Raw genomic sequence first — 57,671 nt, 5'->3', positions numbered from 1 at the left:
ATCAACAAGCGTGGGGTTCACGCGATCCGCTACAATACAGATACCACAGGCATTCACTACCGGCGCATCCTGCTGCCTGTCTGGATGTTGCACTACCAATACAGCGGCAAGGCGTACAAAGTCGTCGTGTCGGGCATTGACGGACGCACCTTTGGCGAACGGCCCTTTTCCACGCTGAAAATGCTGGCATATTCGTCCGCCCTCACCGCAGCCGCGCTGGTATTTGGGCTGATGTGGGGCGCGGCAGGCCTGCTCTAGGCCTAGACAGAAATCTCGTCCGTGGGGTTGTCCAGCAGATCGCGCAAGCGGCCCATCGCTGCCTCAAAACTGCGCAGACTGACGCCAGCGTTGATGGCCATGCGTACGGCATGTGGGCTCTGCGCTTGGCGCGCGGCGAACTCCTCGGCGGCGCGCACACGAACGCCACGTGTCTCTGCTGCGCGGCAAAAGGCACTGGCACGCCAGCCTTCGGGCAGGTTCAGCCAGACAAAGGGCACATCGGCCCGCCACTTCAGATCATATGCGCCCAAAGCGTTTACAGCTGCTTTGACGTAATCGCTGACACCCTCACGGGTCTTGCGCATCACCTCATCCAGATCAGGGTGGAGCATCAGCAGCGCCGCCAAATCGGTTATTGGTGTCGCAAGACCAAAAAAGCCGTGCTCGGCTGCGCGGTGCAATGCGGCAGACTGGTCGCGCGGCCCGATCGCGCACCCAATGCGCAAGGCAGGTGTGACTGATTTACTAAGCGACGAGATATACCAGCTTCGGTCAGGCGCGATCTGACGGTAGGACGGCGCTTGCGCATCGCCAATGCGATAGCAATCATCCTCTACGATTTGCAGATCAAACCGCTTCGCCACCTCGACCACCGCGCGGCGCCGCTCTAGCGGGCTGAAACCACAGGTGGGGCTATGAACCTCGGGAGAGGTGCAGATAATCTGGCCGTCTGGATACCGTTCGGCTGCCGCAGCAAGCGCAATGGGACACAACCCGTCAGCGTCCATTGCCACAGGTACAACATCGGCGCGCAACATATCAGCAGCACGTCGAAACCCTGGATAGCACAGCTCTTCCACAAAAATGACAGGGCGACGGCCCCGCAGGATCGTCTGAAAGATCAACATGATCGCGTTCTGGCCGCCATGGGAAAGCACTACATCCGCCTCGCTCAACGGGCCTAACGGTGTCTCGCGCAGCCAGTGAACCATCGCCTCGCGCGCGCGCAATGCGCCACGGCGCGAAGGATAGTGCATTACACCCGAGGGCGGCTCCTGCGCGATCTGGGACAACAAACTGCGGATCAGGCGCGATTGCCCGCTGTTCGGCAGATGTGGCGAGAACAGATTGACGTCGAAGTTATCGCCGCCTGTCAAATGCTCGATGACGTCCATTTCCATCAAGTTCAGCGGCGGCTCGGCCTTGGGGCTGGCAACAAACGTCCCGCGCCCCACTTCGGCCGTCAGGACACCCTCGTCGGTCAAGACGGTATAGGCACGTGCCACAGTTCCCGGCGTCATGCCCAACTTCCAGCCCAGTTCACGCACAGGGGGCAACTTGCCACCGACCTCCAAATCGCCAGCAGCCACAGCCTCACGGATGGCATTAACGACTGCGCGGTATTTCGGCTTGGTCGCAGGATCAAGCACTGGCACCCAAATTGTATCCATTACAATGTTTCCATAGATCAGCGTGAATTTATATTGTACCCCTTTTGTATGGCAACAACGCCAAATTGTGTCAATACAATTCATATAGGAGATTTTCCCATGACACACGCAGCGATCCTGACGAATGACGCCCTTGCGGTTCTCAACTCCACACGCAGCCTTCCGCTGCTGGCAGTGGTAAGCGTCAAGTTCGCGGCCTGCGTGACAAAATGGGTAACCCGCCGGCGCACGCGCCTGACGCTCGACCAGCTTGAAACATGGCAGTTGCGCGATGTGGGACTTACACCTGATGCGGCTCGCCGAGAGGCGCAAAAGGTGTTCTGGAAAGCGTGACATCCCCGTGGCGCAAACCAGACCTCTTCACTTGGGCAGGGTTCACCCCTGCCCTTTTTTGATACAATTCATCTGAAATTACGGATTGTACCCTAAGGCGTCCGCGCGGGCGGAATAGCATAGGTCATCGTGGCCTGCGCGACAGGCTCGCTCATCCCCTCCGAATACACCAGCACATGACTAACCGACAGCTGACGCCCTAGCTTCAGCAACTTTGCAGTCGCGATAAGGTCAACACCTGCTTTGGGTTTGCGCATAAAATCAAGCGAGCAATTGGTGGTAACTGCCAGAGCCTGCGGCCCGATCATGGCAAGCGTCGCAATATAGGCAGCCACATCCGCCAATGCGAACATGGAGGGACCAGAGACAGTCCCACCGGGGCGCAAATGCTTTTCGGCAATGATCAGCCGCATGGTCACTTCGTTCGGCTTGACCTCTTCTACATTGAAATCATCCGCGACCTGTTGGAACACCTCGCGCATAAACGCCATCAATTGCGGCGCATCCATTTGTACTTCGCCCCGTTCCGCCATGCTTGTGTCCTCCGAACTGTTTGACCTAGAGTTGCCGCAACATGGAGGGTACGCAAGATGGCAATTCTGGAAGTAACGCAACGGGACGCGGTAACGCATCTGACACTGAACAGCCCAGAACGGCTGAATGCGCTGAGTGATGAAATGCTGGCGGCCTTGCAAGACACGCTAGACCAATTGGCTGTCGACCCCGACTGCCGCGTTGTGACCCTGTCAGGCGCGGGCAAAGCGTTTTGCGCGGGCCACGATCTGCGCCAGATGCAAGCCATGCGCCAAAACGCGGATGCAGGGGCCGCTGCGTTTGCTGATTTGTTCGCTCGCTGCACCGATGTGATGATGCGTATCCAGAACATGCCCCAACCTGTCATTGCACAAGTGCACGGAATAGCCACCGCAGCAGGCTGCCAGCTGGTCGCTACGTGTGATATGGCCATCGCTGGCACTGGCACGCGGTTTGGCGTCAACGGCGTCAACATCGGGTTGTTCTGCTCAACCCCCATGGTCGCCCTCAGCCGCAACATCGCACCAAAGAAAGCGTTCGAGATGCTGACCACTGGTGATTTCATCGGAGCGGAGCGCGCCGAGGCGTTGGGACTGATCAATCGTGTCGTAGCCCCCGAAGCACTGGCAGATGAAACTGCCGCACTGGCCGACCAGATCGCGTCCAAGCTGGGGGCGGCTGTAAAAATCGGCAAACGTGCCTTCTATGAACAACTGGCCTTGGACACCGCCGAGGCCTACGCCCATACAGGTGCGGTGATGGTTGAAAACCTCGCGCTTGATGACACACGCGAAGGCATGCAGGCATTCATCGAAAAACGGCCACCTGACTGGAAACAATGACTGTTTCCTAATCAGGCACGGTGTTTTTCCAATGACTTTGTCGTAAATGCGGCAAAATTGCGGTAGGTACATCACGAAACCGTGAGGATGAATGCCATGTTGACGAAGACGCTCGGAGCGCTCGGCGCTAGTTTGTTATGCGGCGTTGCCGCTTTTGCAGGGCCGCTGCCCGCCCCTGTAAGCGACGCAGATTTCCACCAGTTCCCGCCTGAAATGGTTGAGCTTGGCCGTGATCTGTTCTTCGATCCAATCCTGTCGGGTAACCAGAATATTGCCTGTGCGACCTGTCACCATCCAAGCCTCGGCTCGGCTGACGGAATGTCACTGTCCTTTGGCGAAGGGGGTGTCGGGCTGGGAACAGACCGCCGCGTAGATTCGGCCAATGCCCCCAAGGCCCGCATCCCCCGCAATGCGCCTGCCCTGTTCAACCTCGGCGCACGCGAATTTTCGGTCATGTTCCATGACGGACGCACAGCGCGGGACCGCCACGCGATGTTTGGCATTCGTATGCCCGAAGGTCGCACGCTTGAGCGGCCTGTCCCGTCCCCTCTTGCTGCACAAAACATCTTGCCGATTCTGTCACCCGACGAAATGGCGGGCCATCCGGGTGAAAATCCTGTGGCAGATGCTGTGGCCGCCGAGCGGATCATGGGTGAAGGTGGCGCGTGGGAGATTCTCACAGACCGCGTTATCAGCATCCCCGAATACCGCCGCCGCTTTGCCGCACTTGACCGCGAGGACATGCATATAACCGATATCGGCACCGCGCTTGCGGCCTTTATCGGCGCAGAGTTTCGCGCAGTCGACAGCCCTTTTGACAAATACTTGCGCGGCGAAGACGCGATGACCGAAGCGCAGCTGCAAGGGATGGATCTCTTTTACGGCAAAGCGCGCTGTTCAACCTGTCATTCAGGGTCGTTCCAGACCGATCACAATTTCCACGCCATTGGTCTGCCGCAACTGGGGCCGGGCAAAAACACACATGTCTCCTACGGCGATACGGGTCTTGGTATGGTCACGGGCGAGCCTGCGGATATGTACCGCTTTCGCACGCCCAGCCTGCGTAACGTCACGCAAACAGGCCCCTACGGACACAACGGCGCCTATGCCGATCTGGAAGATATCGTGCGCCACCACCTGAATGCGGTCGAAGGTCTGGCAAGCTATGACCGCTCCAAGGCGGTACTGTCAGGCGAATTGAGCGCGGATGACTGGGCCGCAATGGACGACTTTGACGAGGTTATGCGCATCGCGGAAGCCATAGAGATAAGCGATGTATCCTTGGATGAGGCAGAAATTGGCAAGATTATGGCATTCCTTGGTGCACTCACCGATGAGGGTGCTGGCAAGCGCGGTCTTGGCATACCTGCCTCTGTGCCGTCTGGTCTGCCGCTGGATACGCAGCTGCCCCCTTCTTAAGACCACCTAAAATATAACAAAAATTAACCCCCGATGCCTTTTGCGCACGGGGGTTTTTTTCATCTCAAGACGACTGTTGCCAGATCAGCACCGCAGTGTTGCTGACTTACGTCTAGCAAATCGGGCAGCAATAAGGCACAACTACGACATGGCACGAAAGCTGCCCCATTTTGGGTCGCCGCCGGCGGAAGGTCCCTCCAGATCAGACTCTCATCTGATCCTCCTTATTCCCGCAGCGGCGACCCCAAAATCCCCCACCAGAGTAGATAGCGAACGCGACACAGCGCATACGTGACAGGCATTGCCCCATTTGCCGCATCGGTCCCTGTTGCAGCTTTTCGCGCGCTGGCTTATCTGCGGGGCATGGATAATACATTACACATCATCGGCGGCGGTATGGCCGGATCAGAGGCCGCATGGCAGGCTGCAAACCTCGGTGTCAACGTGGTTATCCACGAGATGCGGCCAAAGGTCGGCACCTTTGCGCACCAGACAGGGTTGCTGGGCGAAATGGTCTGCTCCAACTCCTTCCGCTCGGACGATAGCGAGCAGAACGCGGTGGGCTTGCTGCATTGGGAAATGCGCGCGGCCGGCGGCCTGATTATGCAGACAGCCGAAAAACACCGCTTGCCAGCAGGTGGTGCCTTGGCCGTTGACCGTGATCCTTTCGCCCAATCTGTGACCGACGCATTGATGGCGCATCCAAATATCAGCGTTGAATATGGCGAAATCACCAGCCTGCCCGACAGTGGCAACTGGATCATTGCCACAGGCCCGCTGACATCTACTGATCTGGGCGCAGCGATTGCCGCTGAAACGGGCGCAGAGGCGCTCGCGTTTTTCGACGCGATTGCGCCAATCGTTTACCACGACAGCATCGACATGAGCAAAGCGTGGATGCAATCGCGTTATGACAAGGGCGAGACAGAAGAAGAGCGGACTGCCTATCTCAACTGTCCGATGGACAAAGAACAGTATTACGCCTTCATCGACGCGCTTGCCGAGGCGGAGAAAACCGAGTTTCACGAGAACGAGACAGCAGGCTATTTCGACGGCTGTCTGCCGATAGAGGTCATGGCCGAACGTGGCCGCGAGACTTTGCGGTTTGGCCCGATGAAGCCCGTTGGCCTGACCAACCCACATCAGCCCGATGTCAAACCCTTTGCCGTGGTCCAGCTGCGCCGGGATAACAAGCTGGGCACGCTCTACAATATCGTAGGCTTCCAAACCAAGATGAAGTATGGCGCACAAGCCGATGTATTCAAAAGTATTCCAGGGCTAGAGAACGCGAAGTTCGCACGACTTGGCGGTATTCATCGCAATACATTCCTTAATTCCCCGACTTTGCTAGACGGACAAATGCGCCTGAAATCACGTCCGAACATCCGTTTTGCAGGCCAGATCACTGGTGTAGAAGGCTATGTCGAGAGCGCGGCAATGGGCCTGTTGGCAGGCCGCTTGGCCGCAGCGCAGATCAACGGCACTTCCCTTGATACGCCCCCGCCCACTACCGCAACTGGTGCGCTGATTACCCATATTTCGGGCGGCGCCGATGCAAAGACGTTTCAGCCGATGAACGTCAATTTTGGCTTGTTCCCCCCTGTCGAAGGGCTCAAGAGCGGGCGCCGTGGGCGCAAGGACCGCTACAAAGCCTATACAGATCGCGCCAAAGACGACTGGCAGGACTGGCTAAACGCTGGACAAGAAGGTTAACGAACGTATCATAGAAGTATGACTACAAGTTTTCTCGACAAAGCCTACGAGGCGCGCGACGCTGATGCGACCCGCGCGCTTTATGACAGTTGGTCCGCTTCTTACGAAGTTGAAATCACACAAAACGGCTACGCCACACCCGCGCGGTGCGCACAAGCTCTTGCAGAATTCGCCAAAAACAAATCCGCACCATTGCTTGATTTTGGCTGTGGTACAGGGCTGTCCGGTCTCGCCATGAGGCTGGCCGGTTTCGAGGTTATTGATGGCGTTGATGTCTCTGCTGACATGTTGGCCCATGCCAGAGTCAAGAACGTGTACCGCACCCTAAGTCAGATCGAACCAGACGCGGCGCTGGAGGGTGACCATCTGCTGATGTGTGCCGTCGGTGTGATCGGTGCGGGTGCTGCTCCGATCTCGGCGCTTGATACCATGTTGCATGCGCTGCCAAGCGAGGGATTGCTGGTCTTTTCGCTGAACGACAACGCCTTGACCGACCCTGGCAATACAGCACGGCTGAATGAATGGCTTGATTGTGGGGCAGCACGGCTGTTGTTTAGCGAACATGGTGATCACCTGCCTGGCCACGATCTCCAGTCAACTGTCTATGTAGTTGGAAAAGTTTGATCTTAACCACTAGATTTGCACCATCACCGACTGGTCCACTCCATTTGGGCCATGCTTATTCTGCGCTTTTAGCATATGATCTGGCACATGCGGCAGGTGGAGATTTCTTGCTGCGGATCGAAGATATTGACCAATCGCGCGCAAGGCCTGAATGGGAGGCGCAGATATTTGACGATCTGGCATGGTTGGGCCTGCACTGGCCCACGCCTGTTATGCGACAGTCAGACCGTATGGACGTTTACGAGGCTGCTCTTGACGCACTATGGGCCCGCGGATTGCTGTATTCGTGCACCTGCACCCGTGCCGATATCGCCGCGGCCACCAGCGCCCCGCAAGAGGGCGCGCCCCTGCTAGGGCCTGACGGTCTGATTTATCCCGGAACCTGTCGCCACAATCGTACACCAACAGGCCCGCGACCGCGCGGTTCTGCCCTTAGGCTAGATATGGAAAAGGCCTGCGCGTGCGTTGCGAGGTCTGTCGAATTTACCGAAGACAGCACAAACACCCGACATGCATACTCGGCAACTGACCTGATTGAGGGCGTGGGAGATATTGTTCTGGCGCGACGCGATATGGGGACGTCGTATCATTTGTCCGTCGTACTGGATGATGCGGCACAGTCCATCACCCATGTTGTGCGCGGTGCCGATCTGTTTGACGCAACGCGCATTCATATCCTGCTGCAACATCTATTAGGGCTGCCTACCCCCCTTTATCATCATCACAAACTGATCCGCGATAACGCAGGCAAGCGCCTTGCAAAACGTGACGACGCGAGGGCAATATCGCTGTTTCGCGCCGAAGGTCTAAGCCCCGAAGACATTCGGTCACGGGTAGGCATCTAAGGAACTGCGGCGCCTACGTCCTGCTCACCCTGCGCGGTAACACTGGTGTAAAAACAGCTGCGCCGCCCTGTGTGGCAGGCAGCCCCCACCTGTGACACCTGCATCACCAGACAATCGCGGTCACAGTCCACGCGCATCTCTTTCAGGGTCTGCACGTGGCCCGAGGTCGCCCCCTTGGCCCAGAACTCCTGACGCGAACGGCTCCAGTATGTGACCTGACCCGTTTCAAGCGTACGCATCAGGCTTTCCGCATTCATCCACGCCATCATCAGAATTTCACCTGTCACGTGGTCTTGTGCAATTGCGGGGATCAGGCCCGCATCATTGTAGGTCAGGGTCGATGGATCAAATGACATGGTGCCGCGCCTCGTTCAAAAGTTTTTGCATCCGCAACTTATCAGCTTATGTAGAGGTCAGGAAAAGGAAATACCATGTCCAGCGACAGTGACCTCATCAAGCTATACTCGGCCCGTATTCTCGCGCTTGCTGCGGATATTCCGCATTTGGGCCGTCTGGACGCACCCGATGCCAGTGTCACGCGTCGCTCACCGCTATGCGGGTCTAGTGTGACGGTTGATGTGCGGGTAGCAAACGGGCAACTGGCCGATCTCGGCCTAGATGTAAAAGCCTGCGCTCTCGGTCAGGCGGCCGCAGCCATCACAGCGCAGGCTGCAATAGGTGCGACACTGAAAGAAGTCGAGCTGGCGCGAGATCAACTCAAGGCAATGCTGAAAGGCAAAGGTGGCGTGCCCGAAGCGCCGTTTCAAGAATTTGAAGTCCTTACCCCCGCTGTTGAATATAAAAACCGTCACGCATCGATTCTCCTGACGGTCGAAGCGCTGGCCGAGGCGATGGCCACCACCTACGCTACAGCCTGACACCGGGCCATTCCGCCCTATCGCTAAAACAAAAAAAACGCCGCACATCCGGGACAGGATGGCGGCGTAAGGAAAAGCGTTCCCCATGTGGGACCCAAGGAAACCGGTTTGGGGCAGGCAACCCCGACATGTCACGGACAGGCAGAACGAAACATGTAAGACGCATCAATTTGGGACAGATGCGCCTGAAAACCGGCCCTGGCACGAGAGCGCAGGCAGAAAATCAGACAAGGCCAGGGAGATGTAGACCAACTACCAGCATCACGATCAATGCAGCAGCACCTGCTGCGTCCTGTACCAGCGTGTCTTGCGACCGTGCGGCAATGGCTTTGACTGTGTGGTAGAAGCTCATGTGTCTCTCCGTTCTTGTTGCTCCTTTGTTCTCATATTATTAATGCATCGTAAAGAACTTTTTAAGAACATTTGTGAACTTTTTGGAACACCCGAAGTTAACCGACTGAAATCAAACGAATTGCTTCATCCTGCCGCATGAGCCACAAAAGCAACCGCGCCGCGCGCCCCCGCGCACTGTCCAGCGTTGGATCATCGTTGAGTAGTTTGCGCGCATCGCTTTGGGCGACGGCCATCAGCGCCGCCTGTTTCTCTAGATCAGCCACCCGAAAGCGTGGCACGCCCGATTGCGCTGTTCCGATCAAATCACCCGTGCCGCGCATTTTCAGATCAGTCTCGGCGATCACAAAACCGTCCTCTGTCTCGCGCAATACTTCCAGCCGCTGACGGCCTGTTTCGGTGAGCGGGTTTTGATACATTAACAAACAGCTAGAAGCGGCCGAGCCGCGACCGACGCGGCCACGCAACTGGTGCAGCTGGGCGAGACCAAAGCTCTCTGCCCTTTCGATCACCATGATCGAAGCATTCGGGACATCCACCCCAACCTCGATTACCGTAGTCGCAACCAATAGCTTGGTCTCGCCCCGCTGAAACGCCGCCATCGCGGCGTCCTTGTCTGCAGGTGGCATCTGGCCGTGAACCAGCCCGACCATCCCCTCGCCGAGGACAGCGCGCAATCGCTTGAAACGCTCCTCGGCTGCGGTCAGGTCACTGACCTCACTTTCTTCGACCAGCGGACATACCCAATAGCATTGCCGCCCCTCGGCCATTGCCGCACGCAGTCGCTCGGTCACTTCCTCGTATCTGTCTGTGCTGATAAGGACAGTCTGGATCGGCTTTCGACCCGGAGGCTTTTCATCAAGAACACTGACATCCATATCCCCGTACTGCGCAAGGGCGAGGCTGCGTGGAATGGGGGTCGCTGTCATCACCAGTACGTCCGCATGACGGCCTTTGCGCCCCAGCTCTAGCCTTTGACGTACACCGAAACGGTGCTGTTCATCTACAACGGCCAATCGCAGATCATGGAAAACCACAGTTTCCTGAAATACAGCATGGGTTCCGACAAGCACGTGGATATCGCCCCGCTCTAGCGCGTGCAGCTTTGCCGCACGCTCGCCCCCCTTGTCGCGCCCTGTGAGGATTTCCAAAACCACACCCGCGCTCTCGGCCAATGGCTGAAGACCTTGCAAATGCTGGCGTGCCAAAATTTCCGTTGGGGCCATCAGCACACCCTGCCCACCCGCCTCGACCGCAGCGAGAAGCGCCATGAAAGCAACCAGCGTCTTGCCCGCGCCCACATCACCTTGCAACAGACGGTTCATGCGCTGATCAGTGGCCATATCGGCTATGATCTCGGATATCGCACGGCGCTGTGCGCCCGTCGGCTTGTATGGAAGGCTTTTCAACACCTTATCCTGCAACACTCCTGTCGGATGCAGCGCGCGACCCTTTTTGCGCCGCTCAACCTGCCGCGCAAGTGCGAGGGTGATCTGATGGGCCAATAGTTCGTCATATGCCAACCGCATGCGCGCGGGTGCAGCCGCGCTTATATCACTTAGCGAGGCTGGATCATGGGCCGATGCAACAGCACTTGCAAAATCAGGCCACGCCTCTTTGGCAAGTTGGCTCGGGTCAATCCACTCTCCCATCTGGGGGATCAGTGCAACGGCCCCGCGGGTGGCCTTATACATCAACTTTTGTGTGACACCGTGGGTTAACGGATAAACGGGCTCAAACCGCGGAATACTGTCGGCCTCAGCCTCGGGCACAATGAAATCGGGATGAACCATTTGCGGAATGTTATCAAATACCTCCACACGGCCCGAAACGATACGGCGGCTGCCCTCTGGCAGTTGGCGCTGCCAATAGTCACCACGCGCATGAAAAAACACCAGCTGGAACGCCGTATTCCGATCGCTGACCTGAATACGATAAGCGCCCGTTTTGTTACGCGGCGGTGCGTGTTTTCCAATGGTCACGGCCACCGTAAGCGTTGCTGGAAAAGGCGCGCCCTCAATAGTGTCGATCAAACGGCGATCAATCCCTGACTGCGGCAGCGTAAACAGCAAATCACGCGGGGCCAGCACCCCTAACCCTGCGAAATGCTGCGCCGTTTTCGGCCCCACCCCCGCAAGGGTCTCAAGCCCTGCAAAAAGCGGAAACAGAGGTTCGGGGCGCGTACTCATGTATTGGCGATCAAGGCCAGCCAGCCATCTTCGTCCAACGTCTCGACCCCTAGCTCAACAGCCTTTTTGGCTTTGGACCCTGCGCCTGGTCCAGCCACTAATATGTCTGTTTTCGCACTGACCGATCCCGATACTTTCGCACCCAGACGTTCGGCGCGGGCTTTGGCTTCTGCACGGGTCATCTTTTCCAAGGTGCCTGTAAACACAACAGTTTTACCAGCTACCGGTGAATCCGATGTGTCGGCACGCTGGGCCTCTTGCACCACAAGCTCGGCGACCAAACGCTCGATCGAGGCCCGCTCCGCCTCTTGCGCGAAAGCGCCAATCAAAGATCCGGCCATCACAGCGCCCATGCCATCAATCCCGATCAGGTCTTCGTATGCAGGGCCTTCCAAACTGCGCGCATCCAGCATGCCTTGGGCCAGTGCATCCCAAGTGCCATAGTGGAGCGCGATCATGTTCGAGGCAGCTTCGCCCACATGGCGAATCCCCAGACCAAAGATCAGACGGGCCAGCGGGATCTTGCGCTTGTCCTCAATGGCTACGAATAGCGCATTCGCGGATTTCTCTCCCCAACCTTCGCGGTTTTTGAGCTGCTGCACGCCTGCGCCATAGCGCGCCTGTAGGGTAAAAATGTCTGCAGGTTCTGCAATCCAACCATCGGTATAGAATTGTTCCACCTGTTTTGCCCCCAGCCCGTCAATATCGAACGCGCCGCGCGAGACAAAGTGCTTCAACTTTTCAACAGCTTGCGCAGGGCAGATGAGCCCACCCGTACAGCGGCGGACCGCATCACCAGGCTCCCGCACAGCATCGCTGCCGCACTCGGGGCAAAGCGTGGGAAATACAAAAGCTTCGGCTTCTTGCGGACGTTTTGCAATATCCACATCGGCAACTTTGGGAATCACATCCCCCGCGCGGTACACCTGCACCAGATCACCGACGCGAATGTCCTTACCGCCCCTGATCTCAACGCCTTTGCTATCCAGACCTTTGATGTAATCCTCGTTGTGCAACGTGGCGTTCGACACGACAACACCGCCCACCGTGACAGGCGAAAGCCGCGCTACCGGGCTTAGCGCGCCTGTGCGACCTACCTGAATGTCGATCCCCTCAAGCCTAGTCCACGCCAGTTCTGCGGGAAATTTATGCGCGGTTGCCCATCGCGGCGTGGTCGAGCGAAAGCCGAGACGGTCTTGCAACGCCAAGTCATCAACCTTGTAGACAACCCCATCAATATCATAACCCAAGCTGGCGCGCTGTGCCTCAATCCTGCGATAATGCGCGATCATCTGATCCGGGCCATCACAGCGTTGTGTCAGTGGATTAGTCGAAAACCCGAACTTTTCCAAAGCCTTGATAGCGCCCCACTGCGTTTGGGAGAGTGGTTCTGACAAGCTGCCCCAGGCGTAGGCGAAAAAGCGCAAAGGCCGCGCACGGGTAATCTCGGCATCCAGTTGCCGCAGTGATCCCGCAGCTGCGTTGCGCGGATTGGCAAATGTCTTTCCGCCGCGGTCAGCCTGCCGCATGTTCAATGCCTCGAAATCAGCGTGGCTCATGTAGACTTCGCCGCGCACTTCCAGAATCTCTGGGGCGCCGGATATCTCGTGCGGGATATCAGCTATTGTGCGGGCATTGGATGTAACATTCTCCCCTATGTTGCCATCACCACGCGTGGCCGCTTGCACCAATTTGCCGCCCTCATACCTCAACGAGAGAGACAGTCCGTCAATCTTGGGCTCTGCCGTATAGGTAAGCGGTACATCAGGAGCCAAGCCGAGATATTTGCGAATGGAAGTATCAAATTCGGCGACATCTTCATCTTGAAACGCATTGGAGAGCGACAGCATGGCGACGCTATGTGCAATCTTGCCAAATCCCGCAGCAGGCGCTGCGCCAACAACGTCGCTGGGGCTATCGCTCCGCTTTAGCTGAGGATACCGCGCTTCGATTGCTGCATTGCGCTGTTTAAGCGCATCATACTCCGCATCGGAAATCTCTGGCGCATCGTTCGTGTGATAGGCCGAATTCGCCCGTGCAAGCTGCGCAGCCAATCGAGCAAGCTCTGCTTCAGCTTGCTCAGGTGTCAGCGTATCGACCTCAAGGTCCGCATTTGGTGTTTCCGAAATCACAAGACCTGCCCCAGATTGCTGCCTACCTTGCTGTAGATAGGCCGCGACCATGAGCAGGTCTAGCATCTTTCATATCGGTGCCTTCGCCTTTCAAGCGCTGACAGCAATTTCCATCTCTGCAGGATCAGGATCACGCAGCACATAACCACGGCCCCAGACCGTTTCGATGTGGCTTGCACCGCCTGTCGCTGTTGTCAGCTTCTTGCGCAGTTTGCAGATAAATACGTCGATAATCTTTAACTCAGGCTCATCCATCCCGCCGTAGAGGTGATTGAGGAACATCTCTTTGGTCAGAGTTGTCCCCTTACGCAAGCTCAGCAATTCAAGCATCTGGTATTCCTTGCCTGTCAGATGCACAGGCTTGTTCTCTACGCTGACGGTTTTGGCGTCAAGATTGACCGAGATAAGGCCCGTATCAATGACTGATTGCGAATGCCCTTTGGAGCGTCGGATGATCGCATGGATCCGCGCCACCAGCTCTTCGCGATGGAACGGTTTGGTCAGATAGTCATCTGCGCCAAAACCGAAACCGCGAATCTTGCTGTCTGTGTCATCTGCACCCGACAGGATGAGAATCGGCGTTTCGATCCGGCTTAGGCGCAACTGGCGCAGCACTTCGTGACCATTCATGTCAGGCAGGTCCAGATCGAGCAAGATGATGTCATAATCATACAGCTTTGCCAGATCTATCCCCTCTTCTCCCAGATCCGTCGCATAGACGTTCAGGTTGGCATGGGTCAGCATCAGTTCGATGCTTTTGGACGTCGTAGGATCGTCTTCAACGAGCAGCACGCGCATTTTTGTTCATCTCCGCCGGAATTGTGTCAATCTATAGACCTAATCGTGAACAAAATTAGTTAACTACTCGTAAATGTTGGATACGATAATGTCATAACAACCTAAAGTTGTCTATATTTTTGCACCATTGTTGCTTTCAACGCCGCCTCACCATGGGTAGAGACTGCGCGCACCCACTCAATGAATTCGTCATCACTAAGATTATACCGCTTGAGCGCTTCGTCTTTACTAATCAATCCATAAACCACGCCGCGCACGACAGCCGCCTTGCGCGAGGCGACCCAACGCCGCGTGCTGTCTGGCGGAAGGTCCGCATGGGTCATCACAGTGCCATCACCTAGCGTCACAGCGCGCGGACCATCGACTTTTTTCAAATACATCACTAACCACCGTCATCATTACACCAACAGCATTGCGCCAATCGCTGTTAAAGACAGGTGAACCGCCCCCTTGTGAGTAGTTCGCATTTTCCTATATTCCACCTGAACACCCTAAATCCGCGCGAGGCCCCCATGCCGCTAGATCAAAAACCACCGCTCAATTCGCTGGGCTTTGCCAAGGCCCCCGCTGACACGCGGGTTGTGGTTGCTATGTCAGGCGGGGTGGACAGCTCGGTTGTTGCCGCGATGCTGGCCGAGGAAGGGTATGACGTGATTGGCGTCACGCTACAGCTCTACGATCACGGGGCGGCATTGGCGAAAAAAGGGGCCTGCTGTGCGGGTATCGATATCCATGATGCGCGCCGCGTGGCAGAAGACATGGGTTTTCCTCATTACGTCTTGGACTATGAAAATGTGTTCAAGGATGCAGTGATTGACGAATTCGCCGAAAGCTATCTGGGCGGCGCAACACCGGTCCCTTGCATCCGCTGCAACGAGCGGGTGAAATTCAAGGATCTGTTGGAAACTGCCAAAGATCTTGACGCTGATTGTATGGCGACCGGCCATTACATTCAGCGCTTGATGGGTACCGAAGGACCAGAACTGCATGCAGCCGCTGACCCCACCAAAGACCAGAGCTATTTCCTGTTCTCGACCACGCCCGAGCAGCTGGACTATTTGCGTTTCCCTTTGGGCCACCTGCCCTCCAAGGAAGCAACGCGCGCGCTGGCTGAAAAATACGGACTAAAAGTTGCAAATAAACCCGACAGTCAGGATATCTGCTTTGTTCCAAATGGTGATTACGCCTCTGTCATTCGCAAACTGCGGCCAGAGGCAGCGGATCCGGGCGATATTGTAGACACCGATGGCCGCGTGCTGGCGCGTCATGACGGGGTGATCAACTATACCATCGGTCAGCGGCGCGGGCTTGGCATCGGCGGATTGGCCGATCCGCTTTACGTCGTGCGGCTGGATGCGGATAATAAACAGGTGGTGGTCGGACCGAAACACTTGCTGGCCACGCGCACGGTGCCCGTAAAGGAAGTGAACTGGTTGGGTGACGCGCCTTTTGCCTCACGCGAAGAATGGCATGTAGGGGTGCGCGTTCGCTCTACCCGCCCCCCGACCGAGGCGATCTTGCGCCCGAAGTCCGACACAACGGCAGAGGTTGAACTGCTGGTAGCTGAAGAAGGCGTCAGCCCAGGTCAGGCCTGTGTTTTCTATGATCCCGACAGCAGCCGCATCTTTGGCGGTGGCTGGATTCATCGCGGCTAGCCCTGCGCCAATCCATCCAGAACGGCGCGGGCGGCACGCACACCAGGTGCTTCTCCGCCCTGCCCCAAGCGCTGCATGGTCAGAGCCATCGCCGCGCGTTGCGCGTCGGGTTCGGCCAGCACTTCACTGACAGCGCGCGCGATTTGCGGTGGCTGGCAAGCCTTGCCGATGAATTCAGGCACAACACGGCTGTCTGATACCAGATTAACAAGCGTTACCGTATCGATCTTGACCATCCGGCTGATGACAAAGCGGCTGAGCGGGCTCATGTCATAGGCGATCACCATGGGCGTATTGGCCGCCGCAAGCTCCAGCGATACGGTCCCTGACGCGGCAAGTGCAACATCCGCCGCTTTGAATGCAGCGCGCTTTTGGGTCATCGCATCTGTATAAGCGCCCTGTCGCGGGTCAAGAACGGTTGTTGCGGGCCAAGCAGTAGTTAGCGCCGCAACAGCGTCAGCGACAGGGGCGGCAGCGGGTACGACAAAATGTAAATCAGGATGTTCGCTGTGCAATCTGCGCACAACGTCACCAAACCGCGCGCCCAGACGCGATACTTCCGAAGTCCGAGACCCCGGTAGTACCAACATCAACGGCGCATCATTAACCCCGATCGTAGCTCGAAATTCATCCGCTTGGGCATCTGTCGCCACGGGCTCGGCCACAACGGGATGACCCACAAAATCACACCGCATGCCCGCAGCTTGCATATATGGCGGTTCAAACGGGAGAAGCGCCAGAACTTGATCAATGTGGCGTGCCATTTTCGCCGCGCGCCCGGCCCGCCATGCCCAGACTGTGGGGGCCACATAATGGACCGTGCGGACAGTGCTGCCTTCTTTGACCAGCTTTGCAACACGCAGAGAAAAGTCAGGGCTGTCGATCGTGATCAAAACATCAGGCTGGCTGTCGATGACGGCTTGTGCTGTCTGTGCAATACGACGTTTAAGGTGACGGTATTTCGGCAAAATCTCTGCCAACCCCATCACACTCAATTCACTCATATCAAAGCGGCTGACCAACCCTTCGGCCTGCATTTGCACGCCGCCAATCCCTTCAAATTGCACATCAGGATGCAACGCTTTCAGCCCCGCCATCAGCGCACCACCCAGCTTGTCGCCAGACGGCTCCCCCGCAAGGATGAAGACCCGCAGCGGGTTCATTCCCCCGTGCGCGCCCAAAAAACAAGACCATGTTCATCCGCGAGCGCCGCACAGCGCGCCGCATCCAGTACCAGAACATCGCCCGCATCTACGACCACACCCGCAAGTCCCGCAGCATGTGCAGCGTTCAGTGTTTCCGGTCCAACGGTAGGCAGATCAATCTGACGGGACTGGCCCTGCTTTGGGCCTTTGAACAATATCGCATGTTTGGCGGATGCGCCCGAGGGCAAACGCGCCAGCATGTCATCAGTGCCGCGTGCATCTTCCATCCCCAGCACACGCTCTGCGCCCACCACACAGGCTTGGCCGATATCTTGTGGAGACATCGCCAGAATATGCGCGGCAGCGACATCTGCATCGCTTCGCATTTGTGCATCAGGCCAATGTTCGCCGTAGACCCCGCCTTTGGCCAACAGATCAGGCGCAATCTCATGCGCACCCAGAACTTGAAAACCCGTCTTTTCAAAGAGGTCCACGACAACACGTAGCGCGCCATCATCACCGGATTGCAGCGCCTGCATGAACATCGGCACCAGCGGCGCTGTCTCCGCGTCCAGCTTGGAAGGGTCCAACGCGGGGCGATCTAGTCCGCCAGCAAAACACACCTGCGTCACGCCACGCGTTCCCAATTCAAGCAACAAGCTACCGAGTGTTTCCAAACGAAACGTAAGATCAGCCTCGATCCCGCTGAGGGTTATCCCTTCATACCCGCACACCAGCGGGGGCGTGGCGGCAGCGCGTGCGACCGATGCGGGCAGATCACCCCGTCCTGCAACAATCGCCAGCGTCATTTGGGCGTCAGGAAATTACGGCCACTGTCAGCCAAAACAAAGTCCACAATCTCACTCACATAAGCGCTTTCCGTCTCGGCGCCGAGACGTTCGGCGCGGTCATGGAATGTGCCGTCTCCTTGCGCCAGCATCTGGAAGGCCGCACGCAATGCGGTGATATCGCTGCGCGTCACACCGCGGCGTTTTAGTCCTACAAGATTCAGCCCGTCCAGATGCCCGCGCGGTGCCTGAACCAACCCATAAGGAATCACGTCATTCGTCACCATCGTAACTGCACCAATAATAGCGCCGCGCCCGACGCGCACCCATTGGTGGATGCCCGAAAGTCCCCCGATGATCACCTGATCCTCAATCACACAATGGCCTGCAACAGCAGCGTTGTTCACCACCACCACATCATTCCCAACAACAGCATCATGCGCGATGTGACAGCCTGCCATGAACAGATTGTCATCACCTACACGGGTCAAACCACCGCCACCTTCGGTGCCACAGTTCATCGTCACATGCTCGCGTATGCGGTTGCGTTTGCCAATCTCCAGCCGCGTGGCCTCGCCCTTGAACTTTAAATCCTGCGGGATTTCGCCAATCACCGCGAAAGGAAAGATCACCGTCCCCTCGCCGACCGTCGTCTGGCCCGTGACAACCACGTGGGATTTCAAAACGACATCCGCGCCCAACACAACCTGCGCGCCCACCATGCAAAACGGGCCGACGGTGGCGCTGGGATCAATCTGCGCGCCGTCCTCGATTACGGCGCTGGCATGGATGGCCATTATGCGTCTGCCTTTGGCAAATCAAGCATCGCCATAAATTCTGCCTCGGCTGCCATTTCCCCGTCAACGGTTGCCACGCCCGAGAACTTCCAGATTTTGCCACCCGGCTTGCCGCGCAACGTCTTTACGTCCATTCGCAAAACATCTCCCGGTACGACCTTGCGGCGGAACTTGCAGTTATCAATGGACATGAAATAGATCAGCATATCACGGTCCAACTGGTCCAGCGCTACCCCAATCATCACGCCAGCAGTCTGCGCCATCGCCTCGACGATCGTGACACCGGGCATGATCGGCGTTCCGGGAAAGTGGCCCTGAAAATGCGGCTCGTTCATGGTTACGTTCTTGTATCCAACCGAAGATGCCGTGCCGTCGATCTCCTCTACCTTGTCGACCAGAAGGAAAGGATAGCGGTGCGGCAGGATGCGCTGAATGGTCTGGATGTCCGCGCGCTTGAGATCGTTTGTCATGGTGGTTCCTTCGGTATTGCTTGGCCCAACAGCTAACAATTGCGCCGCAACGGGGCAAGCGTCGTTACGTGTATGGCTTACTCACCAGAGGGTGCGGGCGCTGCGGATGTGCCATCGCCGAGTGAGGCATTCAGCCGCGCGATAGCTGCTGATGTAATGTCGCTGCTGTTTGAGCTGAAAAACGTCGTACGCCGCTCCAAAACGACAGTCGCACCTACTTCAGCCATCAATTCCTCAAATACGGGACCGGCAGCGGTCAGAAAAACTTCACGCTCTTTTTCCAGCTGCGCATTGAGATCGCGGGACTTGATTGCTTGCGCTTGACGGGTTTCTTGCACCCGCGTGTCAAACGCATCAGCCAGCGGGCGAAACTCTTCGGGTGTCATGCTTGCGCGACGGTCAGTCAGGTCTTGTTCGGTTTGCGCAAGCTCCGCCTCGATCTGGCGGTTTTCGGCAGCCAGCGCATTGCCGCGTTCTTCGATTTCGCGCACCACGCGCTTCCCGAAATCACTGCTCAGAAACAAGCGGTCGCTGTCGATTGTCAGGATCGCAACAGGCGCGGTCAAACGAGCCTCTTGCGCGGCCAACGGCTGCGCAAGAGCCAACCCCACAATCAGCCCGAGCCGCGTGAGAAAACCTACCATCGCCTAGAATTGCGTCTGGAGCGTAATCTCGAACTTTTGCTCGCGGTCGTAGTCTTCCTTGCGGATCGCGTCCGAGATGTTGAACTGAAGCGGGCCAACAGGCGTATCCCAGAAAATGGACACCCCGATCACATGGCGGAAATCGCCGCTCTCACCCTGTGCCGTGCCGCCACTAAGGTTGACATCGGACAGGTCCCAAAGGTTGCCTACGTCATAAAAGACACCGCCGCGGATGCCGTACTCTTCTGGCAGCCCCAGCGGGAATTCCGCCTCGAGACGGCCGACGAGATACAGGTTCCCCCCCAGCGCATCCCCGTTCGTGGCACTGCCGTCACGTGGGCCAATGCCACCCGGCTCAAAACCGCGCATCTGCGACGGGCTGAGCAAAAAGCGGTCTACAGCACGGTTTGTGCCGCCGCTCCACGCCAGCGCACCACCTTCAAGTGTAGCCCGCAAGGTAAGCTCTTCGTTCAGGAATTTTTTCTCACCGATCACTTTTGCAACTGTACGCACGTATTTCTGATCGCCGCCCAAACCGGCGAAATCCTGACTAAAGCGGAAAAGCACGCCTGCGTTAGGGTCAAGACCCGTACGCCGTGTATCATAGCTGTATTCATAGCCGAACGAGGAAGAAAGCAGCGAGCCTGCATCAATATCAGACTGGATGATGCCGCCATGCTCAATCGGATCACGGGCGGTAGTTTCCGTCTGCTCTGCGGTATAGCGCAGCTGCAAACGACCATTCTCTGAAATTGGGAACGTCAGGCTGGGACGGAAGGTCAACCGTTTGCTGTCATAGGTCGAGAAGGACGAATTGGTCTCGGAATAGTCCAGCTCCAGACCAAAGCTCACATCGCGGCCCAGCAATGACGGCTCTACAAAGCGCAGGCCATAACGGCGCGCGTCCGAAGCTGTCGAGACGTTGAGAAACAGTTTTTGCCCCCGTCCGACAAAGTTTTCCTCTGCAAAGCTGATCGCAACACCCAAACCATCGGAGGATGAAAACGATCCGCCAAAGTTAAGTGAGCCTGTCGGTTTCTCTTCGACGTCAACGTCAATCACCACCTGCTCGGGGGATGATCCTTCACGGGCGTTCACCTCGGCAGTTTCGAAATATCCCAATGCGCGGATACGCTCGGCAGATTGCCGGATTTCGCGCGGGTTAAACGGGTCGCCCTCTACGCTGTCGAACTGGCGACGCACAACACGGTCAAGCGTGGTTGTGTTGCCCTCGATGTCGATCCGCTCCACAAAAATGCGGTTGCCACGCGACAAGACGAATTCGACATCCAGTGTCAGGTCACGCTCGTTGCGCGTGACACGCGGTTCTACCCGCATAAAGTCAACACCATCGCGGATGGCTTGCCGTTCCAAACGGGCGATATCGGCCTCAACCAATGTCGGTGAATAAACAACGCCCGGCTTTACTTTGATGAAAGACGCATAGACATCGCCATCAACATTGGACAGCTCCGAGGTCACGCTAACTTGACCAAACTTGAACTGCTGGCCTTCCTGAACGTTAAAGCCAACAAAATATCCGTCACGCTCTTGGGTCAGTTGGGCATTCACGGAATTCACCCGCATATCCACGTACCCACGCGAGAAATAGAAATCGCGCAGAACCTGCTTGTCGAACTCGATGCGGTCCTCGACAAAGGTATCCCTGCGTACCAGACGGCGGAAAATACCAGCCTGCTTGGTGCCCAGAACGCGGCGCAAACGACGGTCAGAGTATTTGCGGTTGCCCACAAAGCTCAAACGCTCGACCTCGACATTGTCGCCCTCGAACACTTCAAACACCAGATCCACGCGGTTCTGGCTGCGCTTGATTACTTTCGGTTGCACCCGTGCGGACAGGCGCCCATCGTTCGAATACGCCTGCGCAATGGAGTTGGCATCTTTCTCCGCGAGCGCGGGGTTGAACACCCTGCGCGCGGTCGAATTGATAACCGAGCTCAGCGCCTCGTCCTTGATGCGGCGGTTGCCTTCAAACGAAATGCGGTTGATCGTCGGCAGTTCAACTACCGTGATCTTGAGCGTTCGGCCCTGAGGCTCGATCGAGACACTCTCGAACAAACCCGAGTTGTTCAGCCGCTGGAAAGCATCGTTCAGCTCACCTGCGCTGACAGCCTGACCACGGGCGATTCCGGCCTGTGACAGGATTGCGCTGTCGCCGATCCGCTGGTTTCCGTCGATCCGCACCGTATTAAACTGGTACTGCTGAGCAAAAGCCTGAGGCGCGGGTGCGACCCAAGCTGTTGTAAGCATTAATGAAAATGCAAGCCCCTTGAGGCCTGTCCGAAAATAGCTGTACTGCTCAAGCGCGCCTTTTGTGCGCGACGTCGACCCCAGGCTCATGGTTATTACCCAATTTTATAAACACCGTTAATTCCTGAGTACCCTCAGGGCGCTGTGTTGTCAAAACCATGTGCCCGTTTTTTCGACGCAAAAAGGCCTGCGCGAGGCGCAGACCTGAAAAAACTTTACCTATTTGCAGCTTCTTACTGGAGCGTGCCGATGAATGCGCCCGCGCAAAGCGCAAAGATGATCGTGCAGAGATAAAGCGCGCGATCCCAGTTCAGATCCATAAGAACGCTCAGGCCACGGTAGCCTCGTGTTATCGTTTGCATGTCTCGCTCCCCTCATAGGTGCATCGTTGTAGAGGGTCTGGATGACAGCAAATTGTGGCAAACGCGGGGGGCAAATGTGGCAAAAGCAAGGCATTTGCCCTGCTTTCCCTGTTTTCTAATGCTCCCGCTGCTTTTACCCTACGGGCAAAACAGATCGTTAAACAACGCAAACAGCATAAGCCCGAGAACCATCGTGATCCCGATACTCATCAAAATGCGCAGTGCCTTGTCGCTGGGTGGTTTTCCGCGCACCGCCTCATAGGCGTAGAATGTCAGATGCCCCCCGTCCAAAGCAGGGATCGGGAATAGGTTGAGCAAACCGACCGCCGTGCTGAGCACTGCGATAAAGTTTATAAAGCTCATAGCGCCTTGGCTTGCCATCGCGCCCGATACCTGTGCGATGCCGACAGGGCCGGACATGTTACAGCTGCTGATTGCCCCTGTCGCCATATGCCACAGGCCTGAAAGCGATCCTTTAATAATGCGCCAAGTCCCCGCCACGCCGCGCTCTGCTGCTTCCAGCAGACCAGGTGTTTCTGTTGCCGGCGTGATTGCACTGTCGCTGGAAATACCGATGCGCAGCACGTTGATAAAGCTGCCATCAGGCTGCGGCTCATCCGTGGATTTGGGAATAAGAGTGAACTGCAGCGTCTCGCCATCGCGCCAGACGTCCAGCAGCAAGGGGCGCCCTTCGGAACTCTCTACTGCATCTTTAAGCTGCTGAAACGCAAATGTCGGCGCACCGTCAATGCCGACAATGACGTCACCGCTGGCCAAGCCTGCATCAAGTGCTGCCGTCTGTGGCCCCACTGAACCGACAAGCGCAGGCTGCGGATAAGGGCCATCAACTGTCAAAGACGTACCGTCGCGCAGCACCGTATACTCTAGCACGGGCTCCAGCGGGAGATCATCAAGATAGCTGCGATATTCGGGAGATTGGGTGTTGGACGGCATTTCACGTCCGGCAATCGACAGGATAACATCGCCCTGCTCCAGCCCCACAACCTGATTTGGCATCGGCTTTAGCGCCTCGACGGTTAGAGGGTCACGCACGCTGCCAAGGCTCATCGCGATGGCGCCAAAAATGATGATCGACATTGCAAAGTTAAACGCAGGCCCCGCCGCAACTGTCAGCGCACGCGCCCAAAGCGGCGCACCATGCATGGTGGCCCGCAGGCGCGCAGGGTCATCAGCGACTTGCGCTATTGCATCCTCGTCCTTGCCCGACGCGGCGTTAGCATCGCCTGCAAACTTCACATAGCCGCCAAAAGGCAGGGCAGCGATCTGCCATCTGGTGCCGTGCTTGTCATACCGCGCGTACAGCACAGGACCAAATCCCAGCGAAAAGACATCTGCTTTGATCCCGCACCAGCGGCCAACGATGTAGTGCCCGTATTCATGGATCGCCACGATCACCGACAGCGCGATGATAAACGCGGCGATGGTCCAGATAAACCCGCCGAACTGCGGAACCAATGTTGTGAAATCCAATGCTCTACCCTGCTCTTTTTCTATAGCTGCCGAATTTAGCCCTGACAGGTCTTGATTGCCTGCCATGCGGCCTGACGTGCCAAATGATCCGTATGCAGCACGTTATCAAGTGTCATGGTGGCATCAATATGACCACCCGACGCATCCATGTGTTCCAATGTGCTCGCGACAACATCTGACATCTGGGTAAATTTGAGGTGTCCTGCGATAAACCCGTCCAGCGCTGTTTCTTTTGCTGCGTTAAACACAGCGCCTGCCAGCCCGCCCCGCGCCATGACCTCACGCGCGATGCGCAGCGCGGGCCAGCGGATATCATCCGGGGCGCGAAACTCGAACGTGCCAATGGCCGCCAGATCCAGCCGCTCGACCGGCAGCGTGCGCCGCGCGGGATGGTGCAGCGCATAACCGATGGCATGGCGCATATCGGCTGGCCCTACATGGGCCATCAAAGCACCGTCATTGAAACCGACCAGCGCGTGGATCATGCTTTGCGGGTGTATCAAAACCTCGATCATGTCAGGATCAACGCCAAAGAACTCCCGTGTTTCAATGACTTCCATCGCTTTGTTAAACATGGATGCGGAATCAATAGTGATCCGCTGGCCCATATCCCAATTCGGATGGCTGGATGCCTGATCCAGCGTGGCCCCCGCCAGATCTCCGATCGGCCAGTCGCGAAACGCCCCGCCAGAGGCCGTTATGATGATCCGCTCAACTGCCTCCATCGGCTCTCCTACAAGAGCTTGGAAAACGGCAGAATGTTCGCTGTCCACCGGCAGGATTTCGGCGCCATGACTGCGCGCGGTCTGAAGCAGCAACTCACCCGCACAAACCAGTGATTCCTTATTGGCAAGAGCGAGCGTTGTCCCCTGCGTCAGCGCAGCCATTCCAGGTGCAAGGCCCGCTGCCCCCACAATCGCAGACATGATCCAGTCCGCAGGGCGATGCGCTGCCTCTTCAATGGCCACGGCCCCCGCTGCTGCCTCAATCCCCGAGCCATCAAGTGCAGCACGCAATACGGGCAGCTTTGCCTCATCTGCGGTAATGGCGATCTGGGCATTCAGCGTGCGGGCATCTGCGGCAAGCTGCGCGATATTGCTGGCCCCTGTCAGCGCCACCACGTCATATTCATCCGGTGCGCGCTTGATCAGATCAATCGTATTTTGCCCGATAGACCCGGTCGCCCCGAATATACTTACCCTGCGCATCAGCTCAGCCCAATCCGGGCGGAAAGCCGATGAACTGGCCTATGATAAGCAAAAACAAGGAGGCCCCCAGCATACCATCAAACCGGTCCATCAAGCCCCCGTGACCGGGGATCAGGTTTGAGCTGTCTTTGACGCCCATTTTTCGCTTCATACCACTTTCTGCAATATCACCCATCTGCGATGCCATTGATATTGCGACCGAAATACCAATTATCTGATAACCAACCCCAGTGTTTATCGAAAACACCAGCCCGACCAGTGCCGCACCGACCCAGCCGGCGCCAGTGCCCGACCACGTCTTTTTGGGACTAACAGCGGGCCAGAACTTGGGGCCACCAAAGGTACGGCCTGCAAAATACCCCACTACATCGGTTACCACGACAACAATGACCAACCACAACATCCAGCCCAGACCCATGTCGTCGCGCACCTGCATCATGCCAAAGCCTGACATCAGGATCATCACGGTAAATGCCATATAGATCGTGCGGTTGCGTGTCAGTTGTCCAAAACCCACCAACGCCGGTGCAAGCAACAACGGCAACGCAAAGCCAATGGGCAAGTACACCGACAAAAACACAGCCCCGCCCGTGAGCAGGCCCAACATGAGCTGCGTATTAGCCCCGTCGGGGCGCAGCATCCCTACCAGCTCCCAAACCATCAGTCCGCAGATGACAGCGACCAGAACATGGAAAACATGCCCACCCATCCAGATCCCGAAGGCACCCAACAGCACCATCGCAAGGCCAGAGCCGACGCGAACCGTTAAATCAGACCATTTTTCCGTACCGTCCATGCCCCACCTCAGATTGCGTCAGGTTTTGACCGCCCCAAACCGTCGGTCCCGCCCGCCATAGGAGGCGCAGAGCCGCGCAAACTCCATTCGCGTGAAATCAGGCCAGAGTGTATCGATGAATTCATATTCCGCATAGGCCGACTGCCAGAGCAGGAAGTTGGAAATGCGTGCCTCGCCGCTGGTACGGATTACAAGGTCAGGATCTGGCAAAACATAAGTATCCAAATACTTTGGCAGCGTTTCTTCATCTATATTCTCAGGATCAAGCCGCCCTTCGGAGACATCTTGCGCCAACCGCTTGGTTGCGCGCGCCACCTCGTCACGGCCACCATAGTTAATCGCAATGGTCAGGTTAACGCTGGTGTTCTGCGACGTAATCTCTTCAAGATCGTTCATGAGCTTGATCAGCTTGTCGTCCAGCCGCACCCGATCCCCGATAAAGCGCACGCGCACACCGCGCTCGTTCAGGGCGCGGGTTTCTTTGGTAATATAGCGGCGAAACAGACTCATCAGGCCTGCAACCTCAACCTGTGTACGCTTCCAGTTCTCCGTAGAAAACGCAAAGATAGTCAGATACTCGACCCCTACATCAGGGCAGGCCTCAACCACTTCGCGCACACGCTTGGCCCCTGCATGGTGACCGAACAGTCGCGGGCGTCCCCGCTGGGTTGCCCAACGACCATTCCCGTCCATAATGATTGCAACATGGCGCGGCCCACCGGGAGTGGCGGCTGGCAATGGTTCGGGCTGGGCTTTGGCGCGTTTGATCATGTTAGTCTATGCATCGTTGGGGGCCTGTCATTTGCTTCGGGTGTTCCCGATAGGACAGTGATCCGCCCATATTAAGGCAAAAGCCTGTTAAACTTGCATGATTTCCGCTTGCTTCGTCTCTAGCAGGTCATCAATCGCCTTGATCTGCTTGTTGGTCAGGTCCTGCACTTCGCTTTCCCAGATTTTCTGGTCGTCCTCGGACATCGCGCCATCGTTCTTGGCCTTTTTGATCTGGTCCATTCCGTCACGGCGGATGTTGCGGATGCTGACACGCGCATTTTCGGCATAGCCACCAGCAACCTTGGTTAGTTGTGTGCGGCGCTCCTCGTTCAGCTCGGGGATGGGCAGCATGATGATGGTACCATTCAACTGCGGATTGATGCCCAGACCACTTTCACGAATTGCCTTTTCGACCTTGCCGACCAGACCCTTGTCCCAGACGTTAATCGTAACCATCCGTGGTTCCGGCACGTTTACCGTGCCTACCTGATTGACCGGAGTCATCTGCCCGTACGCGTCAACCATCACCGGTTCCAGCATAGAGGCCGAGCCGCGGCCCGTGCGCAAAGACGCAAATTCGGTCCGCAGCGAGGCGATTGCCCCGGTCATACGCCGCTCAAGATCGTCGGTATCGAGCATGAAGTCTTCAGACATAGGGTGCCTCGTCGTTAATATCGTTACCGCGGAGGTTTAGAACATTGGCCCGCACAAGGAAAGGCAGGTTTATCGGCACCACGCTTTTAAGTGACATGATGCCGTTACTGTACGCTTTGCCGCCGCCGAGACCCCGGCCAGTATCACTGCTGGCCGCGCACGCGTCCGAGTGTCTGTAAAACGATGACCAACAGCGCCGCACCAGCGGCCCATGGCAGAGCATCCTGCACAGGTGTTACCGGACAAACACGGCACATATCGTCCGCACCCGTCGCGGCGAACAGATTAATGGCAATCGTACCTGCAAAAACAGCCACGGGCAAAGCCAGCCGCGCACCCAAGCTGCTGGATGCCTCGACTTGGGGCGCGCTGTTGAAATCGGTTTGTGTCATCAGATCCTCCATTTTCAGAAAATCTGCTGATATTGCGCAATTACGCCAGAAATAGGGCGTTATCCCTGCACGCGGGTATAGGTCCCCTCGCCTGCAAGGATGCCTTTGAACCCGCCTGGCTCATCCAGAGAAAAGACGATGATCGGCAGGTTGTTGTCGCGCGCCAGTGCAATGGCGCTTGCATCCATCACACCCAGACGTTTGGCCAGCACGTCGTCATAGCTGACCGTGTCATAGCGTTTTGCATCGTCGTGCTTTTCGGGGTCCTTGTCATAGACACCATCCACCTTGGTGCCTTTGAAGATCGCCTCGCAGGACATCTCGTTGGCGCGCAGGGTCGCAGCAGTATCGGTGGTGAAATAAGGGTTGCCCGTGCCTGCGGCAAAGATGCAGACGCGCTTTTTCTCAAGGTGGCGAACGGCGCGGCGGCGGATATACGGCTCGGCCACCTCGTTCATGGTAATGGCAGAGATCACACGGGTATGGATGCCTTCGGCCTCCAGCGCGCTTTGCATTGCCAGCGCGTTCATCACAGTGGCCAGCATTCCCATGTAGTCTGCCGTGGTCCGCTCCATGCCCTGCGCGCTGCCTTGCAAACCGCGGAAAATATTACCACCACCGATGACCATGCAAATCTCGACACCCATATCATGGACCGATTTGACCTCTTTCGCGATCCGCTCAACCGTCGGCGGGTTCAGTCCGAACCCCTTGTCCCCCATCAGCGCCTCGCCCGAAATTTTGAGCATGACCCGTTTAAATGATGTTTGCGGGGTATCTGACATGGGAAGGACCTTTCGGGGGGTGTTGCGATGGGAGGCTTTCTATTGCATGCAAAATGTCGCAAATACGCGGCAGGTTCAATGCAGCAAGGGCGAGAGGAGCAAAGAAATGTCACAATCGCAGCGCGCCGCCTTGCTGGACAGTATCCCGCCGGAGCGTCCGGTGCTGATCGCGGGACCGACCGCTTCGGGCAAATCCGCACTAGCGCTGGAAATTGCAGCGCGCGGTGGAGTGATTATCAACGCGGATGCCAGTCAGGTTTATGCCTGTTGGCATGTAATTTCTGCCCGCCCCTCCGCAGAGGAAGAGGCACAGGCACCACATTACCTATACGGCCATTTGCCCGACGATGCCCCTTATTCAACGGGCCATTGGCTGCGCGAGGTCAAAGACTTGCTGGCAACAGGTGCACGGCCGATCATTGTGGGCGGAACCGGGCTGAACTTCACCGCACTCACCGAAGGTCTGGCTGACATCCCACAAACACCAGCCGAGGTGCGGGCATCGGGCAATGAAATGACTCTGGCCAGCTTGGTCGCGGGGTTGGATGCGGCAACTGCGGCGGGGCTTGATCTGTCCAATCGCGCGCGGGTACAGCGCGCATGGGAGGTTTTGCAGGCTACAGGGCGCGGTCTGGCTGCGTGGCAGGACAAAACACCGCCGCCTTTGTTGCCGCTTGATGCTTGTTGTCCCATCGCATTGCAGGTCGAGCGGGACTGGCTGAACGCACGCATAGAGCAACGGTTTGACGCGATGTTGGCCCAAGGCGCGCTGGATGAGGTCCGTGCTGTCGCCCCCCGCTATACCCCGCAGCTGCCCGCGCACAAAGCCATCGGTGTGCCGGAACTGATGGCGCATATACGCGGCGATATTTCACTGAAGGCCGCGCGCGAAGCCGCCGTTATCGCCACGCGGCGCTACGCAAAACGTCAACGCACCTGGATACGCAGCAAAATGGGCGATTGGTACAAATTGGACCTGCCCGAATGATCTTGGATGATCGCTGATTGAGCAGTGCGGCATTTTATCGCCGCAGGTGTTACGTAAGGTGTTTTTCATGTCGGCGCGGCGCGGTAAGGTGACACTCCTTTCAATGTTAGTTCGGGAGCCACAGGCGAGATGAGCGATCTGCACCTTGGCATACAGACCCTTGCGCAATTCGGCGGCGGGCAAAGCTGGCGTCTCGCGCTGGCCCATGACCGTGCGCACCATACTTTGCTGTGGTTCACCCGTGGGCAGGGCCGCATCCTGATGGACGGACGCAGACGCGGCCTTGGTACGCATAACGCCGTATTTGTACCGGCACAGACACTCTTTGCCATAGACATCAGCCCCCAAACACTGGGTCAGGTCGTTACGATCCCTGTTGGCACACCGCTGCGTCTGCCTGATATGCCACGCCATCTGCGGGTGCGCGATGTGCATGTACAGGCAGAGCTTGGCGCGTTGATCGAAGCTGCCCAAAGGGAACAGTCACAGACACGTCCCCTCGCCCATGACGCACTAGAAGCGCATGTGGCGCTCATGTCAGTCTGGCTGCGCCGCCAAATCATGGAGGAAGAACACATCCCCAGTCCACGCAGCGCGGGCGAGCGGTTGTCACGCCGGTTTGTTCAAATGATCCCGAAACACTTCACCTCTGGCGCGCCAGTGTCATTTTATGCGGCGGAGCTGGGCGTCACGCCCACCCATCTGAGCCGTGCAGTAAAAGCAGCAACAGGTAAAACCGCTGCGGACCTGCTGACCGAACGGGTAGTGCACGCCGCGCGCAGTCTGTTGGAGCAGACGACCCACCCTGCCCGCAACATCGCAGCACATCTCGGGTTTGGCAGCGCCGCCTATTTTACACGCTTTATGCAACAACACGCAGGCGCACCACCCAGTCAGCTGAGGGCCCAGGCACCGCGTGGAGGCCAGCAGGCCGCGCAAAACCCGCGAACCAACACCCCACGATCACGCGCTTCAGCCTAGGCAACCGCCATTTGCGACATTTCTTGTCGCTAATTAACGACAAATTGTCTCGCCGCGACATTGACGTGCCAACTTAACTCGTGCCTCATAGGGACCGAAAGCGGGCTGGTATGAACCGCTTCAAAAATCAAAAGGTCTGGCAAACAGACCCAAGGGGGAGATGACATCGCACGCGGGCTTACCTGCCTGCGCACGGACGACGGCTTTGGCCGCGCAAATTTCCTGATCAAAAGGGCAAAAGCCCGAAACATCGTGGGCGGGATCAACCTGCTCTAAGCCAACGACAGGGGCTACTATTCATGGGACTATTCATTCTCAGACGTCTGGGTGTGATGCTGCTGACGGCGCTTTGCCTGACGTTCATCGTATTCTGGCTGACGAACCTTTATCCGAACCTCGAAAAACTTGCCAAAACCCAAGGCAACTTCCGCATGAGCGACGAAGCCGTGACATCCTATCTGGGCGATCGCGGCTATCTTGAGCCTTTGCCGATCAAGTTCGCGCAGTGGCTGGGCGTCGCACCGGGTTGGGTGACCGAAAAAGAGGGTGGAGAGACCTTTGGCCGCTGCTTCAGCTCGGACACCCCACAAGACGAGCGCCGCAGCTTTTGCGGCATCCTGCAAGGGGATTGGGGACAATCAACCGTGTTCAAGGACGATGTGGGCAGCATCGTGGCCACGCGGCTGGGCCTGACAGGAAAGCTGATGTTCTGGGTGCTTGTGCTGATGGTGCCCATGGCCCTGACAATCGGCGTGCTTGCCGGGATGAAGGAAGGCTCCAAAGTGGACCGATCCCTCTCGACTGTCTCGATTGTCAGTACGGCCACGCCTGAATACGTCTCTGGTGTTATCTTTATTGCGGTCTTTGCTTCTTCGGCCTTCGGGCTCAAGTGGTTCAAAGGCTCGGCCACCTCGGCGATGGAAAACGCCAATTTCGAGAACTTCTTTCTGCCGGTATTGACCATCTCGCTTTACGGGATGGGATATATCGCGCGGATGACGCGGGCCAGCATGACCGAGGTGATGACCGCCCAGTATATCCGCACTGCCCGCCTAAAAGGGGTGAGCTTTGGTAACATCGTGATGAAACACGCATTGCGCAACGCGCTCATAGCTCCTTTTACGGTGATCATGTTGCAGATCCCGTGGCTGCTGAATGGTGTGGTAATTGTTGAAACCCTGTTCAACTACAAGGGCTTCGGCTGGGTATTGGTACAGGCGGCAGGCAATAACGACATTGAGCTGCTCTTGGCTGTCTCGGTCGTGTCGGTTGTCGTTGTGTTGCTGACACAGCTGATATCGGACATCGGCTATGTCTTCCTCAATCCACGCATTCGCATTTCATAAGGGAGGGCAGAGATATGGAACAACTTACTTGGACAGGCGCGCTTTCGCCGCTTAATCTTTTCCTCGCTTTGGCCGTGGCTGTATTGGTGATTTCAATCATCGCTCAGATCCTCGTCAGTTTTGCACCCTCGGATGGTGGCCGTGCCGTCTATGCCGATGGCACAATGTCTGCAGATAAGGGCGTTTCTGGCTTTATCGGGATGATCGTACAGTACGGGCTGCTGGCGACTATCGCCATTATTCTTCTGTATGTGCTGGCGGGTATCTTTATGGGAACAGATGCAGGCATCATTGGCGGGATGGCCCAACAGCTGTTGCCCGTCTGGATCGCGCTTACCGTCACTTATGCCTTGTCGATTACCTTCAAGCGCAAGCTCGGGCTATACGGCAAGCTGTTTGACAGTACCGTGGGCATGATCGGCTTTGGCCTTGTGATGTTCTGGGTCTATGCAGGATTTTTTGGCGGGGTGCTGGATATGATCACCACGCATGATACCCTGAGCCAGTATTCTGGTATGAAAAACAAAAACCCCGGCACGCCCCTGCGCGGTGCCGAGGACGGCGAGTATATGTGGTTCTTGTTGGGCGGGGACAACCTTGCCCGTGACGTCTTCAGCCGCTTGTTTGACGGTGCGTGGGTCGTGGTCAAGATTGCCCCCTTTGCGACGTTGTTTGCGTTCATGGTGGGCATCACACTGGGTCTGCCTGCGGGCTATTACGGCGGGCGGCTGGATACAGTCCTGTCCTTTCTGGCCAACCTGATCCTCGCGTTTCCGGTTATCTTGCTGTTCTATCTGCTGGTCACACCCGAAATCGTGCTTACGGGTATTCCCAATTATATGGCGCTGGTTCTGTTCGTGTTTCCGCTGGTGTTTCTGGCGATCTTGCTCAACTCGCGCTTTTACACCCAACCAAGCCTGCGCACACCCTTGCTTATCGTCGTGCTAGGAATTGGTGCGTGGCTTTATCTGTCGCTGGTCAGCACGGATGGTGCAGTTGTCGCAACGCCGACCTATACGATACCCGGCTTGCCTGCGGCACTGGACGGGTTCGACATTGATCCCAATCTGCTGGTTGTTTTCGTGTCCGTTGTCTTTGTGAACGCGCCTACGGTGTTTCGTATCGTGCGCGGCCTCGCGCTGGATATCAAAACCCGCGATTACGTCGCCGCTGCACAGACACGCGGTGAAGGGCCTTGGTACATCATGTTGTGGGAAATTCTGCCCAACGCACGCGGGCCGCTGATCGTCGATTTCTGTCTGCGTATCGGCTATACCACCATCCTTTTGGGAACTTTGGGTTTCTTCGGACTGGGTCTAGCCTCGGAAAGCCCCGACTGGGGAACCACGATCAATGCAGGGCGGCGCTTGCTGTCTATCTATCCGCACGCGGCGATTGCACCTGCGGTATCATTGCTGACGCTTGTACTGGGCTTGAACCTGCTGGCCGATGGTCTGCGCGAAGAAAGTCTGCGGGATTGATATGATTTGAGCGGGCGTTCGGGGCTCTGCCCCGGACCCCGGAGGATTTATGGCCAAGAAAAATATGCGCAATAGCGCGTTGATCTGGCAAAGGAGACCAAGATGCCAAAGACCGATTATGATGGTCCTATTCTGGAGATCGACAAGCTGTCGATTTCATTCTTCACACGACTTCGCGAAATTCCTGCGGTGATGGATTTCTCTGTCTCGGTCAAACCTGGTGAGGCAGTAGGCCTTGTGGGCGAGAGCGGATGCGGGAAATCAACCGTGGCGCTGGGCGTGATGCAGGACCTTGGCAAGAACGGACGCATCGTTGGCGGCTCGATCAAGTTTAAAGGGCAAGATCTGGGCGAGATGAGCGATGGCGATTTACGCAAAATCCGTGGCTCGGAGATTGCGATGATTTATCAGGAGCCTATGGCCTCGCTGAACCCTGCCATGAAGATTGGCAAACAACTGGCTGAAGTGCCCATGATCCACGCAGGCATGTCCGAAAAGGAGGCCTATGAGCGTGCGTTGCAAGTGGTAACAGATGTAAAGCTGCCCGATCCCAAGCGTATTCTGGAAGCCTATCCGCACCAGCTGTCAGGCGGGCAACAACAGCGCATCGTGATCGCCATGGCTTTGATGAGCGAGCCTTCGTTGCTTATTCTGGATGAGCCGACAACCGCGCTGGACGTGACAGTCGAGGCGGCGGTTGTCGAATTGGTCAAGGACCTGGGCAAGAAATACGGCACCTCCATGCTGTTTATCTCACACAATCTTGGTCTTGTACTGGAGACCTGTGACCGCATTTGCGTGATGTATTCGGGCGAAGCCGTAGAGCGGGGCAGCATCGAAGATGTCTTTGACACCATGCAGCACCCTTACACGCAGGCGCTGTTCCGTTCCATCCCGCTGCCCGGTGCAGACAAGAACGCGCGCCCCTTGATTGCCATTCCGGGAAACTTCCCCCTGCCCCATGAGCGCCCAAAAGGCTGCAACTTTGGGCCGCGCTGCGATTATTTCGAAGCAGGCCGCTGCGATCAGGGCGATATTACGATGAAGGACGTGCCTGGCAACAATCGCCATGCCACCCGCTGTGTGAAATTTGACGAGATCGACTGGAATGCGCCACTGGAGCTGGCCGAGGTCAAGACCAAGGGTGAAATCGGGGATGTTGTCCTGAAAATGGACAACCTCAAGAAATACTATCAGGTCGCGGCTAATGCCATGTTTGGCGGGGGCGATACAAAGGTTGTGAAAGCCAACGAAACCCTGAGCTTTGAGGCGCGTGAAAGCGAAACATTGGCCATCGTAGGGGAATCAGGCTGTGGCAAATCCACCTTTGCCAAAGTGCTGATGGGTCTGGAGACCGCAACTGACGGGACTATTTTGCTGGATAATCAGAGCATTGGTGACGTCCCTATTGAGGAACGGACAACACAAAACGTGGCTGATATACAAATGGTCTTCCAAAACCCGTTTGATACGCTCAACCCCTCTATGACCGTGGGCAGACAAATTGTGCGCGCGCTGGAAATCTTCAAGATCGGCAAGAACGAGAAAGAGCGGTGGGACCGAATGCTTGAACTGCTTGATCTGGTGAAGCTGCCGCGCGAGTTTGCCACGCGCATGCCACGCCAGCTGTCCGGTGGGCAAAAGCAACGTGTGGGAATTGCGCGGGCCTTTGCGGGGGACGCACGAATTGTTGTCGCGGATGAGCCTGTCTCGGCGCTCGACGTTTCGGTGCAGGCCGCCGTGACCGATCTGCTGATGGAAATCCAGCGCGAACAAAAGACCACGTTGCTGTTTATCTCGCATGATCTGTCAATTGTCCGTTACCTGTCTGATCGCGTGATGGTGATGTATTTGGGCCATGTGGTCGAGCTTGGTACAACTGATCAGGTGTTTAGCCCCCCGTATCATCCCTATACCGAAGCTCTGCTGTCAGCCGTTCCCATTGCGGACACACGTGTAAAGAAAAAGCACATCGTGCTGGAGGGCGATATCCCTTCTGCGATGAACCCGCCGTCGGGCTGCCCCTTCCAGACGCGCTGCCGCTGGAAAAGCAAAGTACCGGGCAATCTTTGCGAGAAAGAAGTGCCGCCTGTGCGGATGCTGGAGGGCGATCATCAGGTCAAATGCCACTTGTCCCAAGAGGAATTCGACGGCATGGAGCCTGTCATCGAGATGGGTGACGTTGCTGCGGAATAGTGTAACCAGCTTGTGCAAAACAACAAAGGGCGGCCCCGAAATGGACCGCCCTTCTTTATTTTGTAAACACGATACGTCTTAGAACAATGGCAGCTCCAACAGTGCCATTGCGATCACGCATGGGAAATATGCGGCGGCAAAGAAAAAGAATGAGGGGAAACGACTGCGCATCGTTGCGCCCGCAATTGCCATGACCGGACCTGCGCACAGGGCGATGAGGGTCGGAATAATGATCATCTCGTTGTATTCAAAACCCGGGCCCCAAGGCATAGCGGGGTTTTCCAGACCAGCGGCGATTGTGCCTGCGATCATCCCCAACACGGCGCCCATCAACATTGGTTTGATGTTTCGGCGCGCCGTGGGGGTCTGACTTGCTACTGAGGGAGAACTAAACATGGAGGTTGCCGTGCCTTCGCCTGTCGCCATTTCGGCGCGGCCATAGCCAGCGTGGTTGTTGATACGTGCAATGCGCTGGTTAAAGATATCATGGCTCATGTTACTAACTCTCGTCCAAACTCGTTACTGGTTAACGTATTGTCGGTTAATGGGGCCACATTTGGGCAAAACAGGGCTACGAATTTGGCGGAACGATACAACTTTCAACACAATGGAATAAAATGTATACTTCTCAAATGGTTACGGATAGGCGATCCGCAGCGGCGGGTCACCAAGTTGACGCAAGGTTAGCCTTAGGGAAGGTAAATTTAACGCAAATTAGCTGCCCGTAATTATGCGAACGTAGTTCTTAGTCTCGCGAAATGGTGGAATCCCGCCATACTTCTTAACGGCTCCGGGGCCTGCATTGTATGCTGCTAGCGCCAGGCGCCACGTGCCAAAAGTATCGTATTGTTGACGCAGGTATCGTGCGCCCCCTTCAAGGTTCTCGGCAGGTTTGGTCGGATCAACGCGCAGCAAAGCCGCAGTGCCAGGCATTAATTGGGCAAGACCAATGGCGCCTGCATGGCTGACAGCCTTGTGGTTCCAACGGCTTTCCTGATGGACAAGACGCAGGAATAAATCTTGCGGAATTCCGTGTTTGTCCGCTGCTGCGCGGGCCATCGCCAAAAACGGCCCTTTGTAACGCCCTCTATACTTCTTGACCTTTTCACCACTTCCATCGTCCCATTTGGTCGGCGTTACGACCTTGGGCGGCTGCAAGCGGGCAGAGCCGTGATATTGTTTTGTGGCGCGGGTATCGAGAAGTTTCTTCTGCGAGGCAAAGAGCTTGGAGCGGTTTTTGGAGGAGAAAATATCGGCTGAAACAGGCGCGCCCAGACCGATCGCTCCTGCAACCAATGCTACTACTGCTATGCGCATACTGGCCCCCGCCCGCAAGATCGTGATTTTCACGCACTATACCAGACAATGCAGCCGTGACCAGACCTTGATCGACGCAGTCGGCACAGGCCCGATAAACCACGTGTCCCCGCCCCGTGATCCCGTTATAAGAACGGCGGAAACGGCCTTGCGGGATTCGGCACGGTCGCAGCATTTGACACATATACACCAACGCGGGAGAGCAGCATGGCCGGCTCAGTAAACAAAGTTATCCTTATCGGCAATCTGGGGCGTGACCCCGAAGTGCGCAGCTTTCAGAATGGGGGCAAGGTGTGCAACCTGCGCATTGCAACCTCGGAAACATGGAAAGACCGCAACACTGGCGAGCGTAAAGAAAAGACCGAGTGGCACACAGTCGCGATTTTTAATGAGGGGTTAGTCCGGATCGTCGAACAGTATCTCAAAAAAGGCTCAAAAGTATATATCGAGGGCCAGCTGGAAACGCGCAAATGGCAAGACCAGTCCGGTGCGGATCGCTACTCGACAGAAGTAGTCTTGCGCAACTATGGCGGCACGCTGACCATGCTTGACGGTCGCGATGGCGGCGGCGGCGGCGGCATGGGCGGTGGCGGCGGCTATGACCAAGGCGGCGGCGGTTACGACCAAGGCGGTGGCGGTTACGATCAGGGTGGCGGCTATGGCGGAAGCTCGGGCGGCGGCGGCGGCCAGCCTGCCGGCGGCGGTGGCGGCCGTGATCTGGATGATGAAATCCCGTTCTAGGGCACCCCTATGACGCCCGAGATCAAGGTCTTTCTGGTGTCGGCAGCAGCGATTGCTTTTGCCTACACCGCTCTCTATCCCCGCTTGCCGGAAAAAACACTGGGCAAGATGGTAATGCTGGACGTTATCTTGTCGGCACTTTTGCTGCTTGCCGTCGGGTGGGTCTACTACGGCACAGGCACAGTGTTCTCGCTGTTGTTGTTTGATGTGCCATGGTGGGTGTTCACGCTCCTTGCCGCGGCATTGGTTGAGGGTCCGTTTTTTCTATGGTTCTGCAAAAAATGGAACATCGACCTCAACCCGCCGATGGACTGAACTCTAGCCTGTGATGGCGCTACCGTTGCGCCAAGGCATCGGACAACACTGCCAAGACATCGTCGCGCACCACATCGCCTGTCACAAAGGCCTCGCCAATTCCGCGCGCAAGGATAAACCGCAGCTGGCCTTCGACTACCTTTTTGTCCTGTCCCATAAGCGCCAGTAAACTCTCCGCATCAGGCAAATCACCCTCAATGTCGGCCAGATCGACCTTCATTCCCATCTCACGCAAGTGCGCGCGCAGACGGCTTGGTGCTTCTTGTGCACAAAGGCCCATGCGCGATGACAACTCGAACGCAAGCGCGCAGCCGATGGAAACGCCTTCTCCATGCAGCAAGCGGTTGCTGTATCCTGTCGCCGCTTCCAGAGCGTGGCCAAACGTATGGCCAAGGTTGAGCAGCGCGCGCTCGCCCTGCTCTGTCTCGTCGCGCACAACAATATCCGCCTTCATCTGCACCGCGCGGCGCACCGCCTCGACACGCGCAGGGCCATCGCCTGCCGCCAATGCAGTGCCTTGCACCTCTAGCCAGTCAAAGAACGCGGCATCACCCAACAGGCCGTATTTCACAACCTCGCCATACCCCGCCAAAAAGTCGCGCGGCTTGAGCGTACCCAAAACGGATGTATCCGCCAGCACCATCGAGGGCTGGTGAAACGCCCCCACAAGGTTCTTACCGTGCCGCGTATTGATGCCCGTCTTACCCCCGACCGAGCTGTCGACCTGTGCCAGAAGTGATGTGGGTATCTGGACAAACCGCACCCCACGGCGCAACACCGCAGCCGCAAACCCCACCAGATCCCCAATCACGCCGCCGCCGAAGGCCACGACCACATCGCCCCGCTCAACCTGTTGGTCCAAAAGCCATTCTACACAACGGGTGAGTTCGGCCCAGCATTTCGTCGCCTCGCCAGCGGGCAAAATCAGCGCCTGCATTTCGATGCCGTCTGCGGCCAATCCCGCGCGCAACGTCTCCAGATGCAGCCCTGCAACCGTTTCGTCACTGATCACGGCCACACGCGGGCGACGTAATAGCGGCGCGATGTGCTTGCCCGCAACATCCAACAGGCCTGGCCCGATCATCACATCATAAGCGCGCCCAGGCAGGGGCACATGCACTCGCTCAAGCATCCAGACGCTCCAAAACATCATTACGTGTCAGCAATGTCTCGATCACACGCTCGGCCATTGCATCTATCGACAGGTTGTCTCCACAGGCCACACGCAGCTCGGCCAGCCTATAAATTGGGGTCCGCGCGTCAAATATCGCACCAAGCGTGGCGCGGGGGTTGGCTGTACGCAGCAACGGGCGGGTGTCTTTATGGCGCACACGGCTCCACAACAGGTCCAGATCCGCATCCAGCCACAGCGCCACACCTTTTTGGCGGATATTGTCGCGGTTTATTTCTGCCAGATAGGCACCACCGCCAGTGGAGAGAATACCACTTTGGGTTTCCAGCAACCGCCGTATCACTTCGGTCTCGCGTTTGCGGAAAAACACCTCGCCGTCGCGCTGGAATATCTCGGGGACCGATTGGTTCGCCGCTGCTTCTATCTCGGCATCACTATCGAGAAACGGCACCCCCAGTTTAAGGGCCACGGCACGGCCCACAGCCGTCTTGCCCGCACCCATCATACCCACCAAAGCTACCGTTTTTTTCAAACGGTATGGCGGGGTCTGTCGGCGGATGTCAGCCGTGGGAGGATCAATTTCACGCATTTCTCTCTGAATGACGTGATCTTACCGAAAAGGCCATATATAGTTTGTGAAAATAATGGCAAATCAGGCAGGCACTTATGTTAGGCAAACTATTCAAGCTTCTGTTTATCCTTGCGATTCTCGGATTCATCGGGCTTGTGGGCTTTGCCTATGTCGGGCCGGAACTGGGCATTGATTTTGCCCCGCCCACCGAGGAAATACGCATGCCCGTTACGCTGGAGGGCCAGTAGCGCAATGGCCCGCTCAGCCTTGTCTGTCTGGCGCGCGGCGGCAATCGGCATTTTCTTGCCTGTGGCAGGCAGCGCCGTGGCACAAACAAACGCCCCTTTATCGGTTATTGATTGGCTTGATAGCCCGTCCCCACGTGCCGAACTGCCCCGCGCTCCGATAAAACAGACCTCCAAAAAACCCAAAGTCATAGACGAGCCGGCAGTCACGGATAGCGCCACAGCACCAACAGTGACCACACTTCCCCTTGATGCCGCCGCGCCAAGAAACGTAGGGTTGGTGCCCGCGTCCATCACAGGCATGAAGCCCGATTTATGGGCGCGCAGTGATGCCGCCGCTCTTGCACGCAGCCTCAAATCGCTGCCAGAGCTGGAATTGCCCGCCCCCAATGCGCTGTTGTTTACGATTTTGCTGGCCGAAGTGGCCGCACCCAACGGTGATCCTGCGGCCCAAGACATTCTGACCCGTGCGCGTGTGCAAAAACTCATGGACCTTGGCGCGGTTGATCCGGCGCTCGCGTTGGCCGAGCAGGCAGGTGCCGCGACATCCCGCACCCTTTTCGACGATTGGGCGCAGCTGAGCATGTTGGTGGGGACCGAAGACACCGCCTGTGGAGCATTGTCACGCGCCCCGTACCTTACCCAAGACGCGGGATTGCGTATTTTCTGTGCTGCACGAGGTGGCGACTGGGATACAGCTGCCCTCACATTCGGCTCGGCCAAGGCGCTCAAGCTGCTGCCGCGGGAAAAGCTGGATGTGCTGGACAGGTTCCTCAACCCCGATTTCTTCGAGGACGCAGCCCCCCTTCCCGTTCCGCGCAAGCCAGACCCGCTTATATTCCGTCTTTTTGAAACAATAGGAGAGGCGCTGCCCACCGGCCCCTTGCCCCGCGCCTATGCGGTGGCTGATCTACGCGATATAGCCGGCTGGAAATCACAGCTGGAAGCAGCCGAGCGTTTGACCCGTGCAGGCGCGCTACCCGACAATCGGTTGTTGGGCCTTTATACCGATAGAAAGCCTGCCGCTTCGGGTGGGATATGGGACCGTGTGCGCACCGTGCAGCGGTTTGACACAGCCCTTGAGACAAGCAGCGCCGATGCTGTCGCCAAAACCCTTCCCGCAGTCTGGCGCGAGATGAAGCGCGCAGGCGTTGAAGTGAGCTTTGCAACGGCCTTCCAAGCGCGTCTGGAAGGCCTTGAACTTAAAGGCAACTCCGCACGCGTTCAAGCCCGCATAGGGTTGCTCTCTCCCGCTTATGAAACTGTCGCAGTCAATCTGCCCGACACGCTATCATTGGGTCCGAACACAGACCTTATCCGCGCCGTAGCGACAGGGGACGTGCCAAAAGACGCCCCCACCACTGCCTTGCCCCGTGCGATATTTGACGCTTTCGCCGCCCCCGCGCCGCGCGATGAATGGATCGAGATGGCCAAGAACGGCCGCTTGGGCGAGGCCCTGATAGCCACATTGGACAGCCTGCGCGACGGTATTCGCGGCGATAGCCGCGCACTTCGCGAGGCGTTGGGAACGCTGCGCGCTTTGGGACTCGAAGACACAGCCCGTCGCACCGCGCTGCAAATCCTGCTGCTGGAGCGTTCGCTATGACTGCCCGCGCACCCTCGTCATGGATATCCATGTTTCTTGAAGCGCAAGCCGCCGAACTGGGCGCTGCCACGAACACCCTGCTGGCCTATGGCCGTGATCTAAAAGACTTTGACAGCTGGCTCGCGCGCCAAAACCACAGCTTTGAGACCGCCGCCCGTAGCGAGGTGGAAAACTATCTGGTCTATTGCGATGCACAAGGGCTGGCAAAATCCACCCGCGCACGCCGCCTGTCCGCAATCAAACAAATCTACCGCTTTGCATTCGAAGAAGGGCTGCGCAGCGATAATCCCGCGATTCAGATCAGTGGCCCGGGCCAAGACAAACGCCTGCCCAAGATTCTGTCCGTTGACGAAGTGGACCGCCTGCTTTCAGCGGCCCGCAGCCAAGGGCGCAATACAACTGACCGCGTGCGCAACACCTGCCTGATGGAGCTATTGTACGCGACAGGTATGCGCGTCAGCGAATTGGTCGGTCTGCCCGTCAGCGCAACACGCGGCGATCCCCGCTTGCTGTTGATCCTTGGTAAAGGCGGCAAAGAACGCATGGTGCCCCTGTCGCCCGATGCCCGCGACGCGCTGGCGCTTTGGATACGCTTGCGCGACGAGACCGAAGCCGCTCGCGCGCTGAAAAAATTACCACCCTCGCGCTATCTGTTTCCTTCGCGGGGCAAAGACGGGCATCTGACCCGCCATCGCTTTTATTTGCTAATCAAGGAAATCGCCGTGGCTGCTGGCGTGGACCCAGGCAAAGTCACTCCGCACACACTGCGCCACGCCTTTGCCACACATCTGCTGGCGGGCGGCGCCGATCTGCGAGCGATCCAGACCATGCTGGGCCATGCGGATGTCGCCACTACCGAAATCTACACTCATGTGCTGGAGGCCCGCTTGTCAGAGTTGGTCCTCGACCATCATCCCCTATCCGAGACAGCCATTCGCAAAGCATCTGGCAAGACATCTTCTGACGGCCAGTAGCCACTATTTAACGCGCAGCGGTATTCTGATGGCAAACCTGCCGCCTCCATATGCGCCATTGCCTCAGGAACGTCATACGTCAGATCGTGGATCGCCACCTTGCCACCACTGAGAACCGCGTAATGTGTCTGCGCCGCGCCATTGTGCGGCGGCATCCCGATAACCCCCGTATTCACCCACAAACCACGCGTTGTCTGGCGCATGAATGGCAGGCCAGAATGCCCCGCCACCACACAATCAACAGGGCCGACAAGCCGCTCCAGCGCGTCCCACTCTTCATCAAAGACCGCAGATCCATCTGTCTGCCAAATAAAGCGCGCCACATCTGTGGCCCCGCCGTGGATCACGCCGTAGCGCCGTCCATGATGGGTGAATGTTACCACATCGGGCAATCGCGCCATCCAGTCCCGTGCGACATCGTCCAGCTGCGCACGCGCATAAGCATACCAAGCGACACTCAGCAAATCGCATGTGCTGCCTGCATCAAAACCACAGCCGCAACCGTCGGCATTTTGCGCCAGTTGCACCTCGCAATTACCCGCCACAACCACACAGCCCGCCGCTCGAACTGCATCGACAGTTGCAGCCGCGCCAGCGCAATAGGCCACCACGTCGCCTGTGCAAATCAGATGATCAGCAGCAACGCCCAATTTCGTTGCTTGCGCAAACAACGCTGTGGTTGCCTGTGCATTGCTATAGGGGCCGCCAAACAGCAGCAGATCGCCATTCAACACGCCTAAATCGCTGTGTTTCACACCCTCACCTCCTTGAATGAAGCCATCAGCCCCCCCATAACAGAAGCACCATCATCAAAAAGGTCTCCCACATGGATATGCCACAGGCAACGGTCGACTCGGCGTTCTGGATATCGACTGCTATCATTTTGCTGTTACTCGTACTGTCGGGTTGCTTTTCAGGCTCCGAAACTGCGCTGACCGCCGCCTCGCGGGGCAAATTGCGCACACAGGCCGACAAGGGCTCGGCCGGTGCTGCACGTGCTTTGCGCATCACCGAAGATAACGAGCGGCTGATCGGCTCGGTTCTGTTGGGAAACAATCTGGTGAACATCCTCGCCGCGTCGCTGGCCACGGCCCTGTTCACGCGCCTTTTCGGCGAAAGCGGGGTTGCCCTTGCGACGCTGGTGATGACGCTGCTGGTCCTGATTTTTGCCGAAGTACTACCGAAAACCTACGCCATCACAAACGCCGAACGCGCGGCCGCCCTTGTCTCTGGCCCCATAAGCATTGTGGTGCTGGTCTTTGCACCAGTGGTCAGCGTGGTGCGCCTGTTGGTACGCGGCATGTTGCGGCTGATGGGCGTGTCTGTCGATCCGGACAGCAACATCCTTGCCGTACGCGAAGAGATCGCAGGCGCGTTGCAACTGGGCCATTCCGAAGGTGTGGTCGAGAAGGAAGACCGCGACCGTATCTTGGGCGCACTCGACCTACGCGAACGGGTGGTCGAGGAAATCATGTTGCACCGTTCCGGCATCGAGATGATCGACGCCAGCAACGCCCCCGCCGATATCCTTGAGCAGTGTTTGCAATCCAACCATACTCGCCTTCCTGTCTACCGCAATGAGCCCGAAAACATCATTGGCGTCATCCACGCCAAAGATCTTTTGCGCGCGATGTACAAACTAATTGGCGGGCCTGAAGGCGATGCGGCCTCACTCAAGAAATTCGACATCGCAGATGTGGCGATGGAGCCCTATTTTGTACCTGAAACCTCGACGCTGGACGAGCAGATGCGTCAATTCCTGCACCGCCGCACGCATTTTGCGCTGGTGGTGGATGAATACGGAACGCTTCAGGGGCTGATTACCCTCGAAGATATCCTCGAAGAAATCGTGGGCGAAATCACAGACGAATTTGACCCATTGGCCGATCACGCTGTCAAAACCGACAGCGACGGCCAGTACCTCGTCGATGGCGCGATGACCATCCGCGATCTGAATCGCGCGAATGATTGGAGCCTGCCTGATGAAGAGGCCAACACCGTCGCAGGCCTTGTGATCCATGAGGCGCAAATGATCCCCACGCGTGGTCAGGTCTTCCTCTTCCACGGCTTCCGTTTCGAGGTACTTGCACGCGAAGGCAACCGCATCACCAAGTTGAAAATGCGACCGCTCTAGTCCCGCACCTCTATTTCTCTTGGCCGTAAATCCTCCGGGGAGTATTTGCCCGAATGGGCAAAGGCGGGGCAGCGCCCCTATGCGCGCAAGCGCATTCCCTTGGGGTCAAACGGCGGCTCCGCCAGAACCGTCGCTTTATGCGCAACACCCAGCACCATCACCTCTACCATGTCCCCCACGCTAGCGTCTTTGACATATCCCAGCGCCAGCGACATCCCGACACTATAGCCATAAGCGCCGGATGTGACGCGACCGATCCCGACACCGTCTTTGAAAATCGGCTCGCCCCCTGTCGCATCTGCGTTGGACGCATCGGTCTCTTGCGCGTCAAGCGCCAGTATAACCAGTTCTTCACGAGCAGGCTTTGCCATTGTCTCGGTCACCGCATCACAGTTCAGAAATGCTTTGTCCAGTTTACACAAACGCGCCAGTCCAACCTCTTGAGGCCAGTATTCGGGGCTATATTCACGCCCCCATGATCCATAGCCCTTTTCAACACGCAGCGACATCAACGCACGGCTGCCCACAGGGCCTGCACCAACATCTTTGCCGGCGGCAACCAATGCCGCATAAAGGGCCGCCTGATGGTCCACGCTACAATGTAGCTCCCACCCCAGATCGCCCGTGAATGACACCCGCAGCGCCAGACAGCGCACACCGCCCAATTCGATCCATTTGGAGCGCATGAAGGGAAAATCAGCTGTCGCAAGCGATGTATTGGTCAAACGCTGCAACATCTCGCGCGATTTGGGGCCTGCGACGTTAAAGCCGCACATGGCTTCGGTCCGGCTCTCGAAAGTGGTGCCCTCGGGCAAGGGCACTTCTTTGAAGAAACGCTGGTGATACCGCTCTGCCATGCCCGAGCCGATGATCCAGAATTCATCCTCACCCAGCTTTGTGACTGTGAAATCACCCGCAATCCCGCCCCGCTTGCCAATCAGCGGCGTCAGGCACGATCGCCCGACCTCGCGCGGCATGGTGTTGGCAAAAAGCGCGTTGAGCCAGGCTTCGGCCCCCGCGCCCTTGCAAAGGTATTTGGCGAAGTTCGAGATGTCGATGATGCCCGCCTTGTCGCGCAGCATATTGCATTCGGCACCCACTACATCCCACCACGGCTGGCGGGTGAACCCGTGGGTCTGGTCTGTCGCGCCGACCTCTTCACCAAAATACAGCGGATGTTCCCACCCGTAATTCAGACCAAACACGGCCCCCATGTCGCGCTGCGTGTCGTGGATGGGGCGCATACGGGCGGGACGCCCTGCGCTGCGTTCTTCGTTGGGAAAGTGTATCTTGAAGCGGTTGGCGTATTGGTCCCCGACACGCGCCTTGGTAAACGCCTTGTCTGCCCAATCCCCGAACCGCGCCACATCCCATGCAAACATGTCATAGCGTGTCTCGCCTGTGACAATCCAGTCAGCCGCCAGCAGGCCCATACCACCCGACTGGCTGAACCCCGGAATGATCCCGTTACAGCAAAAATAATTGCGCAACTCGGGCACAGGGCCAAACAGCACGTTAGAGTCCGGCGACCAGATCATCGGGCCATTGATTACCCGTTTGATCCCCGCCTCGCCCACAGCGGGCACACGCGAAATTGCGCGCATCATGTTGTCTTCGATCCGCTCCAGATCATCTGCAAACAATTCATGTCCAAAGCCCTGTGGCGTGCCATCTTCCGCCCAGAACACCAGATCTTTTTCATAGGCCCCCACCAGCAGGCCCTTACCCTCCTGACGCAAATAATACTCGCCATCGCGATCCGCGACCGAGGGCAAACGCCGATCTAGGCCTGCAATCTCCGCAATAGTCTCGGTCACGAAATACTGATGTTCGGTTGGTTGCAAAGGCAGGGTAATTCCGGCAAGTGCTGCCACCTCACGCCCCCACAGTCCTGCTGCATTCACCACCCATTGTGTGGCAATATCCCCCTTTTCAGTGCGTACGATCCATGTACCGTCCGCTTGCTGTTCAGTCCCTGTAACGGGGCAAAAGCGGATAATCTCGGCCCCGTTCTGCCGCGCCCCTGCCGCATAGGCATTGGTGACGCCAGAAGGGTCGACATTGCCGCCCGAGGGCTCGTACATGATGCAGCGGATGCCATCGTAATCGACCAACGGATGCAGACGCTCGGCCTCGCCACGGCTTACTTCATGGAAATTCAGCCCATAGTATTTGGCTTTGGCCGCTTGCAAGCGCAACTGGTGCTCCCGCGCTTCTGTCTGGGCCAGATACAAACTACCAGGTTGGAAGACGCCGCAGCTCTGGCCGGTCTCGGCCTCCAGCGCGTTGTATAGATCCATCGTATAATTCTGGATGCGGGTGATATTATTATTGTCATGCAATCCGTGGATATTGGCAGCAGCATGCCATGTAGACCCCGATGTCAGCTCGTCCCGCTCCAACAGTACGACATCTGTCCACCCGAGTTTTGTAAGATGGTACAGAATGGAGCAGCCGATAACGCCACCCCCGATGATGACGGCCTGAGCATGGGTGCGCATGGAATGGGTCCTGTTGAGTGTTATTTACACCCTCAACGTGGCGTGCGAACCGCGCGGCCGATAGGCCTTTTGCGACAGATTATGTCGCGGCTTTGCAAGGGGGCTATTCGGGCCGCACTTCTTCGTCAGCCGAAGCGATCAGGGCTTCGCGGTCAGGCGCAAATGTAAGCACCTCCAACGCACGGGCAAGTTCTGTTCGGGCCATATCCGCAGCAGCGCGCGACAAGCCTTCGTCAGGGTGGCGCATGAGCGCGCGATAGGTCTGCTGTAGTCTTTGCTGCACTTCCAGCGTCCCTGCCCCGTTACGCGACACGGCCCCTAACCCATCACGCAACAGATCAGCAGGATCAAGCGGCGCCACGTAAAGATGCGCCAACAGGGTTTCAGGTGTGCATGCAGCCTCGTCCTTGTAATCAGACAGTATTCGCCCGATCCGCGTTATCACGTCAATTGCGGTGCCTGGATCATTCACGCCCGGCGACAGCGCCTTGGAGCCTATTTCACTCATCACAATCAGACCAAATCGGGGATCTTGCTCATATCCGCGCAAATCGCCCAGATGTACCGTCTCACGAATATCGGCGCATAGCGTGTCCCAGTCAGGGTCATCGCTAATACTCTCGACCTCCAGCAGCGGGGCGTTCACGTAGACAAAATGCCCGATGCTTGTAGGCACGTAAATCCGCACGTCATGCTGTTGTGCGACAGCGTTCAGGGCCTCGGGGAATATGCGTTTCACGTACCCGCTCTCCCATGCCAGCACGGCGCGGGTGCCTTCGGGTATGTCCTCTGTAAGCGGACGCGCGCCAAGGCATGGCCGCGCAAGACGGTCTTTGAATTGCGCGCGTGTCACATTTTCTACCTGCCGGGTGGTATCCATCAGCTGTCCAAAGCCCTGCAAATGCAACACCCAACGGATCAGGTAGACGACAATCACGACCAGTACAAAAACCGTCATCCAGAACAGTACAAAGGCACGATCATCGCCGTAAATCCCCAACTCCCTCAAGATGATACCCAGTAACGCATAGACATAGGCCCCGATGAATACGGCCATCGTATTCTGCGTGGTGCGGTCTTGCATGATCAGGCGATGCACCCGCGGCGTCCACTGGGTAGAAGAGGATTGATAGACCGATACCATGACCGTGATCGAAAAGATCGTGACCGCCAGCATCGCCGAGGCGATCAACTGCAACAGCCTGTCTGCAGCACCACCATCAAGGCTTTGTGCCAGTTCGGTTGGAATATAGATTTCGACCCATTGGCTAATGGCCGTCGCCACAAAGGCCAACAGCCCCAGCAACACAACACGCACCCATAGCTTACGTGCATAAAGGCGGGTCTTTCTCAGGGCGGTTGCGATCAACGCAGTCATATTCTCCATAAACCAGACCTAGCACAGATACTTCCACGCGCCAGTCTGTGCAGTCACATCGCGGAACCGACAAAATCTGTCGCGAAACAACTTGCCCTGCGCGCGCGGATACCATTGTCTGCGGTGCAATAGCCAAGGGAGACATCACATGAAAACAACCACCCGCGTCGCGATCATTGGCGGCGGCGTTGTCGGCGCATCGGTTCTGTACCATCTCACCAAACTCGGATGGTCGGATGTGATGCTCCTTGAACGCTCCGAGCTGACCTCAGGCTCGACATGGCACGCTGCGGGCGGGTTTCACACGCTGAATGGCGATACGAACATGGCGGCCCTACAGGGCTATACGATCAAGCTGTATAAAGAGCTGGAAGAGATCACCGGCATGTCCTGCGGGCTGCATCATGTAGGCGGTGTGACACTGGCCGATAATCAGGACCGTTTTGATATGCTGCTGGCCGAACGTGCCAAGCACCGCTTTATGGGCCTTGAGACTGAAATTGTCGGACCAGAAGAGATCGCCAAGATAGCACCTGTGACCAATCTGGATGGTATCATTGGCGGGCTTTATGATCCGCTGGATGGGCATCTCGACCCTTCTGGCACCACCCACGCCTATGCAAAAGCTGCACGGATGGGCGGTGCGACGATTGAAACGCACACAATGGTCCAAGAGACAAACCAGCGCGCAGACGGGACATGGGATGTAGTGACCGACAAAGGCACAATCCACGCAGAGCATCTGGTGAACGCAGGCGGCCTTTGGGCGCGTGAAGTGGGCGCAATGGCCGGTGTCTATTTACCGCTGCACCCGATGGAACACCAATATCTGGTCACAGAAGAAGTACCTATGATCCGTGAGATGATGGCTGAGGGCCGCGAACATCCTCACGTGATGGACCCCGCGGGCGAATCCTATCTGCGCCAAGAAGGCATGGGGCTATGCATTGGATTTTATGAACAAACCTGCCGCCCTTGGGCTGTGGGCGGCACCCCGTGGAGCTTTGGTCAGGATCTGTTGGCAGATGATTTCGACAAGATCGAAGAAAGCATCAACTTCGCGTACCGCCGTTTCCCCGATCTGGAGCGCGCTGGCGTTAAAAACGTGATCCACGGCCCGTTTACATTTGCGCCTGATGGCAACCCGCTGGTCGGCCCTGTGCCGGGATTGCGCAACTACTGGTCCGCTTGCGGCGTAATGGCAGGGTTCAGCCAGGGCGGCGGTGTGGGCCTCACCCTTGCCCAGTGGATGATCGAGGGCGAGCCCGAGCGCGATGTATTTGCGATGGATGTGGCGCGTTTCGGCAGCTGGATCAGCCCCGGTTACACCTTGCCGAAGGTAATCGAGAACTATCAGAAACGCTTTTCCGTCGCCTACCCGAACGAAGAGTTGCCAGCCGCCCGCCCCCATCACACCACACCGATGTACGACATCTTTAGCGATCTGGGCGCGGTCTGGGGCCAACAGTTCGGGCTGGAGGTGCCTAACTATTTTGCCACAGCAGATGAGCCTGCGTACGAGACGCCATCTTTCCGCCGCTCCGATGCTTTTGACGCCACAGGCCGCGAGGTGCGCGCAGTGCGCGAAGCGGTCGGTATCAATGAGGTCCAGAACTTTGGTAAATATCTGGTTTCGGGGCCGAATGCCCGCGCGTGGCTGGACCGGATTATGGCAGGGCGCGTGCCTGCCCAAGGGCGTCTTTCTCTCACGCCGATGCTGTCACCCAAGGGGCGATTGATCGGTGACTTCACAATCTCCTGCCTCGGGGATGAGCTGTTCCAGCTGACCGCGTCTTATGGCGCACAGGCCTATCACAGCCGCTGGTTCGCGCAAAATATGATGGAGGGCGTCACGGTCGAGAATATCTCGGACCGCCGCACAGGGTTCCAGATTGCAGGGCCAAAAGCACGCGAAGTGCTGCAAGCCTGCACATTGGATGACGTATCACAGATGAAGTTTCTCGATGTGCGCCCCATGACCATCGGAATGACCAACTGTCTGGTGCAGCGGGTCAGCTATACAGGCGATCTGGGGTATGAGATTTACTGCGATGCAATGGCCCAACGCCAGCTGTGGCGCACCCTTTGGGAGGCGGGGCAACCCCACGGCATGACGCCGTTCGGCATGCGCGCAATGATGTCTTTGCGTCTGGATAAGTTCTTTGGCGGCTGGTTGCTGGAATTCGGCCCCGACTACACAGCCGCCGAAACAGGATTGGACCGCTTTATCAGCTTCAAAAAGAACGTCGATTTCGTCGGTCGTGCTGCCGCCGAGGCCGAGCATGCAAGCGGCGCCGAACGAAAACTCGTGGCCTTCGAAGTGGATGCAGAAGATGCAGATGTGCAAGGATACGAGCCGATCTGGCTGGACGGTGCCGTGATCGGGTTCTGTACCTCTGGTGGCTACTCCCATTACGCGCAAAAATCTGTGGCACAGGGGTTTGTGCCAACGGCACAGGCAAATGACGGGCTGGCCGTCGAGATCGAGATACTGGGCCAGATGCGCCCCGCACGCCTTATCACCACACCGTTGTTTGATGCGGATGGCGCACGGATGCGCGGATGAGCGATGTCGCTGTCCTCATCCTCGCTGCTGGTGCCTCGCGCCGGATGCAGGGGCGCGACAAACTGCTGGAGGAGATCGACGGCACGCCACTCTTGCGTCGCCAGACCCTGCGCGCACTCGGACTGGGATGTGAGGTGCTTGTCGCACTCCCAAGCGCGCCGCATCCGCGATATGACGCGCTCGCGGGACTGGATGTAGTTGTGGTGCCTGTTGCTGACGCAGCCGAAGGGATGAACGCCAGCCTACGCGCAGGGCTGGCGGCACTTCCTGCACAGACAAAAGCGGTTATGCTGCTGCTGGCAGATATGCCGGATCTAACACAGGATGACCTGCAAACCGTCCTGCAAGCTGTTGATGTTAAAACAGATACCCTTATCTGGCGCGCCACCACCAGTGGAGGCGCTATGGGCCATCCGGTTGTATTCCGCGCTAGTCTATTTGACGATTTGAAATCCCTCAGCGGGGATAGCGGTGCCAGTGATGTGGTCAAAACCTACGCCATGCAAACACAGCTTGTCGCCCTGCCCGCCAATCATGCACGCACCGATCTTGACACGCCAGAGGCTTGGGAGAACTGGCGCGCAGCGCGCAGACCTACTTAACCGGTTCCAGATCCCGGGGCGCGACACTACGCCGTGCCGCAGAATAGCCCCGCAATCCCTCAGGTGTCGCAAGCTCAGGAAATACTTCCAACAGCTCTAACCGCTGGGCATTTCCGATCCCTACCAATGTGCGCACATCTGGCTGAAAGCTCTCCGACCAAGTACCGTCCGACAAGATCACCTCATGGTTGTCAAACATCAGATGCAGATAGGTCGTAGGCATATCCTGCACCACATCCACACCATTCAGCCCTGTCAGGTGCTTTGCTGCGACCAGAACCTCGCTGTCTTCGAAATGCAGCGGCGTTTTGTCATTGGCAACCAGTATCCGGTGATTGGGCGAGATCATCATATCACGTTCAGGCAAATCATTGCCCAAGGCCCCTTTTGCAATCCGCACAGGAGCCAGATGTTCGTTTGTATAGAAGTCGCGCGGTGTCATCTCGCGGCGCCCGATCCAGCGGATATGCTGTAACCCGTTGTCGCGGGTAATGACGCGGTCCCCGATGGCCAACCGATCTACCGCGACTTCGCCCCGCGGCGTGGCGATCATTGTGCCGGGGGTAAAGCAGGGCGATGCGGCATCGGCACCCTCAAAAGGCACTGCATCCACCTGCACGCCCGCACCATCCAAAAACCGCATAACGCCATTTTGCGGCGCATGAGGATCACGGTCGATCACCAACCGTGGATGCGATGGAAGCGGTGTCTGGGTCATCAGGTTTCCTTGGACAAGACCTGCCAGATCATACCTTCCCCACTGCGACCACACAACAAATTACCACATATTAACCATATTTTTCAATGTGTTGTACACAATTAACCCAACCATCACATCACTGCACGCGATATGGAAACAGCGCGACAGATACATGAAAAGCGGAGCCGCATTGCGACTCCGCTCTCACTCACTCAGGGTCACTACGCCCAAATGATGCTGCATACACGTGGACCCCGAGGCAGACCTTTTCAGGCCCGCCTCGGGGAATTCTGTTGGGAAGTACTAGCTTTTCTTGGTGATCAGCTTGGCTTCGTGCTTTTTCAGCGACTTGCGGGCTGCCGCATAGGCATCGATACCCTCGCGTGTGGCGAGTTCCGGGAAGAGTTCCAGAATTTCGTCACGGGCTGCATCGCCAACACCTGCCAGTGAGTTGTCACCAGGCTGGAAGCTTTCGGTCCAGATACCATCGGACAGGATCACCTCATGCTGGTCGAACATGATGTGGATATAGGTGGTCTGCGACACATCTACCTGGTCGATCCCTTCCATATCCGTCAGGTGTTTCGCCGCGACCAATACTTCACGCTCCTCAAAGTAGAGGGCCGTTTTGTCGTTGGCCACCAGCACACGGTGCTGCGGCGATACCATCATGTCACGCTCGGGCAGATCATTGCCCAAGGCACCCTGACGGATAAGGATCGGCCGCAAGTGTTCGTTTGCAACCAGTTCCTCACCTGTCATCGGACGATGCCCGATCCAGCGGATTTCCTGCATCCCGTTGTCACGGGTGATGATGCGCTCACCCACTGCCAGCTCTTCCACTTTCCGCTCACCTTTCGGTGTGGCGATCAGCGTGCCGGGGGTAAAGCAGACAACGACCTTCTCGATATTCGTGAAGACCAGCTGGCCTGCATCGGACCCGTCGGCGTTGAAGTAGTCAACAACACCGTTTTCGGCATTGTCGGGATCATACGTGACCTCGAAACGACCACCTTCTGGCGCAGAACCGGGAAGCTCAAGACAGTCAAAGTCGTCGCCACCCTCGGAGCCGTCGATGATATCGCCCGCATTCACGTCACGGAAGATGTCACGATCATTGCCGCCAGTCATGGTGTCAGCACCATCACCGCCAAGGAACAGATCGTCACCCGACCCGCCGAGGATGCTGTCATCGCCGTCGCCGCCTCTGAGTGTATCGTCACCCAGCGCGCCTTCCAGCGTGTCATCGCCCGCGTCACCGCTCAGGTCGTCATCGTCCTGACCACCGTCAAGAAGATCATCGCCTTCGCCGCCATGCAGCGAGTCATCGCCCGTATTGCCGCGCAGTGTGTCGTCGCCAATATTGCCTTCAAGAGTGTCGTCACCGGAGCCGCCTTCGAGGCTATCGTCACCCTGACCACCGATCAGCGTATCGTCGCCCGAACCACCTTGCAGCGTGTCATCGTCGATGCCACCGTCAAGGCTGTCGTTACCCTGTCCGCCAAGCAATGTATCATTGTCGTCACCGCCAAAGATCACATCATCACCGGCACCACCATCGACGAAATCGTCGCCATTGTCAGGCTCAAGATCGGGGCCGAGCGGGTTGGACCCGTCGTCTTCAATCTCCAGCGCATCAAGGCCCAGATCAGGGTCGTTGTTGGCATAGATGGTGTCGTTACCTTCGCCACCGAGGATGGTGTCGTTGCCTTCGGCGCCTACGATACGATCATCGCCTTCGCCACCTTCAACATCATCGTCGTCGATGCCTGCGTTGATGACATCGTCGCCTGCGCCACCGTCGATGGTATCGCGGTCGTCGCCTGTGGTAATGGTGTCGTTACCATCGCCACCCACAACACTGTCGCGGTCATCTTCGGGGTCAGGGTCCGCAGGGAACACGCCCTCATAGCCAAGATCGGGCAAAGGTGTGCCGCCGCTGGTGTCGATGACATCGTCACCTTCACCACCATTGACCGTATCATTGCCGTCACCACCGTCGATGGTGTCGTCACCCTCATCGCCGCTCAGGCTATCATCGCCCTCACCGCCATCAAGGATGTCGTCGCCTTCGCCGCCATGCAGTGTGTCATCACCCTCATCGCCGTTCAGCTCATCATCACCAAGGCCGCCTTCAAGGGTATCATCACCCTCTCCGCCGTTCAGCGTATCGTCGCCCTCGCCACCGATCAGGGTGTCGTTACCCTCATCGCCGTCAAGCTCGTCGTCGCCTGTGCCGCCGTCAATGCTGTCGTCGCCAGTGCCACCAGACACATCATCGTCGCCTTCGCCAGCAATAACAGTGTCATTACCGTCGCCTGCATTGATGATGTCATCCTCCGGGCCTTCACCTGGCAGGAAGCCATCGCCACCGTCAACCACGTCACCTTCGGGATCCTCGTCAAAGTCTCCGTCAATGAGATCGTCGCCGTCCGTGCCTGTAACGATACCATCGCTGACAATCACATCAACAGTGCCCGGCGTTTCGCCACCCTGCCCGTCAGAAACGGTATAGGTGATTTCCGCAGGACCGTTAAAGCCTGGTGCGGGCGTGAAGGTGATGGTGCCATCGTCGTTGATTGCAACTTCACCATTCGGGCTACTGGCCGAGTGTACAACCAACGGGTCGCCATCGGGGTCACTGTCGTTCGCCAGAACGTCGATGATAACGGCCTCGTCCTGATTGGTCTCCGCAACGTCATCCTGTGTAACAGGCGGATCGTTGGCAGGGATCACGTTGACATCGACAGTTGCCGTGTCCTCGTTCCCGTCTGGATCAGCGACCGTATAGGTGATCGTGGTTGGCCCGTTAAAGTCTTCGTCAGGCGTAAAGACAATGGTCCCATCGTCGTTGATCGTTACCTCACCATCGGGGCTGGTCGCTTCGGTCACTGTCAGCGGATCAGACTGTGGATCCGTGTCGTTGGCCAGAACCGGAATAGTAACCGGCGTATCCTCTGGCGTTTCGGCCACATCATCCTCTGCAACCGGATCAACCTCACCAACATCGACAAACAGCACGGCAGGGTCGGTCAGTTCGCCATCGGAGATGGTGTAGTTGACCTGTGCTTCGCCGATGAAACCGTCGTCGGGTGTGAACGTCAGTGTGCCGTCATCGTTGATGGTGACTTCGCCATCGGGGCTGGAGGCCGAGATGATCGTGAGCGGATCGTCTTCGATGTCGCTGTCGTTGACCAATACGGGTACCGTGACAGGCGTACCTTCAGGCGTTTGCGCATTGTCGTCTTCGGCCAGCGGGCCATCGTTGACGGGGTTCACTGTCACATCAACAGTTGCCGTGTCCTCGCCACCGTTCCCATCGGTGATGGTGTAGGTGATCGTGGTCGGGCCGTTGAAGTCGGGGTTCGGCGTGAACTCCAGTGTGCCGTCGTCGTTGATGGTGACATCGCCGTCTGGGCTGGTCGCCGAGACAACTTCCAGCGGATCGCCGTCAGGATCGGTGTCATTGCCCAGAACGTCGATGGTGACAGGTGTGTCCTCATCCGTCTCGGCCGTGTCATCGTTCGCAACGGGCGGATCGGTTTCCTCACCAACCGAGATTTTGACAATCGCGTCGGACGTCTCGCCATCGGGATCGGAGATGGTGTAAGCGATCTCTGCGTCGCCGGTAAAGTCCAGGTTCGGCGTGAAGGTCAGCGTGCCATCATCGTTGATGGTGACGTCGCCATCAGGGCTGGTCGCCGCGATCACGTCCAGAGCATCGTTGTCCACATCCGTGTCGTTGGCCAGCACCGGAATAGTGACCGGCGTGTCTTCGGGGGTCGAGACACAGTCGTCCACTGCAACAGGTGCATCATTCACGTTTTCAACCGTGACCGTGACCCGCGCATCGTCCTCGCCACCATTGCCGTCTGTGATCGTATAGTCGATCACAGCCTCGCCAAAGAAGTCCGGGTTTGGCGTGAAGGTCAGCGTGCCATCATCGTTGATGGTGACGTCGCCGTCCTCCGAGGTTGCCTCGGTGATGGTCAGCGGATCATCTTCCGGATCCGTGTCATTGCCCAGAACATCGATTACAACAGGCGTCTCTTCCGTCGTCTCCGCAACGTCATCAACCGCAACAGGCGCAAAGTTCTCGCCAACCGTGATCGTCAAAATCGCAGAGTCCGTAAGGTCACCATCCGAAATGGTATAGTTCACGACAGCTTCGCCAGTGAAACCATCTGCTGGAGTGAAGGTCAGCGTGCCATCGTCGTTGATGTCTACTTCCCCATCAGGGCTCGTGGCGGCGACTACTTCCAAAGGATCATTCTCTGGATCGGTGTCATTGCCCAGAACATTTACCGTTACGGGTGTGTTCTCTTCTGTCGTATCGGCATCGTCCACCGCGTCGGGTGCATCGTTCACAGGGGTGACATCGACAACGGCTTCGCCGGTGTCGAACGCGCCGTCCGGGTCGGTTACGGTATAGGTGATCGTCGCTTCGCCGGTGAAGTTCTCGGCTGGCGTGAAGGTCACTGTGCCGTCGCCATTGTCCACAACAGTGCCCTGCTCCGCAGGAACCGTGATGTCCGACAGAACCAGATCCTCGACAGCATCGTCAGGGTCCGTGTCATTGCCGCGCAGATCAACCACAACAGCCGTGTCTTCCAGCGTCGTCGCCGCGTCATCGACCGCAACAGGCGGATCGATCTCGGGCGTCACGGTCACAACCGCCTCGGCACTGTCGCTCAGACCCGTCGGATCCGTGATCGTGTAGGTGATCGTCGCTTCGCCGTTGAAGTTCTCGGCTGGCGTAAAGGTCACCGTGCCGTCGCCATTGTCCACAACACTGCCCTGCTCCGCAGGAACCGTGATGTCCGACAGTACCAGATCCTCCAGCGGATCATTGCCGTCAAAGTCATTGCCACGCAGGTCAACCACAACAGCTGTGTCCTCGGGGGTCGTCGCCGCATCGTCAAACGCTTCGGGACCGATGCCTTCGGCCACAGTCACCGTGTGGATCGCCGTATCCGTCAGATCACCATCGGTGATCGTGTAGGTGATCACAGCCTCGCCGGTGAACCCGTCTGCAGGCGTGAACTCGAACGTGCCGTCGGCATTGGGCGTCAGCGTGCCCTGCTCCGCAGGGACTGTCGCCGAGACAACGCTCAGCTCTGCTGCCGTGTTGTCCACATCCGTGTCGTTGGCCAGAAGATCAACGGTTACAGGGGTTGCAAACGGTGTCGTGTCGGCATCGTCCACCGCGTCGGGTGCATCGTTCACAGGGGTGACATCGACAACGGCTTCGCCGGTGTCGGACGCGCCGTCCGGGTCGGTTACGGTATAGGTGATCGTCGCTTCGCCGGTGAAGTTCTCGGCTGGCGTGAAGGTCACTGT

At 57.3% G+C, this 57,671-nt stretch carries 53 protein-coding genes (1 of these 53 running past the window's edge); 22 read left to right on the top strand and 31 right to left on the bottom strand.

Annotated elements, in window-relative coordinates; genetic code table 11:
- A protein-coding gene (locus tag Q0903_RS15355) for a hypothetical protein (RefSeq protein ID WP_299416861.1) crosses the window boundary here: on the top strand, positions 1-258 show its 3' end. 804 nt of this gene lie to the left of the window's left edge; the window shows 258 of its 1,062 coding nt (coding positions 805-1,062); its start codon lies beyond the left edge, outside the window; it ends in the stop codon at positions 256-258.
- Positions 259-260: 2 nt separating this feature from the next.
- On the opposite strand, the gene Q0903_RS15350 is transcribed toward Q0903_RS15355, so the two are convergent.
- Complete coding sequence (locus tag Q0903_RS15350) at positions 261-1,670, bottom strand: PLP-dependent aminotransferase family protein (RefSeq protein ID WP_299416859.1); 1,410 nt, start codon at positions 1,668-1,670, stop codon at positions 261-263.
- Positions 1,671-1,769: 99 nt separating this feature from the next.
- Between Q0903_RS15350 and Q0903_RS15345 the strand changes: the two genes are divergently transcribed.
- Positions 1,770-2,003, top strand: coding sequence for a DUF1127 domain-containing protein (locus Q0903_RS15345; RefSeq protein WP_299416857.1), 234 nt, complete (start codon positions 1,770-1,772; stop codon positions 2,001-2,003).
- Between the two features lie 92 nt (positions 2,004-2,095).
- On the opposite strand, the gene Q0903_RS15340 is transcribed toward Q0903_RS15345, so the two are convergent.
- Complete coding sequence (locus Q0903_RS15340) at positions 2,096-2,536, bottom strand: PaaI family thioesterase (RefSeq protein ID WP_299030016.1); 441 nt, start codon at positions 2,534-2,536, stop codon at positions 2,096-2,098.
- Between the two features lie 57 nt (positions 2,537-2,593).
- Here Q0903_RS15340 and Q0903_RS15335 point away from each other — a divergent pair, with 57 nt between their 5' ends.
- From Q0903_RS15335 to gluQRS, 5 genes are all read left to right on the top strand, one after another.
- Complete coding sequence (locus Q0903_RS15335; protein WP_299416855.1) at positions 2,594-3,379, top strand: enoyl-CoA hydratase; 786 nt, start codon at positions 2,594-2,596, stop codon at positions 3,377-3,379.
- A 96-nt stretch (positions 3,380-3,475) separates the two neighbouring features.
- A complete protein-coding gene (locus Q0903_RS15330; protein ID WP_299416853.1) occupies positions 3,476-4,798 on the top strand; it encodes a cytochrome c peroxidase in 1,323 nt (440 codons plus the stop codon).
- A gap of 363 nt (positions 4,799-5,161) precedes the next feature.
- Positions 5,162-6,511 (top strand): methylenetetrahydrofolate--tRNA-(uracil(54)-C(5))-methyltransferase (FADH(2)-oxidizing) TrmFO, encoded by a 1,350-nt coding sequence (gene trmFO, locus Q0903_RS15325; RefSeq protein WP_299417196.1) that lies wholly within the window; start codon positions 5,162-5,164, stop codon positions 6,509-6,511.
- An 18-nt stretch (positions 6,512-6,529) separates the two neighbouring features.
- Positions 6,530-7,135, top strand: coding sequence for a class I SAM-dependent methyltransferase (locus Q0903_RS15320; RefSeq protein WP_299416851.1), 606 nt, complete (start codon positions 6,530-6,532; stop codon positions 7,133-7,135).
- Positions 7,132-7,980: a tRNA glutamyl-Q(34) synthetase GluQRS gene (gene gluQRS, locus Q0903_RS15315; RefSeq protein ID WP_299416849.1), complete on the top strand. Its 849-nt coding sequence runs from the start codon at positions 7,132-7,134 to the stop codon at positions 7,978-7,980. Before Q0903_RS15320 ends, gluQRS begins: the two co-directional genes overlap by 4 nt.
- On the opposite strand, the gene hisI is transcribed toward gluQRS, so the two are convergent.
- Positions 7,977-8,336, bottom strand: coding sequence for a phosphoribosyl-AMP cyclohydrolase (gene hisI, locus Q0903_RS15310; RefSeq protein ID WP_299029999.1), 360 nt, complete (start codon positions 8,334-8,336; stop codon positions 7,977-7,979). The genes gluQRS and hisI overlap by 4 nt on opposite strands.
- 75 nt (positions 8,337-8,411) lie before the next feature.
- Here hisI and Q0903_RS15305 point away from each other — a divergent pair, with 75 nt between their 5' ends.
- Positions 8,412-8,858 (top strand): iron-sulfur cluster assembly scaffold protein, encoded by a 447-nt coding sequence (locus tag Q0903_RS15305; RefSeq protein ID WP_299416847.1) that lies wholly within the window; start codon positions 8,412-8,414, stop codon positions 8,856-8,858.
- Between the two features lie 223 nt (positions 8,859-9,081).
- Here Q0903_RS15305 and Q0903_RS15300 read toward each other — a convergent pair whose 3' ends face one another.
- The 5 genes from Q0903_RS15300 to Q0903_RS15280 form a co-directional block, all read right to left on the bottom strand.
- Complete coding sequence (locus Q0903_RS15300; RefSeq protein WP_299029995.1) at positions 9,082-9,210, bottom strand: hypothetical protein; 129 nt, start codon at positions 9,208-9,210, stop codon at positions 9,082-9,084.
- A 97-nt stretch (positions 9,211-9,307) separates the two neighbouring features.
- Positions 9,308-11,398 carry an ATP-dependent DNA helicase RecG gene (gene recG, locus Q0903_RS15295; protein ID WP_299416845.1) on the bottom strand — a complete coding sequence of 697 codons (2,091 nt, stop codon included), beginning with the start codon at positions 11,396-11,398 and terminating at the stop codon, positions 9,308-9,310.
- Positions 11,395-13,596 carry an NAD-dependent DNA ligase LigA gene (ligA, locus tag Q0903_RS15290; protein WP_299416843.1) on the bottom strand — a complete coding sequence of 734 codons (2,202 nt, stop codon included), beginning with the start codon at positions 13,594-13,596 and terminating at the stop codon, positions 11,395-11,397. Before ligA ends, recG begins: the two co-directional genes overlap by 4 nt.
- 24 nt (positions 13,597-13,620) lie before the next feature.
- The gene (ctrA, locus tag Q0903_RS15285) at positions 13,621-14,328 is read right to left on the bottom strand and encodes a response regulator transcription factor CtrA (RefSeq protein ID WP_299416841.1); all 708 of its coding nucleotides are present in this window, start codon (positions 14,326-14,328) and stop codon (positions 13,621-13,623) included.
- A gap of 101 nt (positions 14,329-14,429) precedes the next feature.
- Positions 14,430-14,708, bottom strand: a complete 279-nt coding sequence (locus Q0903_RS15280; RefSeq protein ID WP_299029984.1) for a DUF1153 domain-containing protein — start codon at positions 14,706-14,708, stop codon at positions 14,430-14,432.
- A gap of 132 nt (positions 14,709-14,840) precedes the next feature.
- Here Q0903_RS15280 and mnmA point away from each other — a divergent pair, with 132 nt between their 5' ends.
- A complete protein-coding gene (gene mnmA, locus Q0903_RS15275; protein WP_299029981.1) occupies positions 14,841-15,983 on the top strand; it encodes a tRNA 2-thiouridine(34) synthase MnmA in 1,143 nt (380 codons plus the stop codon).
- On the opposite strand, the gene lpxB is transcribed toward mnmA, so the two are convergent.
- The 14 genes from lpxB to pyrH all read right to left on the bottom strand — a co-directional run bounded on the left by lpxB (position 15,980) and on the right by pyrH (position 28,557).
- Positions 15,980-17,146 (bottom strand): lipid-A-disaccharide synthase, encoded by a 1,167-nt coding sequence (gene lpxB / locus Q0903_RS15270; RefSeq protein ID WP_299416838.1) that lies wholly within the window; start codon positions 17,144-17,146, stop codon positions 15,980-15,982. The two genes, mnmA and lpxB, sit on opposite strands and share 4 nt — an antisense overlap.
- Entirely contained in the window at positions 17,143-17,937 is a 795-nt protein-coding gene (gene lpxI, locus Q0903_RS15265) for a UDP-2,3-diacylglucosamine diphosphatase LpxI (RefSeq protein ID WP_299029975.1), read from the bottom strand. The genes lpxB and lpxI overlap by 4 nt, the downstream gene beginning before the upstream one ends.
- Positions 17,934-18,716, bottom strand: a complete 783-nt coding sequence (lpxA, locus tag Q0903_RS15260; protein ID WP_299030640.1) for an acyl-ACP--UDP-N-acetylglucosamine O-acyltransferase — start codon at positions 18,714-18,716, stop codon at positions 17,934-17,936. The genes lpxI and lpxA overlap by 4 nt, the downstream gene beginning before the upstream one ends.
- Positions 18,713-19,183 carry a 3-hydroxyacyl-ACP dehydratase FabZ gene (gene fabZ / locus Q0903_RS15255; RefSeq protein WP_299029972.1) on the bottom strand — a complete coding sequence of 157 codons (471 nt, stop codon included), beginning with the start codon at positions 19,181-19,183 and terminating at the stop codon, positions 18,713-18,715. The genes lpxA and fabZ overlap by 4 nt, the downstream gene beginning before the upstream one ends.
- Before the next feature lie 77 nt (positions 19,184-19,260).
- Entirely contained in the window at positions 19,261-19,827 is a 567-nt protein-coding gene (locus Q0903_RS15250; RefSeq protein WP_299416835.1) for an OmpH family outer membrane protein, read from the bottom strand.
- Positions 19,828-19,830: 3 nt separating this feature from the next.
- A complete protein-coding gene (gene bamA / locus Q0903_RS15245; RefSeq protein WP_299030639.1) occupies positions 19,831-22,098 on the bottom strand; it encodes an outer membrane protein assembly factor BamA in 2,268 nt (755 codons plus the stop codon).
- Between the two features lie 233 nt (positions 22,099-22,331).
- A complete protein-coding gene (locus Q0903_RS15240; protein WP_299029965.1) occupies positions 22,332-22,460 on the bottom strand; it encodes a hypothetical protein in 129 nt (42 codons plus the stop codon).
- 138 nt (positions 22,461-22,598) lie between these two features.
- A complete protein-coding gene (gene rseP / locus Q0903_RS15235; protein ID WP_299029962.1) occupies positions 22,599-23,951 on the bottom strand; it encodes an RIP metalloprotease RseP in 1,353 nt (450 codons plus the stop codon).
- Positions 23,952-23,986: 35 nt separating this feature from the next.
- Positions 23,987-25,159: a 1-deoxy-D-xylulose-5-phosphate reductoisomerase gene (gene dxr, locus Q0903_RS15230; RefSeq protein WP_299416833.1), complete on the bottom strand. Its 1,173-nt coding sequence runs from the start codon at positions 25,157-25,159 to the stop codon at positions 23,987-23,989.
- A gap of 4 nt (positions 25,160-25,163) precedes the next feature.
- Positions 25,164-25,955, bottom strand: a complete 792-nt coding sequence (locus Q0903_RS15225) for a phosphatidate cytidylyltransferase (RefSeq protein WP_299416831.1) — start codon at positions 25,953-25,955, stop codon at positions 25,164-25,166.
- Positions 25,956-25,973: 18 nt separating this feature from the next.
- The gene (gene uppS / locus Q0903_RS15220; RefSeq protein WP_299029953.1) at positions 25,974-26,726 is read right to left on the bottom strand and encodes a polyprenyl diphosphate synthase; all 753 of its coding nucleotides are present in this window, start codon (positions 26,724-26,726) and stop codon (positions 25,974-25,976) included.
- 87 nt (positions 26,727-26,813) lie between these two features.
- The gene (gene frr / locus Q0903_RS15215) at positions 26,814-27,380 is read right to left on the bottom strand and encodes a ribosome recycling factor (protein WP_299416828.1); all 567 of its coding nucleotides are present in this window, start codon (positions 27,378-27,380) and stop codon (positions 26,814-26,816) included.
- A 143-nt stretch (positions 27,381-27,523) separates the two neighbouring features.
- Positions 27,524-27,772: a hypothetical protein gene (locus Q0903_RS15210; RefSeq protein ID WP_299029950.1), complete on the bottom strand. Its 249-nt coding sequence runs from the start codon at positions 27,770-27,772 to the stop codon at positions 27,524-27,526.
- A 59-nt stretch (positions 27,773-27,831) separates the two neighbouring features.
- Positions 27,832-28,557, bottom strand: coding sequence for a UMP kinase (gene pyrH, locus Q0903_RS15205; protein WP_299029948.1), 726 nt, complete (start codon positions 28,555-28,557; stop codon positions 27,832-27,834).
- Between the two features lie 106 nt (positions 28,558-28,663).
- Here pyrH and miaA point away from each other — a divergent pair, with 106 nt between their 5' ends.
- From miaA to Q0903_RS15180, 5 genes are all read left to right on the top strand, one after another.
- Complete coding sequence (gene miaA / locus Q0903_RS15200; protein WP_299416826.1) at positions 28,664-29,545, top strand: tRNA (adenosine(37)-N6)-dimethylallyltransferase MiaA; 882 nt, start codon at positions 28,664-28,666, stop codon at positions 29,543-29,545.
- Positions 29,546-29,674: 129 nt separating this feature from the next.
- Positions 29,675-30,526 (top strand): AraC family transcriptional regulator, encoded by an 852-nt coding sequence (locus Q0903_RS15195; protein WP_299416824.1) that lies wholly within the window; start codon positions 29,675-29,677, stop codon positions 30,524-30,526.
- Positions 30,527-30,825: 299 nt separating this feature from the next.
- Complete coding sequence (locus Q0903_RS15190) at positions 30,826-31,872, top strand: ABC transporter permease (RefSeq protein ID WP_299416822.1); 1,047 nt, start codon at positions 30,826-30,828, stop codon at positions 31,870-31,872.
- 14 nt (positions 31,873-31,886) lie between these two features.
- Positions 31,887-33,353 (top strand): ABC transporter permease, encoded by a 1,467-nt coding sequence (locus Q0903_RS15185; RefSeq protein ID WP_299029937.1) that lies wholly within the window; start codon positions 31,887-31,889, stop codon positions 33,351-33,353.
- Positions 33,354-33,455: 102 nt separating this feature from the next.
- On the top strand, positions 33,456-35,549 hold the full coding sequence (locus Q0903_RS15180; RefSeq protein ID WP_299416820.1) for an ABC transporter ATP-binding protein: 2,094 nt from the start codon (positions 33,456-33,458) through the stop codon (positions 35,547-35,549).
- Between the two features lie 78 nt (positions 35,550-35,627).
- On the opposite strand, the gene Q0903_RS15175 is transcribed toward Q0903_RS15180, so the two are convergent.
- Both Q0903_RS15175 and Q0903_RS15170 read right to left on the bottom strand, forming a co-directional pair.
- On the bottom strand, positions 35,628-36,044 hold the full coding sequence (locus Q0903_RS15175; protein WP_299029929.1) for a hypothetical protein: 417 nt from the start codon (positions 36,042-36,044) through the stop codon (positions 35,628-35,630).
- A gap of 219 nt (positions 36,045-36,263) precedes the next feature.
- Positions 36,264-36,866 (bottom strand): lytic transglycosylase domain-containing protein, encoded by a 603-nt coding sequence (locus tag Q0903_RS15170; protein WP_299416817.1) that lies wholly within the window; start codon positions 36,864-36,866, stop codon positions 36,264-36,266.
- A 207-nt stretch (positions 36,867-37,073) separates the two neighbouring features.
- On the opposite strand from Q0903_RS15170, the gene ssb reads away from it, so the two are divergent.
- Both ssb and Q0903_RS15160 read left to right on the top strand, forming a co-directional pair.
- A complete protein-coding gene (ssb, locus tag Q0903_RS15165; RefSeq protein WP_299416815.1) occupies positions 37,074-37,607 on the top strand; it encodes a single-stranded DNA-binding protein in 534 nt (177 codons plus the stop codon).
- 9 nt (positions 37,608-37,616) lie between these two features.
- On the top strand, positions 37,617-37,922 hold the full coding sequence (locus Q0903_RS15160) for a hypothetical protein (RefSeq protein ID WP_299029923.1): 306 nt from the start codon (positions 37,617-37,619) through the stop codon (positions 37,920-37,922).
- 19 nt (positions 37,923-37,941) lie between these two features.
- Here the strand turns inward: Q0903_RS15160 and aroB are convergent, their stop codons facing one another.
- Together aroB and Q0903_RS15150 are read right to left on the bottom strand one after the other, a co-directional pair.
- On the bottom strand, positions 37,942-39,054 hold the full coding sequence (gene aroB / locus Q0903_RS15155; protein WP_299416813.1) for a 3-dehydroquinate synthase: 1,113 nt from the start codon (positions 39,052-39,054) through the stop codon (positions 37,942-37,944).
- Positions 39,047-39,643, bottom strand: a complete 597-nt coding sequence (locus Q0903_RS15150) for a shikimate kinase (RefSeq protein WP_299029917.1) — start codon at positions 39,641-39,643, stop codon at positions 39,047-39,049. Before Q0903_RS15150 ends, aroB begins: the two co-directional genes overlap by 8 nt.
- Positions 39,644-39,720: 77 nt before the next feature.
- Between Q0903_RS15150 and Q0903_RS15145 the strand changes: the two genes are divergently transcribed.
- The 3 genes from Q0903_RS15145 to Q0903_RS15135 are packed head-to-tail and all read left to right on the top strand — an operon-like array spanning position 39,721 to position 42,450.
- On the top strand, positions 39,721-39,873 hold the full coding sequence (locus Q0903_RS15145) for a hypothetical protein (protein ID WP_299029914.1): 153 nt from the start codon (positions 39,721-39,723) through the stop codon (positions 39,871-39,873).
- A gap of 4 nt (positions 39,874-39,877) precedes the next feature.
- On the top strand, positions 39,878-41,476 hold the full coding sequence (locus Q0903_RS15140; RefSeq protein ID WP_299416811.1) for a hypothetical protein: 1,599 nt from the start codon (positions 39,878-39,880) through the stop codon (positions 41,474-41,476).
- Positions 41,473-42,450 (top strand): tyrosine recombinase, encoded by a 978-nt coding sequence (locus tag Q0903_RS15135; RefSeq protein WP_299416809.1) that lies wholly within the window; start codon positions 41,473-41,475, stop codon positions 42,448-42,450. Before Q0903_RS15140 ends, Q0903_RS15135 begins: the two co-directional genes overlap by 4 nt.
- On the opposite strand, the gene Q0903_RS15130 is transcribed toward Q0903_RS15135, so the two are convergent.
- Positions 42,387-43,205: a metallophosphoesterase family protein gene (locus tag Q0903_RS15130; RefSeq protein WP_299416807.1), complete on the bottom strand. Its 819-nt coding sequence runs from the start codon at positions 43,203-43,205 to the stop codon at positions 42,387-42,389. The two genes, Q0903_RS15135 and Q0903_RS15130, sit on opposite strands and share 64 nt — an antisense overlap.
- Before the next feature lie 71 nt (positions 43,206-43,276).
- Here Q0903_RS15130 and Q0903_RS15125 point away from each other — a divergent pair, with 71 nt between their 5' ends.
- The gene (locus tag Q0903_RS15125) at positions 43,277-44,584 is read left to right on the top strand and encodes an HlyC/CorC family transporter (RefSeq protein ID WP_299416805.1); all 1,308 of its coding nucleotides are present in this window, start codon (positions 43,277-43,279) and stop codon (positions 44,582-44,584) included.
- A gap of 77 nt (positions 44,585-44,661) precedes the next feature.
- Here the strand turns inward: Q0903_RS15125 and Q0903_RS15120 are convergent, their stop codons facing one another.
- Both Q0903_RS15120 and Q0903_RS15115 read right to left on the bottom strand, forming a co-directional pair.
- The gene (locus Q0903_RS15120) at positions 44,662-47,085 is read right to left on the bottom strand and encodes an FAD-dependent oxidoreductase (protein WP_299416803.1); all 2,424 of its coding nucleotides are present in this window, start codon (positions 47,083-47,085) and stop codon (positions 44,662-44,664) included.
- Positions 47,086-47,188: 103 nt separating this feature from the next.
- A complete protein-coding gene (locus Q0903_RS15115; RefSeq protein WP_299416801.1) occupies positions 47,189-48,472 on the bottom strand; it encodes a DUF2254 domain-containing protein in 1,284 nt (427 codons plus the stop codon).
- A gap of 139 nt (positions 48,473-48,611) precedes the next feature.
- Between Q0903_RS15115 and Q0903_RS15110 the strand changes: the two genes are divergently transcribed.
- On the top strand, positions 48,612-51,029 hold the full coding sequence (locus Q0903_RS15110; protein WP_299416799.1) for an FAD-dependent oxidoreductase: 2,418 nt from the start codon (positions 48,612-48,614) through the stop codon (positions 51,027-51,029).
- The gene (locus tag Q0903_RS15105) at positions 51,026-51,631 is read left to right on the top strand and encodes a nucleotidyltransferase family protein (protein ID WP_299416797.1); all 606 of its coding nucleotides are present in this window, start codon (positions 51,026-51,028) and stop codon (positions 51,629-51,631) included. Before Q0903_RS15110 ends, Q0903_RS15105 begins: the two co-directional genes overlap by 4 nt.
- Here Q0903_RS15105 and Q0903_RS15100 read toward each other — a convergent pair.
- Positions 51,624-52,349 carry a Hint domain-containing protein gene (locus tag Q0903_RS15100; protein WP_366141507.1) on the bottom strand — a complete coding sequence of 242 codons (726 nt, stop codon included), beginning with the start codon at positions 52,347-52,349 and terminating at the stop codon, positions 51,624-51,626. The genes Q0903_RS15105 and Q0903_RS15100 overlap by 8 nt on opposite strands.
- Before the next feature lie 285 nt (positions 52,350-52,634).
- A partial coding sequence (locus tag Q0903_RS15095) for a cadherin-like domain-containing protein (RefSeq protein WP_299416795.1) occupies positions 52,635-57,671 on the bottom strand: 5,037 nt, incomplete at its 5' end.

The organism is uncultured Sulfitobacter sp., from assembly GCF_947502895.1.
Classification (GTDB): Bacteria; Pseudomonadota; Alphaproteobacteria; order Rhodobacterales; family Rhodobacteraceae; genus Sulfitobacter.
Note: the sequence above shows the minus strand (reverse complement) of the source record. Positions and strands in the feature narration are given on the sequence as shown.

What these genes read in the sequence shown, in the direction of transcription:
- Q0903_RS15350 (WP_299416859.1), bottom strand. Translation starts at nt 1,670, where the DNA reads ATGGATACAATTTGGGTGCCAGTGCTTGATCCTGCGACCAAGCCGAAA.
- Q0903_RS15345 (WP_299416857.1), top strand. Translation starts at nt 1,770, where the DNA reads ATGACACACGCAGCGATCCTGACGAATGACGCCCTTGCGGTTCTCAAC.
- Q0903_RS15340 (WP_299030016.1), bottom strand. Translation starts at nt 2,536, where the DNA reads ATGGCGGAACGGGGCGAAGTACAAATGGATGCGCCGCAATTGATGGCG.
- Q0903_RS15335 (WP_299416855.1), top strand. Translation starts at nt 2,594, where the DNA reads ATGGCAATTCTGGAAGTAACGCAACGGGACGCGGTAACGCATCTGACA.
- Q0903_RS15330 (WP_299416853.1), top strand. Translation starts at nt 3,476, where the DNA reads ATGTTGACGAAGACGCTCGGAGCGCTCGGCGCTAGTTTGTTATGCGGC.
- trmFO (WP_299417196.1), top strand. Translation starts at nt 5,162, where the DNA reads ATGGATAATACATTACACATCATCGGCGGCGGTATGGCCGGATCAGAG.
- Q0903_RS15320 (WP_299416851.1), top strand. Translation starts at nt 6,530, where the DNA reads ATGACTACAAGTTTTCTCGACAAAGCCTACGAGGCGCGCGACGCTGAT.
- hisI (WP_299029999.1), bottom strand. Translation starts at nt 8,336, where the DNA reads ATGTCATTTGATCCATCGACCCTGACCTACAATGATGCGGGCCTGATC.
- Q0903_RS15305 (WP_299416847.1), top strand. Translation starts at nt 8,412, where the DNA reads ATGTCCAGCGACAGTGACCTCATCAAGCTATACTCGGCCCGTATTCTC.
- Q0903_RS15300 (WP_299029995.1), bottom strand. Translation starts at nt 9,210, where the DNA reads ATGAGCTTCTACCACACAGTCAAAGCCATTGCCGCACGGTCGCAAGAC.
- recG (WP_299416845.1), bottom strand. Translation starts at nt 11,398, where the DNA reads ATGAGTACGCGCCCCGAACCTCTGTTTCCGCTTTTTGCAGGGCTTGAG.
- ligA (WP_299416843.1), bottom strand. Translation starts at nt 13,596, where the DNA reads ATGCTAGACCTGCTCATGGTCGCGGCCTATCTACAGCAAGGTAGGCAG.
- ctrA (WP_299416841.1), bottom strand. Translation starts at nt 14,328, where the DNA reads ATGCGCGTGCTGCTCGTTGAAGACGATCCTACGACGTCCAAAAGCATC.
- Q0903_RS15280 (WP_299029984.1), bottom strand. Translation starts at nt 14,708, where the DNA reads ATGTATTTGAAAAAAGTCGATGGTCCGCGCGCTGTGACGCTAGGTGAT.
- mnmA (WP_299029981.1), top strand. Translation starts at nt 14,841, where the DNA reads ATGCCGCTAGATCAAAAACCACCGCTCAATTCGCTGGGCTTTGCCAAG.
- lpxB (WP_299416838.1), bottom strand. Translation starts at nt 17,146, where the DNA reads ATGAACCCGCTGCGGGTCTTCATCCTTGCGGGGGAGCCGTCTGGCGAC.
- lpxI (WP_299029975.1), bottom strand. Translation starts at nt 17,937, where the DNA reads ATGACGCTGGCGATTGTTGCAGGACGGGGTGATCTGCCCGCATCGGTC.
- fabZ (WP_299029972.1), bottom strand. Translation starts at nt 19,183, where the DNA reads ATGACAAACGATCTCAAGCGCGCGGACATCCAGACCATTCAGCGCATC.
- Q0903_RS15250 (WP_299416835.1), bottom strand. Translation starts at nt 19,827, where the DNA reads ATGGTAGGTTTTCTCACGCGGCTCGGGCTGATTGTGGGGTTGGCTCTT.
- bamA (WP_299030639.1), bottom strand. Translation starts at nt 22,098, where the DNA reads ATGCTTACAACAGCTTGGGTCGCACCCGCGCCTCAGGCTTTTGCTCAG.
- Q0903_RS15240 (WP_299029965.1), bottom strand. Translation starts at nt 22,460, where the DNA reads ATGCAAACGATAACACGAGGCTACCGTGGCCTGAGCGTTCTTATGGAT.
- dxr (WP_299416833.1), bottom strand. Translation starts at nt 25,159, where the DNA reads ATGCGCAGGGTAAGTATATTCGGGGCGACCGGGTCTATCGGGCAAAAT.
- Q0903_RS15225 (WP_299416831.1), bottom strand. Translation starts at nt 25,955, where the DNA reads ATGGACGGTACGGAAAAATGGTCTGATTTAACGGTTCGCGTCGGCTCT.
- uppS (WP_299029953.1), bottom strand. Translation starts at nt 26,726, where the DNA reads ATGATCAAACGCGCCAAAGCCCAGCCCGAACCATTGCCAGCCGCCACT.
- frr (WP_299416828.1), bottom strand. Translation starts at nt 27,380, where the DNA reads ATGTCTGAAGACTTCATGCTCGATACCGACGATCTTGAGCGGCGTATG.
- Q0903_RS15210 (WP_299029950.1), bottom strand. Translation starts at nt 27,772, where the DNA reads ATGACACAAACCGATTTCAACAGCGCGCCCCAAGTCGAGGCATCCAGC.
- pyrH (WP_299029948.1), bottom strand. Translation starts at nt 28,557, where the DNA reads ATGTCAGATACCCCGCAAACATCATTTAAACGGGTCATGCTCAAAATT.
- miaA (WP_299416826.1), top strand. Translation starts at nt 28,664, where the DNA reads ATGTCACAATCGCAGCGCGCCGCCTTGCTGGACAGTATCCCGCCGGAG.
- Q0903_RS15195 (WP_299416824.1), top strand. Translation starts at nt 29,675, where the DNA reads ATGAGCGATCTGCACCTTGGCATACAGACCCTTGCGCAATTCGGCGGC.
- Q0903_RS15190 (WP_299416822.1), top strand. Translation starts at nt 30,826, where the DNA reads ATGGGACTATTCATTCTCAGACGTCTGGGTGTGATGCTGCTGACGGCG.
- Q0903_RS15185 (WP_299029937.1), top strand. Translation starts at nt 31,887, where the DNA reads ATGGAACAACTTACTTGGACAGGCGCGCTTTCGCCGCTTAATCTTTTC.
- Q0903_RS15180 (WP_299416820.1), top strand. Translation starts at nt 33,456, where the DNA reads ATGCCAAAGACCGATTATGATGGTCCTATTCTGGAGATCGACAAGCTG.
- Q0903_RS15175 (WP_299029929.1), bottom strand. Translation starts at nt 36,044, where the DNA reads ATGAGCCATGATATCTTTAACCAGCGCATTGCACGTATCAACAACCAC.
- Q0903_RS15170 (WP_299416817.1), bottom strand. Translation starts at nt 36,866, where the DNA reads ATGCGCATAGCAGTAGTAGCATTGGTTGCAGGAGCGATCGGTCTGGGC.
- ssb (WP_299416815.1), top strand. Translation starts at nt 37,074, where the DNA reads ATGGCCGGCTCAGTAAACAAAGTTATCCTTATCGGCAATCTGGGGCGT.
- Q0903_RS15160 (WP_299029923.1), top strand. Translation starts at nt 37,617, where the DNA reads ATGACGCCCGAGATCAAGGTCTTTCTGGTGTCGGCAGCAGCGATTGCT.
- aroB (WP_299416813.1), bottom strand. Translation starts at nt 39,054, where the DNA reads ATGCTTGAGCGAGTGCATGTGCCCCTGCCTGGGCGCGCTTATGATGTG.
- Q0903_RS15150 (WP_299029917.1), bottom strand. Translation starts at nt 39,643, where the DNA reads ATGCGTGAAATTGATCCTCCCACGGCTGACATCCGCCGACAGACCCCG.
- Q0903_RS15145 (WP_299029914.1), top strand. Translation starts at nt 39,721, where the DNA reads ATGTTAGGCAAACTATTCAAGCTTCTGTTTATCCTTGCGATTCTCGGA.
- Q0903_RS15140 (WP_299416811.1), top strand. Translation starts at nt 39,878, where the DNA reads ATGGCCCGCTCAGCCTTGTCTGTCTGGCGCGCGGCGGCAATCGGCATT.
- Q0903_RS15135 (WP_299416809.1), top strand. Translation starts at nt 41,473, where the DNA reads ATGACTGCCCGCGCACCCTCGTCATGGATATCCATGTTTCTTGAAGCG.
- Q0903_RS15125 (WP_299416805.1), top strand. Translation starts at nt 43,277, where the DNA reads ATGGATATGCCACAGGCAACGGTCGACTCGGCGTTCTGGATATCGACT.
- Q0903_RS15120 (WP_299416803.1), bottom strand. Translation starts at nt 47,085, where the DNA reads ATGCGCACCCATGCTCAGGCCGTCATCATCGGGGGTGGCGTTATCGGC.
- Q0903_RS15115 (WP_299416801.1), bottom strand. Translation starts at nt 48,472, where the DNA reads ATGGAGAATATGACTGCGTTGATCGCAACCGCCCTGAGAAAGACCCGC.
- Q0903_RS15110 (WP_299416799.1), top strand. Translation starts at nt 48,612, where the DNA reads ATGAAAACAACCACCCGCGTCGCGATCATTGGCGGCGGCGTTGTCGGC.
- Q0903_RS15105 (WP_299416797.1), top strand. Translation starts at nt 51,026, where the DNA reads ATGAGCGATGTCGCTGTCCTCATCCTCGCTGCTGGTGCCTCGCGCCGG.
- Q0903_RS15100 (WP_366141507.1), bottom strand. Translation starts at nt 52,349, where the DNA reads ATGACCCAGACACCGCTTCCATCGCATCCACGGTTGGTGATCGACCGT.